The organism is Sulfuricurvum kujiense DSM 16994 (assembly GCF_000183725.1).
GTDB classification, from domain to species: Bacteria; Campylobacterota; Campylobacteria; order Campylobacterales; family Sulfurimonadaceae; genus Sulfuricurvum; species Sulfuricurvum kujiense.
The window spans coordinates 1-51014 of sequence record NC_014756.1; the positions used below are offsets into that span (position 1 = coordinate 1).

Annotated in this window: 58 protein-coding genes; 28 read left to right on the forward strand and 30 right to left on the reverse strand. The window is 38.2% G+C overall.

What is annotated here, in order from left to right; translation table 11 throughout:
* Positions 1–273: 273 nt before the first annotated feature.
* Both SULKU_RS13865 and SULKU_RS13870 read left to right on the forward strand, forming a co-directional pair.
* Positions 274–948, forward strand: coding sequence for a ParA family protein (locus SULKU_RS13865; RefSeq protein WP_172633628.1), 675 nt, complete (start codon positions 274–276; stop codon positions 946–948).
* Positions 935–1783 carry a ParB/RepB/Spo0J family partition protein gene (locus tag SULKU_RS13870; RefSeq protein WP_013450017.1) on the forward strand — a complete coding sequence of 283 codons (849 nt, stop codon included), beginning with the start codon at positions 935–937 and terminating at the stop codon, positions 1781–1783. The genes SULKU_RS13865 and SULKU_RS13870 overlap by 14 nt, the downstream gene beginning before the upstream one ends.
* Before the next feature lie 14 nt (positions 1784–1797).
* On the opposite strand, the gene SULKU_RS13875 is transcribed toward SULKU_RS13870, so the two are convergent.
* Positions 1798–3063, reverse strand: a complete 1266-nt coding sequence (locus tag SULKU_RS13875; protein WP_041667295.1) for a DNA polymerase Y family protein — start codon at positions 3061–3063, stop codon at positions 1798–1800.
* Between the two features lie 68 nt (positions 3064–3131).
* Here SULKU_RS13875 and SULKU_RS13880 point away from each other — a divergent pair, with 68 nt between their 5' ends.
* The 4 genes from SULKU_RS13880 (at position 3132) to SULKU_RS13895 (ending at position 4438) form a co-directional block, all read left to right on the forward strand.
* Positions 3132–3467 carry a hypothetical protein gene (locus SULKU_RS13880; protein ID WP_151174370.1) on the forward strand — a complete coding sequence of 112 codons (336 nt, stop codon included), beginning with the start codon at positions 3132–3134 and terminating at the stop codon, positions 3465–3467.
* A gap of 103 nt (positions 3468–3570) precedes the next feature.
* Positions 3571–3780 (forward strand): hypothetical protein, encoded by a 210-nt coding sequence (locus SULKU_RS13885; RefSeq protein ID WP_013450021.1) that lies wholly within the window; start codon positions 3571–3573, stop codon positions 3778–3780.
* A gap of 200 nt (positions 3781–3980) precedes the next feature.
* Positions 3981–4202: a hypothetical protein gene (locus SULKU_RS13890; protein WP_013450022.1), complete on the forward strand. Its 222-nt coding sequence runs from the start codon at positions 3981–3983 to the stop codon at positions 4200–4202.
* 14 nt (positions 4203–4216) lie between these two features.
* Entirely contained in the window at positions 4217–4438 is a 222-nt protein-coding gene (locus SULKU_RS13895) for a hypothetical protein (protein ID WP_013450023.1), read from the forward strand.
* A 17-nt stretch (positions 4439–4455) separates the two neighbouring features.
* On the opposite strand, the gene SULKU_RS13900 is transcribed toward SULKU_RS13895, so the two are convergent.
* The gene (locus SULKU_RS13900; RefSeq protein WP_013450024.1) at positions 4456–4863 is read right to left on the reverse strand and encodes a DUF3293 domain-containing protein; all 408 of its coding nucleotides are present in this window, start codon (positions 4861–4863) and stop codon (positions 4456–4458) included.
* 391 nt (positions 4864–5254) lie between these two features.
* Between SULKU_RS13900 and SULKU_RS13905 the strand changes: the two genes are divergently transcribed.
* Genes SULKU_RS13905 through SULKU_RS14675 form a run of 5 tightly spaced genes read left to right on the forward strand, consistent with a single transcriptional unit; the run spans position 5255 to position 11682 of the window.
* Complete coding sequence (locus SULKU_RS13905; protein WP_013450025.1) at positions 5255–5497, forward strand: hypothetical protein; 243 nt, start codon at positions 5255–5257, stop codon at positions 5495–5497.
* 8 nt (positions 5498–5505) lie between these two features.
* Entirely contained in the window at positions 5506–7299 is a 1794-nt protein-coding gene (locus tag SULKU_RS13910; protein WP_013450026.1) for an N-6 DNA methylase, read from the forward strand.
* Positions 7299–8888 carry a class I SAM-dependent DNA methyltransferase gene (locus SULKU_RS13915; RefSeq protein ID WP_013450027.1) on the forward strand — a complete coding sequence of 530 codons (1590 nt, stop codon included), beginning with the start codon at positions 7299–7301 and terminating at the stop codon, positions 8886–8888. Before SULKU_RS13910 ends, SULKU_RS13915 begins: the two co-directional genes overlap by 1 nt.
* Positions 8885–10138, forward strand: a complete 1254-nt coding sequence (locus SULKU_RS13920; protein WP_013450028.1) for a restriction endonuclease subunit S — start codon at positions 8885–8887, stop codon at positions 10136–10138. The genes SULKU_RS13915 and SULKU_RS13920 overlap by 4 nt, the downstream gene beginning before the upstream one ends.
* Positions 10135–11682, forward strand: coding sequence for a hypothetical protein (locus SULKU_RS14675; RefSeq protein ID WP_013450029.1), 1548 nt, complete (start codon positions 10135–10137; stop codon positions 11680–11682). Before SULKU_RS13920 ends, SULKU_RS14675 begins: the two co-directional genes overlap by 4 nt.
* Before the next feature lie 21 nt (positions 11683–11703).
* Here SULKU_RS14675 and SULKU_RS15375 read toward each other — a convergent pair whose 3' ends face one another.
* Together SULKU_RS15375 and SULKU_RS13930 are read right to left on the reverse strand one after the other, a co-directional pair.
* Entirely contained in the window at positions 11704–11835 is a 132-nt protein-coding gene (locus SULKU_RS15375; protein ID WP_013450030.1) for a hypothetical protein, read from the reverse strand.
* Between the two features lie 33 nt (positions 11836–11868).
* The gene (locus SULKU_RS13930; protein WP_013450031.1) at positions 11869–12183 is read right to left on the reverse strand and encodes a hypothetical protein; all 315 of its coding nucleotides are present in this window, start codon (positions 12181–12183) and stop codon (positions 11869–11871) included.
* A 143-nt stretch (positions 12184–12326) separates the two neighbouring features.
* Here SULKU_RS13930 and SULKU_RS13935 point away from each other — a divergent pair, with 143 nt between their 5' ends.
* The 6 genes from SULKU_RS13935 to SULKU_RS13960 all read left to right on the forward strand — a co-directional run bounded on the left by SULKU_RS13935 (position 12327) and on the right by SULKU_RS13960 (position 19803).
* Positions 12327–13391, forward strand: coding sequence for a helix-turn-helix domain-containing protein (locus SULKU_RS13935; RefSeq protein ID WP_013450032.1), 1065 nt, complete (start codon positions 12327–12329; stop codon positions 13389–13391).
* The gene (locus SULKU_RS13940) at positions 13372–13881 is read left to right on the forward strand and encodes a PIN domain-containing protein (RefSeq protein ID WP_013450033.1); all 510 of its coding nucleotides are present in this window, start codon (positions 13372–13374) and stop codon (positions 13879–13881) included. The genes SULKU_RS13935 and SULKU_RS13940 overlap by 20 nt, the downstream gene beginning before the upstream one ends.
* A complete protein-coding gene (locus SULKU_RS13945; protein ID WP_013450034.1) occupies positions 13878–17000 on the forward strand; it encodes a type I restriction endonuclease subunit R in 3123 nt (1040 codons plus the stop codon). The genes SULKU_RS13940 and SULKU_RS13945 overlap by 4 nt, the downstream gene beginning before the upstream one ends.
* An 83-nt stretch (positions 17001–17083) precedes the next feature.
* Positions 17084–17983 (forward strand): DUF4062 domain-containing protein, encoded by a 900-nt coding sequence (locus SULKU_RS13950; protein WP_013450035.1) that lies wholly within the window; start codon positions 17084–17086, stop codon positions 17981–17983.
* Between the two features lie 5 nt (positions 17984–17988).
* Positions 17989–18948: a lysozyme inhibitor LprI family protein gene (locus SULKU_RS13955; RefSeq protein ID WP_013450036.1), complete on the forward strand. Its 960-nt coding sequence runs from the start codon at positions 17989–17991 to the stop codon at positions 18946–18948.
* Positions 18949–18963: 15 nt separating this feature from the next.
* Entirely contained in the window at positions 18964–19803 is an 840-nt protein-coding gene (locus SULKU_RS13960; protein WP_013450037.1) for a restriction endonuclease, read from the forward strand.
* 10 nt (positions 19804–19813) lie between these two features.
* On the opposite strand, the gene SULKU_RS13965 is transcribed toward SULKU_RS13960, so the two are convergent.
* Complete coding sequence (locus SULKU_RS13965) at positions 19814–20392, reverse strand: recombinase family protein (protein ID WP_013450038.1); 579 nt, start codon at positions 20390–20392, stop codon at positions 19814–19816.
* Between the two features lie 273 nt (positions 20393–20665).
* Here SULKU_RS13965 and SULKU_RS14860 point away from each other — a divergent pair, with 273 nt between their 5' ends.
* Entirely contained in the window at positions 20666–21031 is a 366-nt protein-coding gene (locus SULKU_RS14860) for a transposase (RefSeq protein ID WP_245535193.1), read from the forward strand.
* A 141-nt stretch (positions 21032–21172) separates the two neighbouring features.
* The gene (locus tag SULKU_RS13970; RefSeq protein WP_013450039.1) at positions 21173–21460 is read left to right on the forward strand and encodes a hypothetical protein; all 288 of its coding nucleotides are present in this window, start codon (positions 21173–21175) and stop codon (positions 21458–21460) included.
* Between the two features lie 327 nt (positions 21461–21787).
* On the opposite strand, the gene SULKU_RS13975 is transcribed toward SULKU_RS13970, so the two are convergent.
* Genes SULKU_RS13975 through SULKU_RS13985 form a run of 3 tightly spaced genes read right to left on the reverse strand, consistent with a single transcriptional unit; the run spans position 21788 to position 23005 of the window.
* The gene (locus SULKU_RS13975; RefSeq protein WP_041667224.1) at positions 21788–22198 is read right to left on the reverse strand and encodes a hypothetical protein; all 411 of its coding nucleotides are present in this window, start codon (positions 22196–22198) and stop codon (positions 21788–21790) included.
* Positions 22199–22221: 23 nt separating this feature from the next.
* Complete coding sequence (locus SULKU_RS13980) at positions 22222–22443, reverse strand: helix-turn-helix domain-containing protein (RefSeq protein WP_013449903.1); 222 nt, start codon at positions 22441–22443, stop codon at positions 22222–22224.
* The gene (locus SULKU_RS13985; RefSeq protein ID WP_013449904.1) at positions 22436–23005 is read right to left on the reverse strand and encodes an ORF6N domain-containing protein; all 570 of its coding nucleotides are present in this window, start codon (positions 23003–23005) and stop codon (positions 22436–22438) included. Before SULKU_RS13985 ends, SULKU_RS13980 begins: the two co-directional genes overlap by 8 nt.
* Positions 23006–23094: 89 nt before the next feature.
* Here SULKU_RS13985 and SULKU_RS13990 point away from each other — a divergent pair, with 89 nt between their 5' ends.
* Positions 23095–26064 (forward strand): Tn3 family transposase, encoded by a 2970-nt coding sequence (locus SULKU_RS13990; RefSeq protein ID WP_013450040.1) that lies wholly within the window; start codon positions 23095–23097, stop codon positions 26062–26064.
* A gap of 4 nt (positions 26065–26068) precedes the next feature.
* Here SULKU_RS13990 and SULKU_RS13995 read toward each other — a convergent pair whose 3' ends face one another.
* The gene (locus SULKU_RS13995; protein ID WP_013450041.1) at positions 26069–26797 is read right to left on the reverse strand and encodes a cation:proton antiporter; all 729 of its coding nucleotides are present in this window, start codon (positions 26795–26797) and stop codon (positions 26069–26071) included.
* Positions 26798–26865: 68 nt separating this feature from the next.
* Between SULKU_RS13995 and SULKU_RS14000 the strand changes: the two genes are divergently transcribed.
* On the forward strand, positions 26866–27597 hold the full coding sequence (locus SULKU_RS14000; RefSeq protein ID WP_013450042.1) for a type 2 periplasmic-binding domain-containing protein: 732 nt from the start codon (positions 26866–26868) through the stop codon (positions 27595–27597).
* A 195-nt stretch (positions 27598–27792) separates the two neighbouring features.
* Here SULKU_RS14000 and SULKU_RS14005 read toward each other — a convergent pair whose 3' ends face one another.
* On the reverse strand, positions 27793–28677 hold the full coding sequence (locus SULKU_RS14005; protein ID WP_013450043.1) for a diguanylate cyclase: 885 nt from the start codon (positions 28675–28677) through the stop codon (positions 27793–27795).
* A gap of 77 nt (positions 28678–28754) precedes the next feature.
* Positions 28755–31673: a Tn3 family transposase gene (locus SULKU_RS14010; RefSeq protein WP_013450044.1), complete on the reverse strand. Its 2919-nt coding sequence runs from the start codon at positions 31671–31673 to the stop codon at positions 28755–28757.
* A 155-nt stretch (positions 31674–31828) separates the two neighbouring features.
* Between SULKU_RS14010 and SULKU_RS14015 the strand changes: the two genes are divergently transcribed.
* On the forward strand, positions 31829–32452 hold the full coding sequence (locus tag SULKU_RS14015) for a recombinase family protein (RefSeq protein ID WP_013450045.1): 624 nt from the start codon (positions 31829–31831) through the stop codon (positions 32450–32452).
* Here the strand turns inward: SULKU_RS14015 and SULKU_RS14020 are convergent, their stop codons facing one another.
* From SULKU_RS14020 to SULKU_RS14050, 7 genes are all read right to left on the reverse strand, one after another.
* Positions 32453–32746, reverse strand: coding sequence for an addiction module antidote protein (locus tag SULKU_RS14020; RefSeq protein ID WP_013450046.1), 294 nt, complete (start codon positions 32744–32746; stop codon positions 32453–32455).
* A 2-nt stretch (positions 32747–32748) separates the two neighbouring features.
* Positions 32749–33039 carry a type II toxin-antitoxin system RelE/ParE family toxin gene (locus SULKU_RS14025; RefSeq protein WP_013450047.1) on the reverse strand — a complete coding sequence of 97 codons (291 nt, stop codon included), beginning with the start codon at positions 33037–33039 and terminating at the stop codon, positions 32749–32751.
* Positions 33040–33373: 334 nt separating this feature from the next.
* Positions 33374–33748, reverse strand: coding sequence for a S24 family peptidase (locus SULKU_RS14030; protein ID WP_013450048.1), 375 nt, complete (start codon positions 33746–33748; stop codon positions 33374–33376).
* Between the two features lie 177 nt (positions 33749–33925).
* Complete coding sequence (locus SULKU_RS14035) at positions 33926–35062, reverse strand: tyrosine-type recombinase/integrase (RefSeq protein WP_013450049.1); 1137 nt, start codon at positions 35060–35062, stop codon at positions 33926–33928.
* Positions 35063–35302 (reverse strand): hypothetical protein, encoded by a 240-nt coding sequence (locus SULKU_RS14040; RefSeq protein WP_013450050.1) that lies wholly within the window; start codon positions 35300–35302, stop codon positions 35063–35065.
* Positions 35302–35700, reverse strand: coding sequence for a type II toxin-antitoxin system VapC family toxin (locus SULKU_RS14045; RefSeq protein WP_013450051.1), 399 nt, complete (start codon positions 35698–35700; stop codon positions 35302–35304). The genes SULKU_RS14040 and SULKU_RS14045 overlap by 1 nt, the downstream gene beginning before the upstream one ends.
* Complete coding sequence (locus SULKU_RS14050) at positions 35697–35942, reverse strand: type II toxin-antitoxin system Phd/YefM family antitoxin (protein ID WP_013450052.1); 246 nt, start codon at positions 35940–35942, stop codon at positions 35697–35699. Before SULKU_RS14050 ends, SULKU_RS14045 begins: the two co-directional genes overlap by 4 nt.
* 550 nt (positions 35943–36492) lie before the next feature.
* On the opposite strand from SULKU_RS14050, the gene SULKU_RS14055 reads away from it, so the two are divergent.
* On the forward strand, positions 36493–36813 hold the full coding sequence (locus SULKU_RS14055; RefSeq protein ID WP_013450053.1) for a hypothetical protein: 321 nt from the start codon (positions 36493–36495) through the stop codon (positions 36811–36813).
* Between the two features lie 3 nt (positions 36814–36816).
* Here the strand turns inward: SULKU_RS14055 and SULKU_RS14060 are convergent, their stop codons facing one another.
* A complete protein-coding gene (locus tag SULKU_RS14060; protein ID WP_013450054.1) occupies positions 36817–37578 on the reverse strand; it encodes a hypothetical protein in 762 nt (253 codons plus the stop codon).
* Between the two features lie 325 nt (positions 37579–37903).
* On the opposite strand from SULKU_RS14060, the gene SULKU_RS14065 reads away from it, so the two are divergent.
* The 3 genes from SULKU_RS14065 to SULKU_RS14075 are packed head-to-tail and all read left to right on the forward strand — an operon-like array spanning position 37904 to position 43611.
* Positions 37904–38926, forward strand: a complete 1023-nt coding sequence (locus tag SULKU_RS14065) for a hypothetical protein (RefSeq protein WP_013450055.1) — start codon at positions 37904–37906, stop codon at positions 38924–38926.
* The gene (locus tag SULKU_RS14070) at positions 38916–41516 is read left to right on the forward strand and encodes a hypothetical protein (protein ID WP_013450056.1); all 2601 of its coding nucleotides are present in this window, start codon (positions 38916–38918) and stop codon (positions 41514–41516) included. The genes SULKU_RS14065 and SULKU_RS14070 overlap by 11 nt, the downstream gene beginning before the upstream one ends.
* The gene (locus tag SULKU_RS14075; RefSeq protein ID WP_013450057.1) at positions 41509–43611 is read left to right on the forward strand and encodes a tyrosine-type recombinase/integrase; all 2103 of its coding nucleotides are present in this window, start codon (positions 41509–41511) and stop codon (positions 43609–43611) included. The genes SULKU_RS14070 and SULKU_RS14075 overlap by 8 nt, the downstream gene beginning before the upstream one ends.
* On the opposite strand, the gene SULKU_RS14080 is transcribed toward SULKU_RS14075, so the two are convergent.
* Genes SULKU_RS14080 through SULKU_RS14115 form a run of 9 tightly spaced genes read right to left on the reverse strand, consistent with a single transcriptional unit; the run spans position 43595 to position 47288 of the window.
* Positions 43595–43993 (reverse strand): hypothetical protein, encoded by a 399-nt coding sequence (locus tag SULKU_RS14080; protein ID WP_013450058.1) that lies wholly within the window; start codon positions 43991–43993, stop codon positions 43595–43597. The genes SULKU_RS14075 and SULKU_RS14080 overlap by 17 nt on opposite strands.
* Before the next feature lie 48 nt (positions 43994–44041).
* Positions 44042–44260 carry a hypothetical protein gene (locus tag SULKU_RS14945; RefSeq protein ID WP_172633627.1) on the reverse strand — a complete coding sequence of 73 codons (219 nt, stop codon included), beginning with the start codon at positions 44258–44260 and terminating at the stop codon, positions 44042–44044.
* Positions 44206–44475, reverse strand: coding sequence for a WGR domain-containing protein (locus SULKU_RS14865; protein WP_342613700.1), 270 nt, complete (start codon positions 44473–44475; stop codon positions 44206–44208). The genes SULKU_RS14945 and SULKU_RS14865 overlap by 55 nt, the downstream gene beginning before the upstream one ends.
* Positions 44423–44785, reverse strand: coding sequence for a hypothetical protein (locus tag SULKU_RS14090; RefSeq protein ID WP_013450061.1), 363 nt, complete (start codon positions 44783–44785; stop codon positions 44423–44425). The genes SULKU_RS14865 and SULKU_RS14090 overlap by 53 nt, the downstream gene beginning before the upstream one ends.
* The gene (locus SULKU_RS14095) at positions 44766–45389 is read right to left on the reverse strand and encodes a hypothetical protein (protein ID WP_013450062.1); all 624 of its coding nucleotides are present in this window, start codon (positions 45387–45389) and stop codon (positions 44766–44768) included. The genes SULKU_RS14090 and SULKU_RS14095 overlap by 20 nt, the downstream gene beginning before the upstream one ends.
* 9 nt (positions 45390–45398) lie before the next feature.
* Complete coding sequence (locus SULKU_RS14100) at positions 45399–46106, reverse strand: hypothetical protein (protein ID WP_013450063.1); 708 nt, start codon at positions 46104–46106, stop codon at positions 45399–45401.
* A complete protein-coding gene (locus tag SULKU_RS14105) occupies positions 46096–46425 on the reverse strand; it encodes a hypothetical protein (RefSeq protein WP_013450064.1) in 330 nt (109 codons plus the stop codon). Before SULKU_RS14105 ends, SULKU_RS14100 begins: the two co-directional genes overlap by 11 nt.
* The gene (locus SULKU_RS14110) at positions 46406–46882 is read right to left on the reverse strand and encodes a hypothetical protein (RefSeq protein ID WP_013450065.1); all 477 of its coding nucleotides are present in this window, start codon (positions 46880–46882) and stop codon (positions 46406–46408) included. Before SULKU_RS14110 ends, SULKU_RS14105 begins: the two co-directional genes overlap by 20 nt.
* A 1-nt stretch (position 46883) precedes the next feature.
* Positions 46884–47288 (reverse strand): hypothetical protein, encoded by a 405-nt coding sequence (locus SULKU_RS14115; protein ID WP_013450066.1) that lies wholly within the window; start codon positions 47286–47288, stop codon positions 46884–46886.
* 306 nt (positions 47289–47594) lie between these two features.
* Between SULKU_RS14115 and SULKU_RS14120 the strand changes: the two genes are divergently transcribed.
* Positions 47595–47834, forward strand: a complete 240-nt coding sequence (locus tag SULKU_RS14120) for a helix-turn-helix domain-containing protein (RefSeq protein ID WP_013450067.1) — start codon at positions 47595–47597, stop codon at positions 47832–47834.
* The gene (locus SULKU_RS14125; RefSeq protein ID WP_013450068.1) at positions 47831–48109 is read left to right on the forward strand and encodes a DUF4282 domain-containing protein; all 279 of its coding nucleotides are present in this window, start codon (positions 47831–47833) and stop codon (positions 48107–48109) included. Before SULKU_RS14120 ends, SULKU_RS14125 begins: the two co-directional genes overlap by 4 nt.
* A 768-nt stretch (positions 48110–48877) precedes the next feature.
* On the opposite strand, the gene SULKU_RS14130 is transcribed toward SULKU_RS14125, so the two are convergent.
* Positions 48878–49759: a hypothetical protein gene (locus SULKU_RS14130; RefSeq protein ID WP_013450069.1), complete on the reverse strand. Its 882-nt coding sequence runs from the start codon at positions 49757–49759 to the stop codon at positions 48878–48880.
* Complete coding sequence (locus SULKU_RS14135; RefSeq protein WP_013450070.1) at positions 49760–50983, reverse strand: DnaB-like helicase N-terminal domain-containing protein; 1224 nt, start codon at positions 50981–50983, stop codon at positions 49760–49762. It lies immediately after the preceding gene.
* Between the last annotated feature and the right edge of the window lie 31 nt (positions 50984–51014).

Consider the following 51014-nt stretch of genomic DNA (forward strand, 5'->3'; position numbering starts at 1 on the left):
TGTATTATATCTAAAATTGCTATATTGAAATATGTTCAGTGTTTCCCGGGGAAACAGTTGTATAGGGATAAATTGATTATATAATATTTGAAAATACAAATTAATAAGTAAAGAAAAATCATGTTAAAAATTTAGTGGTTACTGAAAATATTAAAAAATATTGCTATAATCATTTTGAGAAATCTAAATGTTGTATTTTTTAGAAAACTTTATGAGTTTCCCCGGGAAACACTTTAAAAAGGAAATAGATTTATGAGGTCAAACATAATTACATTGGCTCATCAAAAAGGTGGTACAGGAAAATCAACATTGGCATGGAATGTTGCTATAGAACTCGGCCTAAACTATAAAAAGTATGGATTTAAAGACTTTGTATTTGTAGATTTAGACAATCAAGAATCCGTAACCATGACAAATAGACTCAGAATGCAATATGGACAACAACCGCTTTATATAACACGTTTTACTGATCGAGAGGGTGAACAATTTCGTAATTTTATAAATGAAATAGACGATGAGACTTTAGTAGTCATAGATTCTGGTGGGTACGATGCAGACTTAAACCGTCTTGCTATCATTGCAAGTGATTATGTTATTACCCCAGTGTCATCCGATTATATGGAAATATTTGGACTTCAAAAATTTAAAAATATTTTAGCGGAACTCTCAGCATTAAAAGGGGAGGGCGAAACTGTAAAAGTGAATGTACTATTAAATAAAATTGATCCAAAAGCTAAATCATTTGACGACATAGAAGAATTTATTAGAGAGACAAAATATTTTAATTTGATGGAAACTGTAATAAGGTTTCGATCGGATTTCAAGCATTCAATTGGATATGGTTTTAGTGTTGCAGAATTGGATAAAAATAGTAAAGCCACCGCAGAGGTGAAAATGCTTATTAAAGAAATTGAAACGAAAGCAGGGCTAATAAATGGCAAAGCGTAATAGAATAACAGCAGAATTATCTCAAACCATAGCGGAATCTGCACCACTAGTGAAAATGGTGCCTAAGCAAATTACTATTGATGGATCAGAAACACACGCTGATATAGAAATTTCTAAATTGATTCATAACCCATTTCAACCTCGCATTGAAATGGATTCAAATGAACTCTCTGAATTGGTTCAGTCTATTGAAAAAAATGGACTTTTGCAACCAATTTTGGTTACATCCAATCATAATGGCAAATATACGATTTTGGCAGGACATAGACGCGCAGAAGCATTTAAAATATTGGGAAAAGAAAAAATACCTTGTATGCTAAAAAATGATGTTTCAAGACAAGATATGGCAGTTTTTGCAATAGCAGAAAATGCTGTTCGCGTAGATTTGAATCCTATTGAATTTGCAATTTCTATGCAACATCTACTTGATGAAGGTGTTGTGGAAAGTCAAAACAAGTTAGCAGAACATATAGGATTGTCAAAGGGGCATGTTTCAAAAATAATGGGCATTTTGAAATTACCATCAAATATTATAAAAATGGTCAAAGAAGATAATTACAATATCGTTTATATTCTGTCTATTTTAAATAAAGTGGCTCCAGATAAAATTAAATCAGCCTATGAAGAAATAAAGTCTTTAGGTAGAGATGATGCTGAAAGTGTTTTAAAAACAAAATATTTGAGTAAAGGTAAGGATACAGCTACTTTACCAATTTTTAAAGCTAAACAGACAAAAGATAAAATAAAAATTGATATTAATATCGCTGGTATGAATGAAGCCAAGCTAGTGAAGTTGAATGATGCTATTAAAAAAATGATTGCAGATTTTGAATAATAAAGAGGGGGGTTTTACAACTCCCCTCCACCTCTCACAATATCCATCCCATACTTATCTCGTATCTTTGTCAGTGCATCAGTAAGCTTTCTCATCTTAGTATCATCCTCATATTCGAGCATATCGAGTGTTTTGGGATCATGATGGATAAACTTACTGGCACTCATTCCAATATACTTAACCGCAATATGGGGATAGAGATCAAGTTCTTTAAACTTATCATAGGCAAACTCTTGAATAAACTTCTCGTTAAAGAGACGATAGATAGTGTATTGCTTCTTGGAGCTTCCCCAATTTTCATACCCGAGTGAGAAATGAAACGTCGTCGGATTGACTCCCAGTTTCATGATGGTATGACTCCAGTGTCTCACCATAATGTGTATCCGTCGGAAGAGTTCATTACGTTCTTTAATGGGATGATCCATACTTCTTGATATCCCAATTCCTTTACGGCTCCGTGATGCTTGTACACTCTCATGATCCTCACCTGTGAGTCTGGCATAGAGATCTCTTCCCTGTCGTCCCCATGAATCAAAGAGATGAGGAGAGCCCCATGCTTGTCCAATCGTTCTGATCCCATACTTCTGCATCTTTTTGGAAAACGCTCTTCCTACTCCGGGGAATTCATCGATGGCAATATCGTTCACGAATGCTTTAATATCCTCTTTGTGCACCACTTTGGTTCCATAAGGCTTTGCGGTACCGGTAGCAAGCTTGGCTATCCATTTGGCAGGACTCGCACCTATAGAGACGGGGAGTTTGAACTTCATGGTGATATCACTTTGGAGCTGTTTGATGAATGCATCCGTCTCATCATCTTCAATCCATCCTCGAAGATCTCCAAATATCTCATCAATGCTGTATTGCTCCATAACAGGCACAAGAGTATGCAGATATTCCATCAGCTCATGACTCATCGTGTGATAGAGCAGATGATTGGGAGGGAGGAGGGTGATATCGGGACACTTCTGTAATGCTTCATAAATAGTCATCCCTGTCTTCACCCCAAATTGGCGTGCCTCATAACTGGCAGTGGTAACGATCCCCCGTATCTTCTCCCCATCTTTGAAATACTTAGAGTGATCATGTTCGCTATGAAAGAGTGAGGGGACAAACGCACCGGAATTAAGAGCAACGAGCTTTTTGGCATGAGAGGGTTTACGATCAAAGATAAACGGATCACCCCGTCCTCCCACGGCAATTTTTTTACCGATCAAGGAGGGGTTCATCACCCTCTCGCATGAACAAAAGAAAGTATCGAGATCTAAATGGATTATCATAGTGCGAAGGATATTTCAATTTGCCACAATATGGACGATTTATTGCAAAACGTCATAGACTGGTACTTATGAAAAAATATCTTGAAACCAACGAATTGGCAGCACTCTTTTTTCTCCACTACTTCAAGTACACCCGCTATGCCTTTAAAAAGCAAAAGAGCGAAGAAGACATTGCCTCCATCCATGCCCACAGAGAACTGATGCGTCTCTTTGGCAGGTTGCATAACGCCAAGGCGAGGGTAGGGGGGCAAAGTGTGGTCGATATGATTGCAGAGCTGATCTCATCCTCCAACAACCCCTTTGTTCAAAGGGTATCGAGTGTGATGGAAGAGAGTATTGCCTTTATTTACGATCATGTACTCCTTGATGAGAGGGAACCCCCTTTGCTTGAGCGATATGCATGATAAAACGTCTATTTAAAAAACTGTTCGGTAGTCGCAGCAAACACTATAAAGAGTACCACATCACCAACCTCGCATTTGGATGCATAGAGTAGGGGAGGGGGCAATGGCTACAATTGATGAATTTCGAGAGGAAGTGATTGAAACACTGTGCGAACTGGCTGGATGCAGTGAAGACGATGCCCAAGCCATAGCAGAGGAAAAACTCTCCGATATCGAATACGGCCATAAATACCGTCTTAGCCCAGCCATTATCGCGGGGTCTATTTTGGGAATAAACGATTGCTGTGTCCCAAACCGACCCCAAAAGAACTGAGCTTTGCAAAATCGCTATAGTAGTGACCTATAGAGCACAAACAACCCTTGAAGCTTCCAATATATCCTCTCGTGAGCATTTTTTAGCCTCCTTAGAGCGATGAACGAATAATAAACAACTCTGTGTTGCAATAAAACGGTTCTGAGCCTTAGAGGTGTGTTATCATTGCGCTAATGAAACATCCATAAGAGAGGAAGACCATGCAGCAACCTTTTATGGCGTACGAAAACGATACGGACGGATTCACCACCGGCAATCTCCTTATTCAAAACGGTACCGACACCATCAGAGTTGAAGGTACCCTCGAAATTACCAAAGACCGCCAAGGGCTCGAAGCGGCACTCAAACTCAAACGGGCTGTCGATGCTGCCATCGATGCGCTCAAACGTGACCGCAATCTCCCAGATAGCATTCGAGACTAAGGTGAGAACAGCTTATGGAAGAGATAGAACTTCATCCCCGGATTAAAACCGAAGCGGCCAAAGGGCGTACCTATGGCGAATGTGTCATGGATGAGATGATGAGTATTCGTATGATTGACGGAGAGTTTAGCACTACCTTGCACATCAAGGAGAAGCCCAAACGGCTAGGTCGTGAAGATGCCTTGATCTATTACACTCAAAAACTGCGCGGCGTGTGGGAAAATATCCTGGAGTAGGGTAGGGTGTTAAAAGGCTATTTTTCCAATGCTCTTTCGGTAATTGCCACTCCTGTTTCACACTCATAATAACCGACATGGGTAGCAGAGCGATAGAAGATCGCGTATTGCTCTTCTGCTTTAGCTAATTCTATCGCCTCTTCAAACGTGATCTCATAAATACAATAACTCACTTCACTGTGATCGTCCAAATACCCAAGCGCTTCATCAAAGGGATGACCATACTCTAAAAGCTTCTCAAAGAGCTGTTTGTTACGAGCCGTATTTTCCTCAAGACTTAGTGGTTGATTGTTTGGATTCCATGCGGTGAGTATGGCAAAAGGCGCATTAAAAGGTTCATATGAGGGGAGGGTGTCAATAGTAAAATCGATCTCTTCAGTATTGTGAGAGATTTTAAAATGGGTGTTATCGTAAATTTCTTTCATGCAATCAGTATAGCATCAAGGCTTGAGCTTAGCTGAATGCTAAAATCAAGCCTTGATGTCGAGATTTTGACCCAGACCGGTCAGTTCGGCGGCTAGTGATACATTGGAATCTTTAGGAACAGCTACGCTATCAAGCAATTTCATAATCCCTTGATCTTGCGAATCGATCGCTTTTTCAAAGCGTACATCTGCGGTCCCATTCCACCTTGTGAATTGATTGGATCCATTGGTTAGCCTCCTTGTGGAGTTAGAACCTATATCGGCAGTTATTAGCAAAATTCCATTTTTACAGCAAATTATTATTTAGTTATGGCGTAACTATTGACAAGAATAGAAAGAAGTGCTACAATTTCCGCATAAATTAGTAAAGTCTTAACTAAAGAGGTGTAAGATGATAGCAACAAAACATATTGGCGAGAGAATGTCTCAACGTGGTATGACTAAGCGTATGATTGAACTTGTTATGGAGTTTGGTAAAGAGCAGGGAGACAAAGTTATTCTCAATCGCAAAGCCACGCAATCTATTCTTCATGAAATGGATCAGCTAAAAAAAGATCTTCTCAAAGTTATGGACAAAGGCGGCATAGTCGTTGTTATGGATAACGAAACATTGATCACCACATATAATGCATAGGGAATAATATGATAAACAAAATTTTAACTTTTATCGAATCGCACCCAAGCCAAATGAATTCAATGGATTCATTAACATTTCTCTATTTATTACATACTTGGAAAAAACTTTCTGATACGGCTGCAATACCAGAACATATTCGTATTGAAAAATATGCTGATGGAAAAGTAGAGTTTGGGCGAATGGGGATCTTATTTGTTGAATTGGCTAATCACAGTGAGGTGTTTCATACTCAGGTTGAAAAGCATTCGTGGCAATATCATTCAGATAGTAAAACGTTAAACGAATACATTCAATTTGTTCTTGATAATTTAGTATTTCCTAATGTGTCTGAGGCATTCAATGTTTTATCAGAGCGTCAGGGAAGTAAATTCGGTGAGTTTGCCCAACCGGAAGAACTTGTTGATTTACTGGTGAAAATAGCTGATCAGGATAATCCTGAAAGTGTCTATATACCATTCACATCAGGTACTTTACTTGCTGGAGTGCTTGGTAAAAAAGCAAATCAGAAGTTGTATATTGAAAATATTTATCTCAATACGGTTGTTCTGGAATTAAGTCGCTATCTTGATCATGTAAGTATGGACTATGCAATCAACAATCCAATATACGAGCCAACATTTGTTGATTTGGAAACGCGAACTTTGAACCAATTTGATGTTAGTGTAGCTATTCCTCCTTTTGGCGGCATTAAAGCAGAGAAAGAAATTGCCAATATTAGATGGGATCGTTATCGTGTTGCAGACACGTTGAATGGATCAAGCAGAAATGGTGAAATTGCTCTTATTGAGCACACATTATCACAAACAACTGGGCGAGCAATTTTTGTAATATCGCATGGGTTACTCTTTCGAAGTGCTGCGGATTGGATGATTCGTGAACAGTTATTAGCAAATAAACAAATTGAAGCAGTAATTACACTGCCAGGAAACCTATTTATTCATAGTGTTATTCCAACGGCTATTTTAATACTGAATAATCAGTGTTCTTATCAAGATGTTTTATTTATCGATGCGAGTAAAATGGTGAAACGTGTCGGTAAAAAAAATGTTCTAACAGATCTTGAAACAATACTGCAATTGTTGGAAAAACGAGAAAGTGTTGAAGAAGTCTCAGCCCTAGTCAGCTACAAAGAACTAAACGCTAATCAAAATAGCCTGAATCCATCACGCTATATCGTCTCTGTCGATGATCAAAATATTCAGAATATATTGGAAGCCCACGATACAGAAAAACTTAGTAATTTGACTGTTTTACAACGCTCACAGCTTATCAAGGACGAAGAAGCGGACGATGGAACCGAATATCGCATGGTTATGACCGGCGATATCCCTGAATGTGGTTTTTTGACCACAACGGAACGAGTAATTCGTGTTAAAGAACAAAAAGCCAAGGCTGAAACATATCGACTTCATCCTTATGATATTTTACTTGGGGTAAAAGGGAGTATCGGAAAAGTAGCGATTATCGGAGATATAGGTGAAGGCTACTGGCTAGCAAATCAATCGTTTCAGGTAATTAGTATGTCGTCATTTAACGAAAAAGAAGATGCAATTTATCTGTATATGTATTTGAAATCAGCGGTTGGACAACAGTTACTTGCATCCATCACTGCCGGTGCGGCAGTGCCACAAATACCAACTAGTGCATTGAAAGATTTGGTTGTACCATTCAAAGAGCGAAAACTAAAAGAGCGTGCAATAAAACATTTTTATGAAGAGATAGAAATTTATAACGAGATTGAAGTCTTAAAAGATAAAATATCAAACATTAACAAACATTTTTTTGGTCAGGAATCATAATGAGTTTTAAAAACATCGAAGCACTTGAAAAACGGTTATGGTCAGCAGCCGATGAGCTGCGTGCCAACTCCAATCTAACTGCATCAGAATATTCTCGTCCGGTATTGGGACTGATCTTTTTACGGTATGCTGAATATCGTTATCTGATAGCCAAAGAGGCGATCGAATCTACACAAACTTCCCGTCGTCGCGGAACGGATATCAAAACTGCGATTCAAGCTGAGGGGGCAATGTATGTCCCCGATGTTGCATTGTTCGATAACCTCCTAAAACTTCCTGATGGAGCCGACATCGGACGTGCGATCAATGACGCGATGAAAGCACTCGAAGCCGAGAATGAAGCGATCCGTGATACCCTACCGAAAACTTATACTAAATTTGATAATGCTATCCTTATCACTCTCTTGAAAAACTTTGCGGGGATTCGTTTCGACATCGGTACGGATGTATTCGGGCGTATCTATGAGTATTTTCTCACGGAGTTTGCCAAGAGCGAAGGGCAAGGGGGCGGAGAGTTTTTTACCCCTGCGCATTTAGTACGTCTCATCACCGAGATCATCGAGCCCTATCACGGTAAAGTCTTCGACCCCGCGTGCGGAAGCGGCGGGATGTTCGTCTCAAGTGCGTCCTTTGTCGCCGAGCACAACCGGAACGCCAGCAGTGAGCTCTCGATCTTCGGTCAGGAAAAGACAGGAGATACCGTCCGTATCGCGAAACTCAATCTCGCAGTTCATGGGCTACAAGGGGATATTAAAGAGGGGAACTCCTACTACGAGGATATTCACCAATGCGCCGGACAGTTTGATTTTGTCATGGCAAATCCTCCTTTCAACGTCAACAACATCCAAAAAGAGCGAATAGCGGATGATAAAGCTCGTTTCCCATTTGGTATGCCCAACGTCGACAACGGCAACTATCTGTGGATACAGCTCTTTTACGCGAGTTTGAACGATACCGGTCGTGCCGGTTTCGTTATGGCAAACTCTGCGGCGGATGCCAGAGGAAGTGAGATGGAGATCCGCCGTCAGCTCACCCTTAGTGGCGGAGTGGATGTGATGGTTGCGATCAGTTCGAACTTCTTTTATACCGTGACGTTACCGTGTACGCTGTGGTTTTTGGACAAGGGCAAACCGCAATCTCGAAAAGATAAAGTTCTCTTTATCGATGCACGTCATATCTTTAAGCAGGTCACTCGATCGGTGCGTGATTACAGCTCTGAGCAGCTCAACTTTATCGCCGATATCGTTCGACTCTATCGGGGAGAAGCGACTGATGACACCTATAAAACCCACCATGAGGATGAGCGCAACGACGGTGAGTATACGGTAGAGAGATTTTTCGCTGATGGGACGTATCAAGACATCGCGGGACTCTGTAAAGTTGCCACTATTGACGAGATCGCCGTGCAGGGGTACAGCCTCAATCCGGGGCGCTACGTAGGTGTCGCTGCAGGAGTAGAAGACGACGAGGAAGAATTTGCTATCCGACTCGAAACACTCCAAGAAGAGCTGGAAGTGCTTAATGCTGAAGCGCATGAACTGGAACGGCGAATTGCTGAGAATGTTGCTGAGATTTTGGCTACACGATGAGTAAAACTATTCAACTCGGAGATTACATTTGCACTCTAAAGGGTTTTGCTTTTAAAAGCCAATGGTATGAAAAAGATGGGCATCCTATTGTAAAAGTATCAGATTTTACAGAAAATTCTATAGATACATCGAAGCTTGTAAAAATCCCTTTTGAAGTAGCAGAAAAATATAAAAAATATTCATTAAAAACAAATGATATTGTGATTCAAACGGTAGGATCTTGGCCAAGTAATCCAGCATCAGTTGTTGGAAAAACTATTAAAGTTCCTTGTCAAGCTCATGGGTCTTTGCTGAATCAAAATGCTGTAATCATTTATCCAGATAAAAATATTGATCAAAGCTATCTCTACTATGTGTTAAAAGATCAAAATTTTAAAGATTATATTGTTGGTACGGCACAAGGAGCTGCAAGTCAAGCAAGTATTACATTGGACGCTATAAAAGGCTTTGAATTAGAATTACCTGATCAAGAAGTTCAACAAAAAATTGCTTCTATCCTTTCTACTTACGATGTCCTGATCGAAAACAATAACCGCCGTATCACGATCCTCGAAGAGATGGCACGTAGCCTCTATCGAGAATGGTTCGTCAAATTCCGATTTCCTGGTCATGAAGCGGTTGAAATGGTCGATTCGGAGTTGGGACAGATACCGAAGGGATGGGAAGTTTCTCCTCTTGAAAATTTATGTAGTCGTATTACTGATGGATCGCATAAAAGTCCAAAATCAGTATTAGAAGGGTTTCCAATGGCTTCAGTAAAGGATATGCATGATTTCGGATTAAATGTTAATTCTTGCCGTAAGATTTCTAAGGAAGATTTTGATGACCTTGTCAGAAATGACTGCAAAGTGACAGCTAATGATATTTTGATTGCAAAGGACGGAAGTTATCTCAAACACACATTTGTAGTAGAAAAAGATCTCGATATCGCTTTGTTGTCTTCAATAGCAATGTTACGTCCTAATAATAAAATTAAATCACATTTTTTATCGTATTGTTTGAAAAGTCCAGAAGTTAAAGAAAGAATGAAACAGTGTGTCTCTGGTGTTGCGATACCCCGTATCATTTTACAGGACTTCAGAAACTTTAAAATTATAGTTCCAACAATAGACATACAAAAACAATGGAATAATTTGATTGAAGACAATATCCAGATGTGTTGGAATTTGATTAAGCAAAATAATTTATTGAAAACTCAGCGAGACATGCTCTTACCGAAGCTGATTTCGGGGAAACTTCAAATCACATGAAACGACGTGATAATTTTACACAGAAGACTATTGAAATTCTTAAAACAAGAGTCGCGCATAGATGTTCAAATCCAAATTGCAGAATTGTAACTGCAGGTCCAACAACAGATATTGGCAAAGTAAATATTATAGGAGAAGCAGCTCATTTATATGCAGCAGCACCAGGTGGTCCAAGGTATGATTCAACAATGTCTCCTGATAAAAGAAAATCTATAGAAAATGCTATTTGGCTTTGTTCAAATTGTTCAGATTTGATTGATAAAGATCCTGATGCCTATCCTATTGAGTTGCTGAATGAGTGGAAACAAAGGGCTGAACAGTTGGCTTTAGAAGAATTAGGAAAAAAGTTGCCTGATAAATTTGACGCGATTAATACTTTGACAACTGCAATGACAGGAACATGTAATAAATCTATACCAGATATGCTAAGGAACGTGTCTGTTGCATCAGCAAATTATTTACATCAATTAGATCCTAGACTTCGTATCGATGTAGCTTATCAAAATAAGACTACTATTTATACTTTCTTCCAACATGGGGAAGAGCCAGTCGATCTCAATGTAAAATTTTCAATTGATGAAAAACATGAATCGCATAATAATTTTGAGGAAATGTTCAATTACGGCAAACCTATAGAATTAGCCGTTAAAAATTTTGAATTAAGCGGGTCGCCAATTTTCGATACGTTATTGTCAGATTTTAATGCTGGAACAATATCGGTAAGGCCTGAAAGTATTAATGCAAATATGAAGATATGGTTGTCAAAAGACCATAAGATGCCCTTCTTTATGGATGATGTCCGTGGAGAAATTTTTCGCGGCACGAAAGCGTTATATTTCACTGGAACTTCATGTAATGGACTGTTTCAGTTTGAAGTTCACGTCGGAAAAGAAGGAGGGATCTCCTCTTTTTCATTCGGAATAGATTTTTCACAATGGATAGGCTCAGATATTCTACGGCTACCCTATTTCACAAAAATCTATGACTTTATGGAATGTATAAATGATAGTTGGTCTATAAACGGTATTATGGAAATCAATGGAGAGAAGCTTTTCGAAGCTACGCAGGAAAGTACCGTCAGCAATATGGCATTACGAGAAATCTTTATTCCATTAAGATATATCGCAATGGTTAGAAAGTTTGCAGATTATTTGAAAATCAATTTAACATTTCAAGAAATACGTCTTTCGAAAGATCTTTATGATCTATTGGATCGGTTTGAGATGGCAGTCACACAGACAATAATGAAACCTCCTTTTCTATCTAATCCTAGTACGGTGATGCATATTGAATCTGAAGAAAATTTAGAAAATTTAAGAAAATCATTTTTAGATGAAGAACCTACTTCTGTTACAATAGAACAGCAGACTGAAGTTGTGGAATTATTCAATCAAAAAGTTCCAATGCCAGTGATGAGACATGTATTTACAAGCGTATTTCCAAAATTAGAACGAAAAATTGATGATTTAACTATTGGTGATCATGTGAAAGTAGAGTTTATACCCGCAGAAGAATGCGAATACTATATTGAATTGATTGAATAGGAGCGCCTGAGGCGCACCTTATTATTTCCCTTTCTTCGTTTGACTAAGGGCGCTAGCAGCGACTGATTTACAGGCTTTGCTTGCAGAAGGGCTTTTCAGCACTTTTGATGCTGTAGAAGCTACATTAGAGGATGTCTGCTTTTTATTTGCCATGGTGTCTCCTTTCATAAGATGTGTTTTACGTTATCAGCGTGAAAAATTTAGATCGATGAAACCGATTTGATCGAGAATGTAAACTACTGCTCCGGCTATTAGAAACGAAAGTATCCAGTAATACTCCATCAAGAACAGATACCCTACTAAAAACATCGCAGGGATAGCGATCCATTTGATCGCTTCGGCGGTATGACGCTTCCGCTGTCGATAAGTATCCGTCAGATCAAAACGGAGTATGTACCACACGATCCCTCCGACAATCATCAGTAAAAGTACCCACCAGTAGTTTTCAACCAGCGGCGCAACCATGGCTTTTAATATATCAGTTGTATTGATAGTAAGCATTTAAAAACTCCATTTGTGAAATAGGTTTACAAATATACAATAAAATTCTTAAAATGTAAACCTATTCAGCCGATATGAAGTTGTTTCGATTTACAATTTACAAGATAGTCATCATGGTTGTAAACCATGGGAGGAGTGATAGAATGTTTGGAGAGCGTATAGCGCGGGCGCGTAAAACCGCCGGCTTATCATTACGTGGATTGGCAGATCAAGTGGGTGTTTCTCAGACAGCCATAGCAAAATATGAAAAAAATCAGATTCACCCCGATTCGCAGATGCTTTTAAAACTATCTCAGGCTTTAGGGGTAAAGAGCGGGTATTTTTTCCGTCAACAAAGCGTAACCCTTTCAAAACCGGAGTATCGTAAAAAAAGCTCAATATCTCAAAAACAGCTGGATATCATCGAGGGGAAAATTTTGGATCAAATCGAACGCCGTTTAGAGCTCGAAGCGTTGTTTCCAAAATCCCCTGTACACCCTTTTGCTTTGGTTGAGGGATTGCCTTCTGTGATTGGGTCATATGAGGATATCGAAGCAATCGCTGAAGCGGTGCGTAATGAATGGAAACTTGGGATGAATCCTATCCCTGAACTGATCGACGTTTTGGAGAGTCATGGAATCCGTGTGTTTCAGGTTGAGGATGATGGTGATGGTAAATTTGATGGTCTAATGGCACATGTTGGGGAACATCCTGTAGTCGTGATATCCTCAAAATGGTCGGGAGATCGACAACGATTTACAATGGCGCATGAATTAGGACATTTGTTAATGCACGGACGACTCAATGAGGGATTAAACGAAGAAAAGGCGTGTCATCGATTTGCGGGGGCATTGTTAGTGCCTAAAGTAGCAGTTCAAGATGAGCTGGGGACGTTTCGAACCAAGTTGGAGTATCGGGAGCTGTTGTTGTTGAAACAGGAGTACGGTATTTCGATGTCTGCGGCATTACGTCGGGCATATGATTTAGGGATTATTAAAGAGAGTTATTACAAACATGTGGTGATCGATTTTTCTCAGCGCGGTTGGCGTAAAAATGAGCCTTATCCTACCAAGCAAGAAGAGTCCCACCACTTCACTCAGCTGATTTTTCATGCATTGGCGGAAGAGTATATCGGAGAGTCCAAAGCGGCCGATTTGATGAATATGAGCGTCATGGATTTTTACCATCTCCGAATGATAGAGAGCAACGGTGCGTCTGTTCATCAGTGATACGAATATCTTTATAGATTTAACCACTTGTGGATTAATCACTCAGATGTTTCAGCTTCCCTATGAATTTGCAGTGCCGGACATGCTTTATTTTGAAGAGCTTTCTGAAAATCATGGAGAGTTACCTGCGTATGGATTGCAGATCATGACGGTCAATGAAGAATATACGATGTATGCCGCTGGTTTGCAAAGTATTTATCCACAAACCGGACCAAATGATCTATTGGCTTTGTCGCTTGCAAAACAGGAGAATGCTCCTTTGATTAGCGGTGATGGTGCTTTGCGGATTGCAGCTAAAAAAGAGGGTGTCGATGTCAAAGGGACATTGTGGGTGATGGAAGAGTTCGTAAGGCATGGCATGATTACTATTCATGAGGCTGAAGAAGCATTTGAACGTATGAAGCGGTATCAGCGATTTTTACCATGGAATGAAATTAACGCATTATTGAGACGACTGCACGAAGAATTTAATCAAAGCGAGAAGCTATGAGCTACACCGAAGATTCGATCGTTGAGCAAAGCGCACTAAGTATCTTTCAAGAGATGCAATGGCAAAATCTAAATGTCTACAAAGAAGACTTCGGTGAAAACGGAACATTGGGACGTTTTAATCGTAGCGAAGTCGTTCTCCGTCCGCGACTCCTCCATGCTCTCGAAAAATTAAATCCCGCTATTTCTAAAACCTCCCTCTCTGAAGCTGCTGATATGATTATGCGGGATCGTTCCGCTATGAGCCCGATCGCAGCAAATCAAGAGGTCTATAAAATCATCAAAGACGGTTTGAAGCTGAGCGTCCATAATGACGAGGGGGAAAGCGAAGATGTGACCCTTCGTGTGATCGACTGGGAACAGCCGAAAGAGAATGATTTTCTGCTGTGTTCACAGTTTTGGATCATGGGGGAAACTCAGCCTAAACGGGCGGATTTGATCGGATTTGTGAACGGACTCCCACTCGTATTTATAGAACTCAAATCATCACATGCCAAACTCTCTAAAGCCTATAACGAAAATCTAAAAGATTATAAATCATCTATCCCTCAGCTTTTTTGGTATAACCAGCTCATTATCCTCTCGAACGGTATTGCTTCTAAGATAGGGACGGTTTCGAGCAGCTGGGAACATTTCAGCGAATGGAAAAAAATCGAGCGAGAGGATGAGCCGCGACGGGTTAGTTTGGAAGTGATATTACGTGGAACCTGCGAGAAAAACCGCTTGCTTGATTTGATCGAAAATTTCACACTCTATATCACGAAAAAAGAGACCGTCAAGATCGTTGCAAAATACCATCAGTTCCTCGGTGTCAATCAATCATTGAAAGGTATAAAGCATATCAAGGAGATCGAAGGAAAACTCGGGGTGTTCTGGCACACACAGGGGAGTGGAAAAAGCTTTTCTATGACATTTTTTGCTCAGAAAATCTTTCGTAAGATTCCGGGTAACTGGACGTTTGTTATCGTGACTGATCGCAGTGATTTAGATGATCAGATATACAAAGGGTTTCACAGTGCAGGTGTATTGGCAGAAGAGTGTCAAGCAGATTCAGGGGATGATTTGCGACGTCTACTCAGCGAAGATCACCGATTTGTCTTTACCCTCATTCAAAAATTCCGTGCACCTCTTGGTGAGACGTATCCACTGTTATCAGAGCGTGATGATGTTATTGTCATTACCGATGAAGCCCACCGCAGCCAGTACTCATCCATGGCGATGAATATGCGTTCTGCATTGCCAAAAGCATCTTTTATTGCATTTACAGGGACACCATTGCTATCAGGGGAAGAGAGAACCAAAGAGGTATTTGGTGATTATGTGAGCGTATACAATTTTTCCGATGCAGTTGAAGATGGCGCGACGTTACCGCTCTATTATGAAAACCGTGTTCCCGAAGTAGGATTGAAGCGCGATGATTTGGGCGATGCGATTCTCGAACTCCTAGATGAGGCTGATCTGAGTGATGAACAAGAGTCGAAGATGGAGAGAGAATTTGCCAGTGCCTATCATATCATCACTCGCAAAGAGCGGCTAGAGACGATTGCCCATGATATCGTAGAGCATTTCATGGGGCGAGAGTATATGGGTAAAGCGATGACAGTCTCTATTGATAAACCCACCGCGATCAAGATGTATGATTTGGTACAGATAGCGTGGAAAGCAAAAATAGAGCAGCTCGAAGCCGAATCAAAAACGGCAAGAGGCAGTGTATTATCTAAGCTGCAAAATGACATCGAGTATATGCGTCAAACGGATATGGCAGTTGTCGTGTCGGGTGGTGCAGGTGAAGAAGATCGACTGCGTTCACGTGGTGTAGAAATAGCACCGCACCGATACCGGATGGAGCATGAAAGGCTTGATGAGAAATTCAAAGATCCCGATGATCAGTTGCGTATCGTATTTGTATGCGCTATGTGGCTGACTGGATTTGATGCCCCTGCTGTTTCGACACTCTACCTCGATAAACCGCTTAAAAGTCATACCCTAATGCAGGCGATAGCACGAGCTAATCGACTTTTCCCCGGTAAGCCTAATGGTCAGGTTGTCGATTACATCAGTATATTTGGAGCACTGAGAGAAGCTCTGGGGCTGTATGGTGCAACATTGGACGGATCAAAGATTGATCTTCCGGCTATTGATAAAGAACGTTTGTATGAAGCGCTAATGGTTGCGATGTCCGAAGCTAAAAACTTTTTAGACGATCAAGGTGTTTCGTTGCAGGCTATTATTAATGCGACGCAACTTGAAAAGCTTCGATTGCTCGATGCTGCCAGTGAAATGATGCAAGAGCCATCAAATAAAGAAACATTTACATCCTATCTGCGTCAAATCAATCGTATCTTCAAAGGAATCTTACCGGATGTACGCGCGGAAGCGTTTATAGCAGAGCGTGTAGCGATCAATGTCATCTATCAACAAATGCGGTTGAAGGCGGGTGAAGACATTGATGATGAAGAGGTAATGCAGGTTCTACGTGATAGAGTTAACTTGTTATTAGACGATGCCATTGAAACCGTAGAGATCAAATCGTATCTTCCGTCTCCGGTCAATATTTCTCAGATCGATTTTGAAGCACTAATGAAGATGTTAGAACAGATGGCTTCACCGACACGATCCGAAGCGGAACGACTTAAGAATATTATTGAGCGAAAATTGAACGTTATGATCGAGCAAAACAGTTCACGTTTGGATCTCAAAGAAAAGTTCCAAGAGTTGGTAGAGCGGTATAACCTCGGAGCGGCTAATGCCGAAGTCTTTTTCGAAGAGTTGAAACGCTTTATCAAAGAAGAACTTAATCCTGAAGAGAGACGTGCCGCGCGAGAAGAATTAAGTGAAGAAGAGTTGGCGATTTTTGATTTGATTGCATCGGGTGTTGAACTTACCGAAAAAGAGCGTAAAGAAGTTAAAAAAGTAGCTCACGATTTGTTAGAGACACTGAAACTCCTTTTGGTCATCGACTGGCGGAAGAAGCAACAAACTAAAGCGAAAGTACGATTGACGATCGAAGAGGTTCTGGATCGCTTGCCACAAAAGTATGATGAAGAGTTATGGCCACGATCGGTTGAGATGGTGTATCAGCATGTATTTGATAGTTTTGGCGGATTGAGGGCGTCGTAATTATGGTCAATATAAGCTTTATGTATATAGCCTAGAATTTAGGACTGTGTGCACGGAATGATTTTTTTAAAAAGGTAAAATGTATGAAGCCATTAAAAATTTGTATTTCATCAACTTTCTTAGATCTGAAAGAATATCGTGAAAATGCAATCAAAGCGTGTGAAATCTTTAAAGCTCATTCTATTGTGATGGAAATGCTTTATAGTTCTTATCAATCACCTATAGAAGCTTCGTTAGGCTTAGTTCGAGAAGCGGATATTTATGTTTGTATTCTTGGACAACGTTATGGAAGTGTTAAAGAAGGTTTCGAAAAATCCATTACTCACTTGGAATACGAAGAAGCTCAAAAACTAGGCAAACCATCTTATTTTTTCCTTGCTACAGAATACTTGGAACGTGAAACGCAATTACAGAATTTGATCGATGAAATAAGTCAAAAATATGTATATCTTGAAGTATTATCACCACATGAACTATTAATAGGTTTGATGAATACATTGCGAAATGATTTTTATCAAGAGCTCAAATTGGATAGTAAATATCTTGAAGAACTAGAAAAAAAATATTTACATGACTCTTGGCATGAAATGTCAATGGAGTTTATCTCTCATTTGAAAACTTCTGAAATTTTGAAAAAATATGAAGAAGATTTTCTTGGTTTGAGTCAGATGCTTGATTACATTCATGAATCTTACGATAGGTTGGAATCAGATTTATATGATTTACTAGATAAGGTAAATTTGGACAAATCAAAATTAGATCAAATACCTTACTATGAAAATCCACTTATTAATAGGGATTGGGCGTATGTAAATATTGGATTTCATAATTGGAAGGCTGCCCTACAAAGAGATTTTTATAACATAAAAGTCAGACTGCTAGAATATGAATGTCAACGTAATAATGACCCAGATTTGATTGCTGAGCTTGAAAAAGCTCGACATGATTTGAAGGAAAACATAGCTCTTTGTTATGTGGATTAAATGACATGAATAAAAATGTAATTGAGTATATTCAAGAAATTAAATCTCGACAACGATTTAAATATATCTATGGTGAATTTCATGGTCGAATCAGTGATATGCGATCAGCTTTTAATGTATTACCACATAAAGAATTTTTGCGTTATTTTCCCTTGTCACTTGTTGCTCTTCTTGAAACATCTTGCAGAATGCTTATTGCCGAACTTATAGACTCTGGAGAACCATATATTTCTAGATCTAAAGAGCTTATGGATAAGCAAAAGATAGATTTTGAAGTAATGAAACATCTCTATGGTAAAAAAATAACAATGGGAGAATTTATCGCACATAGTGTTGCTATCAATAAATTAGAATCGATTGACAGAATATTTACTACTTTATTAGATAAAAAACTTTTACAAGTATTACCAAGTCATATCAATAGATGGAGTGTTGAAGTAGAAAAAAAAGATCCACAACCTATGATACAAAATTCTGTTGAAATGTATACATGTATCAAAGAAATATTTGAAATACGTCATATCTTAGCCCATGAATCTGCAATGAATATAGAGCTTGAAAATGTGAAAATCGAACAAGCGATTGTATTGTTTGGAGAGTTTTTAGAAGTATTAAATGATTATATCCGTGATGTTATGTATCCAGATCAACCTTTAACACAAATGGATATGAATATGAGTGCCTGTGATGATTTAACAAAAACTTTAGATTCAATTGAAGCTATTGATAGTGAAATCGTTAGGCAAATTTCTGACAAGTGGATTGAGAGATTAGAATACTACAAAAGAGCACATGAATCATGGAAAAAGTATATGGAAGATAATTCTGAGTTTGAGGCAAGCAGTTTTATAGGTGGAAGTATGTGGACATTGATAAAAGCTTCTTCGGCCAATCGGATAGCTTTGGAACGTGAAAAAGATTTAAAATTGCTTTTGAACCAATTAGAAGAAAATGATTTTTGCTAAAAAATAGGAGTATTAATGAACTGGAAAGATTATGAACGTGAAATTTTTGAGCAATTTCAAATCCGTTATCCCTATGCTTCAATTAAACACAATCAAAAAGTTTTAGGTCGAATCTCAAATATAAAGCGGCAAATTGATGTATTGATTGAGGATCAGTCTTTGGATGCTTCAATCAGAACAATTGTTGATGCGAAAAGACGCACCTCACCTATAGATATTAATGATATAGAAACATTTATTTCAATGATGGTTGATGTTGGAGCACATCGAGGAATTCTTGTTTCACCAGTTGGGTATACAAAGGGAGCAATTACAAGAGCACATAATGAAGTGAACCAAGATATTGACCTTGACGTATATTCGCTTGAAGAATTACAACTTTTTCAAGGTCAACAAGCTATTCCATATAGCAGGGATTACGGTGTGCTACTATCTGCACCATTTGGATGGGTTGTTGATGCAACAAAAAGAGAAGGATGTTTGGCTTGTCTGTATCAACGTGGATACGATCTTAATGCTGCTGGTAACGCCAAAGAGTGGATGTATATAAACTTTTGGATAAAAGAAACTCCAGAGCAGTGTTTAGAAGATTTACTAAAAATTCAATCAGATGGATGGAAGAACGCAAAATTGAGTTATTTGCAAGGTGTAAATAGAACAGATGCTAAAACATTTATTCGACTGGCGGAGGTTCCTGATTATCCAACTCCAGAATATACAGGATTTGTAGAGTTTGAAGAATTTATTTTTTTTGCGGTTCTTTTTACGCCAATTGAAAACTCAAAACGTAATTTAAGAAAATTACGAGAAGTTATGAGAACTGTTTTACCGTTCAATGTCGGAACAAACATATAGATATCCAAAATTAATTGTAGGTGCAAAGTTGGATATGATTAAGAGTATCAATAAGCGTTGACCTTTTCACCTCAAATGTCCGACACACCGCCGCTTTAGACATCCCGTTATTTAACGCCTCCAAAATAGCATCCATTTTTTCTTGAGGAATTGCTTTTGGTCGTCCGCCAATACGTCCTCTTTTTCGTGCCGCTGCTAATCCGGCATTAACACGTTCCTGTATAAGCGAGCGCTCGAACTGTGCCAATGCTCCGAACACATGAAATAATAGTTCGCCTGATGGGCTGGAAGTATCCATGCCTTCAGTCAGAGATTTGAATCCGATACCTTTGGCTTTGAGTTGTGAAACGATTTCGATCAAGTGGGGTAGGGAGCGTCCTAATCGATCCAATTTCCAAACGACCAATACATCTCCCTCTTTGACATACTCCAAAGCTTGAGCTAAACCGATACGATCATCTTTGGATCCGGAAGCCTTGTCTTCGAAAATATGACGCTCATCAACTCCGGCACTCATCAATGCATCACGTTGAAGATCGGTACTTTGTCGATCACCGTCAGTTGAAACTCGAATATACCCTATTAACATGTCGGAAAACCTCAAAATTTAGTATCCGACTATTATATCATTCCGACACTGTTTTTCGCATAGATTATTGCAGTTTTTTTGGCTTTGAAAGCAGGGTATGGAAGCGTGTACGGAAAACACTAGAATAACAAACATATTTAAATCATTCAGTATTAATAATGCGGATATCCTTATTCATTTTGAAAATCGATCAAAAAATAATGGGTAATTCCGTACGAAGGTACGAAAACTCCCATGCTGCTTAAACAAATCTAAAATACTCATTTTCTGCAAATTCCATCTACAGCTTTATATCTATCTCACAAAGTAGAAAATTCGAATAAATTCTCTAAAGCAGTTTTTTTCGGGAACAATTCGGAGTTTACGGTTGCAACAATTGAAGAGCAGAACATCGCCAATAATTGCAAGCGCCTTATTCAGAATTCTGTCATTTTATGGAACTATCTTTATATGTCTCAAAAATTAAAAGAATCTTCTATGACAGAGGAAAAAGAGGAGATAATCAAAGCGATACGGCAAGGTTCGATCATCCATTGGCAGCACATAAATTTTTATGGGGAGTATGATTTTACAAAGCTCAATCGTAAAAATAGCGCATATTTGAAAGATATGGACTTTTCTTCTTCGGGCATAGTTTAGTGTGGAAATATTTTTTTAAGCATATGTAGACGATTTATAGAGGTTATTTTTCTTAAAAGATGCAAAATCAGCTAACTTTAAGCCGTATGGGAGTTTTCGTACCTTCGTACGGAATTACCCAAATACGTATCAGACATAAATATGCTCATAAATGAAGTTTTCAATGAAGCGCTAAAAAAGTTAACAGATATACAAGAGATATTAAGCCAGTATGAAAAATCACATCCCGACGAGTATGTCAGTGTTATCTCAAGTTTGGGCGATATATGGAAAGTATTATATCCTGAGTATTTGATAGAGAATCAGGAAAGTTTGACGTTAGATCAAATACAAACGTGGGGCATGCCCCTCCAGAATAGTATAGGTGTAACATTGTCTGAGGTTATACCTGTGACAATGAATTTATTGATGAAAAAAAATGAAGATTAAATACCTAACATATCTGTATTGCTTTAAATGGAAGATTTCCCCTTTGATACACTACCAAGGTTAAGGGATAGGAAAATTCCTATTAGGATAACTTACTAAGACTAATTTGTAAGTAAAATCTGAAACTTTTAAAAATCATTTGCATTTATGGTTTGTAACTCGTTTTTATTTAACCCAAAATAGGTTATCCTGGGGTCGTTTCAGGAAACGGAATATATAGCACGTTAAGAGAATTTTACCACTCATAAATCATTTTCTACAGAATTCGGAAAAAATAGCACGCTAAGAAGATTTACAATAACTCTATCGAAGCATTTTGCAATAACTCTATCGAAGCATTTTGCAATAATATTGCTGCTTAGGATCCTCTCTGTTGCCAATCCAGAACTCCATCCCTTTTAGGTAAAGCACTATATTGTTAAAGGCTATCATCCCATCTATTTCAGCTACCATTTTATTTTTCAAATCTACAATGGTTCCGCTTGGGAGATCTATTTTAAACACGGTTTGTTTGAATATCAGCGAATCATCCTGTTCTTTTGTGATGTGTAGACATTCAATAAAACTTTCATTCCCTTGATTTTCCTTCATCCAATTCAAATAACGATCAAATAGTACGGCATTCATATGCAAAAGTACTTGTTCGTCAATATCCCATACTTTTACGATGCTGATTTTGATATTGATTAGATCATCACCGTACTCGTATATATTGATATCTGCACATGAATCGTTCATATGTGTATTATCTGTCATAATAATTATTCAATTGTTATTTTTAATTGTCTGCCAAGAGCAGATACAGCTTTCTCAAGCGTTATCAAGGTCACAGATGTGTTATCTAAATCCAGTAGCCGATTGATTACCATACGACTAGTTCCCATCCGTTTGGCCAACTCGGTTCTGGTCATGTTTTGTTCTTTAATTGCCATCTCTAGTTGTTCGGCAATGACCTGCTTGCAAGGGCTAGAAGAATCATGCATCTTTCTTGCCTCGTAAAAATCCGATTGATTCGACTTCTTTGGCAGTTCCGATATCAGATACCACTTCTTGTAGTTCATCGAATGACTCTTCAATCATAATGATCGCATCCGCAACGGCTGAGAGGCGTTCTTTGCTCCATTGTTTATGATCTTGTAAATCTTGTCTAAGTGCATGAATTTCTTTGGCTAAATCAGCATGCTCAAGAGCATAACGACGTATACGTGCAAAGGTACGCATGATCGAGATGGTCACTTCCGCTGCACGTTGGCTTTTGAGAACAGTCGCGAGCATATAGACACCTTGCTCACTGAAGGCTTTAGGGGCTTGTCGTCGCCCTCCCCAACTTGAGGTCACATTTTGTGATCTCAAGATTGCAAATTCTTCTTCACTTAATTGGAAGAAAAAATCATCTGGAAATCGATCACTGTTTCTTGAGACAGCCTGATTAATCTGACGGGTTTCAACCCCATAGAGTTCAGCTAGATCTGAATCGAGCATTACTTCGCTATTGCGGATGGCGTGTATTTTATCTTTGATGGGTGCAGAGGGTAAAACTTCCAAAAAATCTCCAAATAGTATAATAATACTATTGTATCTTTTTAGATACGATATGTAAATCTATTTTTTACATTTTTATAGAAGGAATTGATATGCCGCGTCGATCGATCTTATCCGCTTCCGAAAAAGAGAGCCTAATCGCCATTCTTGCATCTGAAGAAGAATTGATCCGGCATTACACCCTGAGCGAAACTGATCTATCCATTATTCGTCAGCATAGAGGTGCGGCCAATCGGCTTGGCTTCGCTGTACAGCTTTGTTATCTTCGCTATCCCGGAATTCTATTAGGCCCTAAGGAGGCTCCAAACAATGCGGTTGTAGAGATCGTGTCCCAACAGCTGAAAGTATCTGCTGGTCTATGGGATCAATTTGGAATAAGGGAGCAGACAAGGCGTGAATACCTGCTGGAGCTGCAAAATATTTTTGGATATGAGCTCTTCACAATGAGCCATTATCAATCGGAAGTTCAAGCACTAGGCACTATTGCGCTTCAAACTGACAAAGGGATTGTGCTAGCAACAGAGTTAGTAGAACATTTACGCCGTAAGTTAATAATCCTACCCTCAATCAACGTGATCGAAAGAATGTGTGCGGAAGCACTTACTGTTGCAACCAGACACATTTATTCCACACTCTGCGATCCGTTGAGTAAACAGCAGTATCAACAATTAGACGCATTACTTTTACGAAAGCCCGAAGGAAAAATGACATGGCTTGGCTGGCTACGTCTTTCCCCTGCAAAACAAAACTCCAAATATATGCTTGAACATATTGAACGTCTAAAAATGCTTCAAGAGATCAAATTAGTTGCAGGGATAGAGCGAACCCTTCATCAAAACCGTTTATTGAAAATGGCACGAGAAGGTTCTCAGATGACTCCGGCAGACCTTTCGCGGCTTGAAACAAGCCGAAAATACGCTACTTTAGTGACTATTGTCATCGAGTTAACAGCAACTATAACCGATGAAATCATCGATCTTCATGACAAAATAATCGGTATTCTCTTTAACAATGCCAAAAATAAACATCAAAATCAGTTTCAATCTTCCAGTAAAGCAATAAACGATAAAGTTCGTCTCTACACAAAAATCGGGCAGGCACTCCTTGATGCGAAGCAAAGCGGGAAGGACCCTTATGCAGCAATTGAAAAAATAATCTCGTGGGATGAGTTTGCAAGTAGCATCGATGAAGCCAACAAACTGGCGATGAATGAAGATTTTGATTTTTTGCCTCGTATCGGTGAAAATTATCCGACTCTGCGACGCTATGTTCCCCAATTTTTAAATATTCTTCAACTGCGTGCTGCACCCGCTGCCGTTGATCTTCTTAGTGGCATTGATATCATTCGAAAACTCTATGCCGACAATAGCCGCAAACTCCCTGCCGAAGTCCCCACTACATTTATCAAGCGTCGATGGGGGAAGCTCGTTTTTACAAAAGAAGGTGTTCATCGTATTTACTATGAAATATGTGTTCTGTCTGAACTTAAAAATGCTTTACGTTCAGGAGACATTTGGGTACAGGGATCTCGGCAATATAAAGATTTCGATGAGTATTTGATCCCCTCTGAAACGTTTGAACGTTCCATGAAGGAAGGGACTCTTGCTTTAAAATACGATACCAACTGTGAAATCTATCTTGAAGATCGACTCTCAACGCTTAATGCACGATTTTTAACTGTGAATGAGATGGCAAAAAACAACACACTGCCTGATGCAATCATCGGTCAATCGGGGTTGAAAATAACACCACTGGAAACTATTGTACCTGAGAATGCACAGACATTGATTAATCGTACATCGGCGATGCTGCCGCATATCAAAATAACCGAACTACTGCTGGAGGTAGAAGAGTGGACAGGATTCTCAAACCATTTTACCCATCTCAAAACTGCCGAAAAGGTCAAAGACAAGCTGATGCTATTGAGTGCCATCTTAGCAGATGCCATAAACCTTGGTTTGGTAAAAATGGCTGAATCATCACAGGGAAATACCTACGCAAAACTCTCATGGCTGCAAGCTTGGCATATTCGTGATGAAACCTATTCCAGAGCTTTGGCGGAACTGGTTAACTCACAGTTGAAACAGCCTTTTGCTGCTCATTGGGGCGATGGAACAACCTCTTCATCAGACGGACAACGATTTCGCGCCGGAAGCAAAGCACAAAGCACTGGACATATCAACCCAAAATATGGGAGCGAACCGGGGCGTCTTTTCTATACCCACATATCCGATCAATATTCACCTTTCAGTTCTAAACTCGTAAATGTCGGCATACGAGATTCAACCTACGTGCTTGACGGACTGTTATATCACGAATCTGATCTTCAAATCGAAGAACACTACACCGATACTGCGGGATTTACCGACCATGTATTTGCCATGATGCATCTACTTGGATTTCGATTTGCACCAAGAATCAGAGATTTGGCGGATACTAAAATTTATATCCCGTATGCTTCCATTGACTATGATTCTCTTAAGCTACTGATTGGCGGAACCATCGGAATTAAAAATATTCAAACACATTGGAATGAAATTCTCCGATTAAGTGCATCCATCAAACAAGGAACGGTTACAGCTTCACTGATGCTTCGCAAGCTTGCGAGCTATCCTAGACAAAACGGGTTAGCACTCGCCTTAAGAGAATTAGGACGAATCGAGCGATCTCTCTTTATTCTCGATTGGCTCCAAAGTGTTGAACTGCGCCGCCGAGTAAATGCCGGATTAAATAAGGGTGAAGCCCGAAATGCATTGGCTCGTGCCGTCTTTTTTAATCGTTTAGGTGAAATCCGTGATCGAAATTATGAGCAGCAACGGTTTCGTGCCAGCGGTTTGACATTAGTGACTGCCGCGATTGTTCTATGGAATACGGTTTATTTGGAAAGGGCAATTGCTTCTATGCGTACAAGAGATGACATCGTCGTAGATGATGAATTGTTAAAATATTTGTCGCCACTAGGCTGGGAACATATCAATTTAACAGGCGATTACGTCTGGAAAAAGAGTTCGAAGATCAAAGATGGCAAATTTAGGCCTTTAAGGGCGGTAAAATTCTCTTAACGTGCTATATATTCCGTTTCCTGAAGCGACCCCAATAATGGGCGATGTACGAAGCACCTATAGCTAAAAACAGTATGCTTCCGACAAACAGCTCATCCGAGTTGGTTTTTATAATCTGGGTTAAAAACGGCTCCAGTAGGTATTTGCCGAATATCCATAAAATAGAGAGCAAAATGACTGCACTAAATGCCATCTCTATCAATACAGTCGAAATATTTTCTGTTTTACTGCTCATAAATCCAATAATGAGGAGAATGGGGATGACAGCGATGTCTTGCATAATCAAAATTCCGAGAGAGCGCTGACCGTGACGACGATTAATTTCACCGCTTTCATTAAGGATTTTAAGGACTATCGCAGTCGATGAGAGGGAGAGTACCAGTGCAATAATAAAAGAGGAATTTGGATCAAGTTCCAAAAGATAATAAGCGATTAGATAGACAATAGAGGATGTAATAATGATTTGTAACGTTCCGGCTACAAAAACCTCATTACGCATCCGTTTGAGATGAGCAATAGAAAACTCTAATCCGATCGTAAACATCAAAAAGACAACACCGAATTCGGCAATCTCTTTTAGATCATGGTTGCTTACCGCATTATGAAGATTAAAGCCATACGCGATAGCCGTACCGGTTAAAATATAGCCGATAATAGTTGGGAGATGGATTTTTTTAACAAAGATATTAATAATGAGTGATAAAAGGAGTGTAGTAACAATAATAGTTTGCACATTCTCTCCTTTTTTTGTTTTTTGTAACATTACCAAAGTAACGATAAACTTTTGCTATTATCTGTACAATGAAACTTGTACATATCTTCATAATATCAGCGCTTTTGTTAATGCTTCAAGGGTGTACAAAGAGCACTAATAAACAAAAATTACATATTGCTATTACACGAACAATTGCTACCCATCCGATGTATTTAGCCCAGTCATTTGGATATTTTCCCTCTAAGGATATCGCTTTTTTTGAAACAAAAACACTCGAAGAATCATCTATGGCATTTAATAAAGGAAATGTGGATGCAGCTGTAATTACGTTGAAGCAAGCTGTAGATATTTATACAAAAAAAAATGATTTTGTAATTGTGTTGGTACTCAACCGCTATCATACAACTAAAAAGAATGCTCAAAACGACACTTATAATGTTCTTATCGTTCGCCGTTCTTATCTCTTACATCATTCACAACAAATCAAAGATGTAATTGGAGGATGGTATTCTGCACTAGGATACATGAATATCAATATGAACACAATCGTTCGAGGATATAGCAAATACATTGGAGTGAGTGAAATTGAGTTAAGAAATACACTTGCAACTTTTAATTTCGGAGGATCGGAAGAAAATGCACTTTATCTATTTTCAGAAAAGCCATCTTTACCAATCTATGCTAAGCAGTTAGAAAATCATAAAGAATCGAATATCACACAGCATTCTTTACTTAAGGCTTTTTTGCCAAAAAATACGATTAAAGAACTTCATCGCTATAAAAAATGGAAATATAAAATAGGGCAAACTCACATTTGATCATTTTTGAGTAACTTAAGTTTTTTAAACTTATCACAAACTCTGTATGTTGCATTCACTTATACAATGAAAATACATCTATTTAACACGCATCCTCAGATATACATATTTGTACATAAGGAATCAAAGAAAAATTAAAGAGTGTTCTAGATATATCCATAAAAACTTGAGAGAAAGATAAATAGTATTATAGTCTTATATACTTTTTATATCATACATTACGATTCTATTTTTCCCTTGTTCTTTTGCTTCATACATCGCTTTATCAGCTTCACCGATAATGTATTCGGGATTGATTTTTGGATCACAAAAAAGTGATATCCCGATGCTCACATGACAGCTGTGTTCTGTCTGTTCTAAATGATTGTTTTTTTGCACGTCAAATTTATAGACTTCATTGATTTTAAGACGAATTTTTTCAGCTACTTGGAGAACGTAGGTTCTGGCTTCATCATGTGAATTGCTCAGGTTGGTTAACAAAATTACAAATTCATCTCCTCCAAAACGTGAAACTACATCACTATCTCGGAGTCCTTCTTGGAGACGCGTAGCGGTCTCTTGGAGGATTAAGTCTCCGATAGCATGACCATACAAATCATTAAGCGGTTTAAAATTATCCAAATCCATAAACAACACAGCAGCACAAGATCTTGAGCGTGTCATTATTGTTAAGGTATATTCCAATCGATCAATAAAGAGTCTACGGTTAGGCAATTGGGTTAAAAAGTCATGAAAAGCGAGATGTTCTATTTCCATTTGAGATTTTTTTTGTTCAGTGATATCATGAACAAAGACGACAACCGATTCAACATTTTCCTCTTTAAATATGGGATAATAATCGATTAAAAAAAAGTATCCATCACGAGCATCTTCGATTTTGGCGGCTTTTCCTGTAAAAAAAACTTTTTCAATTATTACTTTTTGTCGTGCAACATAACACTCTTCCAATTGATCACTTAGCTGAGCTCCTAACAGCTGTTCTACTGTTGAGCCTAATCTTTTGGCTGCCGAATCGTTGAGCATTAAAATGTTTCCTTGAATATCAAGCTGTAAGATGCTGTCAGTAGTAGCATTGATCATCAAGGGGTCACGTGCCGAAACGGATAGAATCGTACGCTAAGAGCTAAAAACTGTAAATTTTATCATTTTTTCGTACGCTAAGGCTCCATACGCCAGACATAATCGCCTGTCAGATTAATATGCTCCCATCCTAGAGGTGAAAAATACTTCAAAAACTCATCCGGAATTTCAATTTCTTTTTTAGCCTGTTCAATCGCTTTCTCCAAATAGACAGTATTCCAAAGAATAATCGCAGCCACGATCAGGTTCAGACCAGATGCACGGTATAGTTGATTTTCGAAAGTTCTATCACGAACTTCCCCTAATCGATTAAAAAATACGGTACGCGCCAAGGAATTTCTCGCTTCACCTTTGTTGAGACCAATTTGGACTCTACTCCGGAGTGATGGGTTCTTGAGCCATTCAAGTATAAAAAGTGTTCGTTCAATCCGACCAACATCGCGAATAGCAAGTGCAAGACGATTTTGCCTTGGATAAGACGCAAGCTTGCGGATCAACAGTGACGCTGAAGCTGTACCTATTTTGATAGAAGCGGCTAATCTAAGGACATCATCCCAGTTTTGCTGCATATCTTTTATTTTGAGGGAACCGGTGATGATATTGTTAAATTTCTCTGGAACTTCAACTCCTTCTAATGCAAAGAGCTTCGTATCGGCTATATCTCGAATTCTGGGAGCAAATTTAAATCCAAGCAGATGACACAACGCAAACACATGATCAGTGAAACCAGCTGTATCGGTATAATGTTCTTCAATCTTTAAATCTGATTCGTGATAAAGCAGTCCGTCAAGAACATATGTAGCATCTCTGGCATTTGCGTGGATAATCTGGGTATGAAATGGAGAATACTGATCACTGATATGAGTGTAAAATACCACTCCGGGCTGAGTGCCGTACTTTGCGTTGTACCCACCTAACGCGTCCCCTGTCCCTCCGGTGGGAAATCGCTGACCATCTGATGAAGAGGTTGTACCGTCTCCCCAATTCTTGACCAGCGAAGTTTGGTGATGATGGTTGGTTATTTGCGCCAATGCACTTGAATAATTTTCATCCCGAATATACCAATCAGATGCACTTCTAAGTCTTCCGACGGATATATCGGCGCAAGCATCCGCCATCTTTTGATGCCCTAGATTGATACCATCAGATAGTATCGCCGCAAATAGTGCTTTTTTATCTGTAGATGTCATTCCAGAGCGCAGATGGGTAAACTGATCGGAGAATTTTGTCCAAGTATCTACCTCGATGAGCAAGTCGGTTATTTTAATTCGTGGGAGTAAATTGGCTACATAGCGTATGATATTAGTCGCTTCTTTTGGAGCGCCGTCTGTGCGATAAGGTTTAATCGAATAACCATTTTGTGTAAACTCAACATCGGCAATTGTACCGTCTTTAATCATATCTGAAAGCTCATCGATACTCTCACCCAGTTGCTTTTGGCGATTTATCAAATACCTTGAAAAGTCGATTTCCACGGCGATAGGTAGATTGTTTTGAGATTTCATCTCGCTGTAGCTATGACGTGTCATCAAATAGCTGTCGAAATCAAGATATTGTTTACTCCCCTCAATCCAAATGTCTCCTGAACGGAGTCTATTTTTTAGCTCGCTGAGTGCACACAGTTCATAATATCGCCGATCCATCCCTTCCTCAGTATAGATAAAAGGTTTCCATCGAGAGGGGATAAAAGTAACCGGCGCATCCTCGGGGAGTTTTCGTTTATTTTTTGAATTGAGTTCTTGAAGCAATCTGATCGCATCCATGACATCCCCTCCGCCCGCGGAGGCTTTAAAATCAAACTCTTCTAAAAAACGGGATGTATATTTGCGCATCTGTACGTAGTGGGTTTCTATGAAAGCCAAATGGTCTTGTTTGATAGGTTCTGAGAGGCTAGTAGCCTCTTGTACAGACTGCAAAAACGAATCCCATCCGATGTGCAAATCGATAGATTCCCATGGATTTGCTCCGTTGTTTCTAGATTCAATCAAAAGTTGTGAGGTGCGGGAGAAAAACCGTATAAGCTCTTTTGCCTTTTTGTCCCCATCTTGGATTGTTTGATGAAATCGGTTCTGACTTCGCCGCATCAGTGAACCAATAATACGATCATGCATAGTGATCGCATCATCAATAAGAGCTTTTTGAATTTCAAGAAGAGTAATGGCTATGAGGGTATAACGGCGCTTTGGTTCATACTGACGAAGATGGCTAATGGAGATTCGGTACCCTTCACGACTGTATTGCTGCATTCGGATTTGCGATACTCTACTAGAAATAGTTTCGGAAATTTCAAGCCTCTTGATTGTTTGCAGCCGTTCCATAATAACGAGCATATTAGCGGATGTTGGACGTGACTCACTTTGCCTAAGCCATGAAAAAATACTTTGGCCGACAGACACGTCAAACGCAAGCAAGTCATCGAGTAATTGCATGTTCTTCTTATTTAAAAATGATGTCACGGTTTGTTGAATAATTTTTTCAGCACGACTCAGAGACAGTGATACCATTGATTCTATTTGCAGCAACGAAGGCAAAAGAATTTTTCGATACCGCATTTCATGCATCAAAGTCTGTAATAAAAAAATGCCTTTGTGGTTTTCAATTGCGATTGGGGTTAACCAGCGAACCATCTCTTTCAAATATCGATCGTTGAAATTTTTGTATCCATACTTTTGCATCAACAAGTATTGGTGCTCACGTCTGGTCTCTGCACGCAATGCGTATCCCAAAAAATCTTCATAGTTCAATCCAAGTTGTTCCGCAATAAATTCAACCAAAGCTTTGGGTGGAATTTCATCGATTTTCAGCGTGCGCCCCGGATAGCGCATCATGCACAAAGAAAGTGCAAACCCTAATTTATTAGAAGAGCGTCGTCGCTGAGATATAAATTCAAGATCATCTGAAGTTAGGAGGTAGTGTTTTGCTAATTCCTCAAATTGCTCTGGCAACTTTTCTAGCATTTCGCGCTGTAATGATGAAAGAATTTTTTTACGTGGCATATAGGTTCCTTCACAGTGTTTAGTAATATAATATTATGTTGTTTATAATACTATGAATAATATACTGTTTATGAAGCAATTATTCTTATCTGTTCAGAAAGAAATTCATATGTATCACAAACCTTCGTTTATGATACGGCACTAAAAGGACAAAAATGCTGATTGGTTATGCACGTGTCTCCAAGGCGGATGGAAATCAGGTATTGGATTTGCAGATCGATGCACTTCAAGGTATTGGAATCACGTACGGACAAATATATGTCGATAAAGCTTCCGGAGCCAAAGACGATCGTCCCGGTTTGGATAACTGCCTTAAAGCGTTGCGCGAAGGGGATACGTTGGTCGTTTGGAAACTGGATCGGTTGGGACGAAATCTCAAACATTTGGTCTCAACTGTCGATGATCTGTCCAGGCGTAATATTGGATTCAAAGTTCTCAGTGGTCAAGGTGCCGATATCGATACGACAACACCTGCGGGAAAAATGGTATTTGGAATATTTGCTGCATTGGCTGAGTTTGAACGTGAGCTTATTCGTGAACGCACTATTGCTGGACTTAATGCTGCTCGCGCACGTGGACGAAAAGGGGGAAGAAAATTTCAGCTCACCAAAGCGCAAATCCGTTTAGCACAAGCAGCAATGTCTAATCGCGATACGTCGGTATCTGAGTTGTGTAAAGAGATCGGTGTTACACGTGCGACACTCTATCGTTATGTCGGACCAACTGGAGAGTTACGAGAATTTGGAAAGAAAGTATTGGGAATTGAAGAGACTCCCTGATTACGATGCCCGCACCGGTGTAATCTGAAAATGCAATCCAAGTGAATGCACTACTTTTGCAATGGTATCGAAACGAGGTTTTGAGCCGGGTGCAAATGTTTTATAGAGGCTTTCACGACCAAGACCACTCTCTTGTGCGATTTGACTCATCCCACGGGCTTTTGCGATATGCCCGATAGCACGGATCAGCTCATCGGTATCACCTTCTTCGAGGACTTGGGTTAGATATTCGGCAATCGCCTCTTCGCTATCCAAATACTGTGTCATATCAAATGGGGTTAATGTCAGTTCCATCGTTATATCTCCTTTGCCATCTCTATGGCTTTTTCAATATCGCGTTGTTGAGTCGACTTATCGCCACCAACAAGCAAGACAATTATTTCGTCTCCACGCATCGTATAATAGAGCCGATAACCCGGACCCATATCGATACGCATCTCGTAAACACTTTCACCAACACTTTTAGCATCCCCAAGATTACCACATTGAGCACGTTCAATACGACGTGCGATTGCGATACGGGCTCGCATATCTTTTAGCTTTATCAGCCATTGTGAAAACTTTTGGGTTTGTTGAATGTTATACATACACAAATTGTATCCAGTTAGATACATGGTGTCAAGAAAGAAGGGTATATTTTAGAAAATGATCGGGAAAATCTATTGTAATATTTGCTTAGCGTACGATTCTATCCGTTTCGGCACGTGACCCCTATATTGTCTAATGTCTATACTCTATACGAAAAACAGTAGTTTTCCGTCATCCATATCAAAACTGAACCTTGACTATTCTTTTTCATTAGGTATTGTTCAATAATCTGTGCAGGAGCGAGTGATTTCTTAGATTATTTTATAACTTGAGAGACAGGTGTGATAGACTTTAAATATGTTACACTTAATTAAGTCAAAAAAGTACTTAATCTTAAAATGTATTAAAAGATAAAACAGCCTTAGCTACAACACGAACTTCTGCTTCTTGATAAACTAAATGCGAGTATGCTTGATTTATAGATACTAGTGTCATTCCAGTAAGTATTTCTTTAGCCTGTTTTATCCACATTTTATTATCGTAATAGACTAAATAAATTCCTCCATCTTCAAGCTTTTTTTGAGATAAGTCAGCCACAACTAATGCACGGTCCTTTATAACAGGTTGCATGGATTTACCATCCACTTTTATGACGAAAAGTGAACTCTTATTGACTGGTTCTTTTAGTAAACTTGTAGAAAATTTCAAAACTTTTTTTTCATTATCTGCATCTAGAATATCTACATATTCAAGGGTAATTAGTGGCAAACTTTTCCTTATTTTGGAATGACCCCGATTTATTGATAGAAACTTATTCGGTTAATACCTAATTTTTTGAAGCCTAAAATTATATCTTTTTTTCATACTCATCAGGCAACATATATCCAAGACAACTATGTCTTCAAATATTTTATTAAATAGAATATATCTTAGGTTAACCAGCTTTTATTTCAACTTCTGTCGCATCATCAACTCCGGATTATTCTTCACATAGGCGCTAAAAGTCGTATTGGTCGATGTATGCCCCAGCTCCATCGCTACAATCGCTAAATCTTTACCATCACCCAGCTCTTTGGTCGCATAGCCGCGGCGGATGATATGACGTCCGCTTTTGTTCACTCCAATCGCCTTGAGCGCATACGTGGTGAATTTCCACATATCCACATCTGGCATTTTTTTATTCGTGTAGTTTCCGTTGGTATAGGTACTGGATATGACATAAGATGAGTCCGGCAGAACAGTTCTCATGTAATTAACGAACACTTCAATCTCTTCACGCCTCACCACCACTTCACGGTATTTATCCCCTTTAGTCGTATGATAAGCGATCGTATAAAACAGATGTGTAGTGCCATTATCGTCTTTGTATTCAGACTCTTTGATATGCTCCATCTTGAGGCTCATCACTTCATCAGCCCGTGCACCACTTAGACAATAAAGCAAAACAATTAAGGCATTGCGATAAGCATAACGCTGCGAACTCTTTGGAAAATGCTCTTTAAAAACTTCCGGCCAATGTTTCATAAAATCGATAAGCTCTTCGAGTTCATTTTCGGTGACGAAGTCAGTGCTCCGTTTTTGGACCTTGATCTTGGTGAAGTATTTAAAGAGGGGAGTGAAGTCTTTGTTTTCTTTATTGTTTTCACTAATGAACAGCAACAGCTGTTTAAGTACCGTCAAACGGTGGGAAATGCTTTTCTCATAGCGATAGACGATAGAGAGTTTTGCGTCGTTTTTCCCTCGGTTTGCTTTACGATTGGAGAGGACTTGATGATACTCTTCGTTCGAGATCTTTTTAGCTTCGAGATCTTTAGAGGCAAGATGTTCTTGATACCACATAAGATAGTTATTGATGAACTTTGCGGACAGCCCTTCCAAATCCATGATTGAATCGTACTGATGTGCAAACTCGATAAGAGGGGTCAATGCTTCGCCATAGGACTTGCGTGTTTTATCACTTACCCCTTGAGCCACTTTTTCGGTAATGTAGCGATCGCGCCAGGCATCTAGATCACTGACTAACCCTTTACCGGTACAAAGATCCCATTCGGCGAGGTCGTCTTGGAAGTGGGCGGGGGACATTTAATCCAATCCATCCATTAAAGTATTATCAAATTCTTCGATCAATTCTTTATCTGCATTTTTGAGTTTTTCAAGTGCATTATGGAACTGTTCACTTGTAACATGATTAATGGCGTTTTTGCCAGTTGCTTTTTCTTTTTTTAATTCTTGACAAGTTTTATTACCTGTTTGACCATTTAACATTCCGCAAAATTGCATCATATTCTTTACAGTATCGCTATTCTTGTCTAACTTATTCATCAGAGTATTTTCAAACCAAGAGATTCATAGTGCTTGAATTTAGAATCATCAGAGACCAAAGTGTACCCATGATGAATACAGTCATTAATAATCAAACGATCAAATGGATCTTTATGATTTGTTATTTGCGGAAGCTTATAGACACCGGACATACTTTTGGTATCAATAGTATGGGTTTCGATTCCCATCTTTTTTGCAACATCAGGCAGTTCATCGGGATTCAACCCTTCCAGTTCTAATTTGCCAAGACTAAATTTAAGTGCGATTTCCCAAAAACTGATATTGCTCACATAAACCGAGTTTTTAGGGTCTTTGAGTAAATCTAACTTCTTTGCATCAATCTTATCGGGATCGAATATAAGCCATAAAAGAATATGGGTATCAATGATGTATTTCATAAGCCTAACAACTCTTCAGTACTCATTTCAAAGTCATCATTAAATTTTACATGCCCTCGATTTTTATACAACCCAAAGACTCTCTCTTGACTTTGATCCAATGCAGCATCATAGGGGATAATCATTGCCACTTTTTTATGATTTTTTCCATATTCAACGATAAACGTTTCCCCTTCTTGTTGAACCAACTGTAAAATGTTAGAAAAATCGCTTTTTAATTGTCCAACTTGAATCGATTGCATTGTATTCTCCTTGCTTTATATTAGAATCATAATATCATTTAGTTGTCAACTTGTCAAGAAAAACTCTGTACAGAAAACGGAAAATATAGCACGTTAATAAAATCAATCATTCTTCATAGACAAGTCTAACAATATAGACTTATACCAATATATAGTCTAATAATAAAACTATAATACAGATTAATAGACTATAAATACCAATAATAACACCATTACCATCTAAAATAAGAGATTATCTCCATTAAATGACCTCTATGTTTTGAATAAAACAATTCTTTTTACTCTTTGTTGCTATTAATCCTTGAAGAATTATAGCAAAAAAGCACTATACATACAAGATAATATTGTATTATCTTAGTATTAATAACAAAACGAAGCCATATTGTGCATCAACATTCCAACTGATTGCTCCATATAGCTAAAGCGTATTATCTATGTTATATAAATATTTATAGTTTCAATAATGTCATTATTATTGACTATATACGCATTTATAGCTATTATACTTCTATTATATAGCCATAAAGCATTACTAAAAGGAAATAATCTCATGAATAATGCAAAAATAGACCGTAGAGTCGTTTTAGATAGCAATAGTCTCGAAGAACTTTCTAAAATCGCCAATTCACTTGATTTAGACAAAGGGGTTAATGAGCGAGAACGTTTAGGAGCGGCAATTGTGAGTTTGCTCGAAATCAAACGACAATTTGATAAAGAGTTCATTGAATTGGATCAAACAAGTAAAGAACGGATCCATACGATGATCGGGTTTGGGGAATATGCTTCCAAAGAGGCAGTGGTTACCTCATCGATCGAAAAGTTATTCGCCGAGCATCGAGAGAAAATAATCAAGAAGATTGAGGCACTATAATTATTACACGCACTTGAGTTTGATGATTCTATGTTGCGAATCGATGTTATTAATAGCATCTTCAAGATTGAATCCCAGATGAGCCAAAATCAATTCCATATCATCGACGATTTCATGCCGTCTTTTTCGGCTACTGTGAAATGGTTTATGATGGGCATTGTCATTACGAGACTTTCGTATCGACTCAAGCATGGTCGTCATCGATTTTTTACCAATTTTCTTGAGCTTATACCCTTTAAACTCTTTTTCTTCAAATAGGTCTGCTAAATCCGCCCAAAAAGAAATATAGAGTGTCTTCAATCCGCCAAGCAATATATAATCGAAAACCTGAAATGTATCCAAATTCCGTATGTCTTCACCATCTAGTTTGATTATTTCGGTTGATTTATCTAAGGTGTGCTGAATTTTTGGAGGAACTAAAGAGGGGGTATGGAACCAATCATCTTGATCTGGAGAACTGTATTTTTGAGATAAAACAACTGCAGCTTTTGAACGGATCGCGGTCTCAAAAATATTGAACAGTAAAAACATCACTTGATGCTCTTTGATATGCTTATTGTACAGTCCCATCAAAAAATCAAAATCTGATACTATAGACTTTTCAGGATTGGTCGTTTTGATATGGGCAAATTCTTTAATAGCAATTTTGAAATAAGCTTGATTGACAAGATCACCGGCTTTTCCAAATTTGAAATATTCGGTGTGTGTATTATCGATATTTAACGCCGTACATAACTCAGCCAATACTTTATCGTGCAGCGTCAATTTTTTCCCTTTATTGCTATTTAACTTTTTTTATTCTATCATTCCAATACTTAGGCTTTCTAACGGACGCACATTGTCTGGTACTGCTTGCAGCTGAAAGCCAAGTCTTTCGTGTCATTTTTTTACTCACGCCTCTTTTTAACCCATCCAGTTTAACAGTCAAAATGCGCCTTTAAAATCAAAGCAAAATTGTATTAAGTTTTAATTTATAACTAATATTATTTTAGTTATTTACTATATTTATTTTAGGTGATTGATAATACTTATTTTATTAAAATCTATAAAATGTGCTATAATTAATAATTACAACAAAATAAGAGTGTTTATGGTTACAGGAAAAACATCTATTAAAAGCATTTTAGACCTGATTTCAAGAAAAAAAGAGTTGAATATTTATGTAAATCGTGAAAAAAATAATGAAGCTCTTATGGAAAAAGTCGGCGATGAATTCATAAAAATCTTAGCAGTTGAGCCTTTAATATTCTTTCATAATAACCAAAATTTAACTGACCAAATAGACTTTGACTTGTCTGATCTATCTGATCATATTTCCCATATGAATGACTCATGGAAAATTAATTTTTTTCGACTCCTAAATGACAAACAAGTTGAACAAATTGAAATAAATTGGATAGGAGTTTATTCTCATGAATCTAACGGGCCAGATTATGAAAGTGTAAAAATAATCGGTTTGCTCAATACTCTCAACGTTCCTGGAAAAAACACATGGAAACCTGATTTTGAATGGGTAGAAGATCATCTGATAAACCTAAGATCATCCACAATATTAAAATTTTTGGATCATATTCCCACAAAATCTTTTTTTGGTTACTTGTTTAGTAATCATGCAAAACGGAATATTCGTTCCTATAAAAATACCCTCAATTTTTTCGAATTACCTTCTCAGATCGACCTTTCTGATAAACGTTTTCACAGAGTGCTTGACTACACCATCCGATGTTCTCTATGCAATGCTATTCATCATGTCTATTTATCCCACCACAAAACTCACAAAAAATTTATTGAGAACAAAGCGCTTTTTTCAAACTGTAAAAGTACTAGAGAAATTCTAACAATTGATGGTGATCGTATCTATTTACGATGCGGGCATTTTGGGCATGAGTACTCAAATCCAAAAAGACCTGATTTTTCAATCAGTGCAAAAAAATACAAAATCAACACAAAACAATTGACAGATGAAGATTATGACAGAATTTACCTCTTCATCCGTTCTATGAATACGTATGATACGAACTATGCTTATAACCGTTTAGAGAATGAAAACGAAATCAAGACGATCAAACATTCAGAATATTTTAACTACATAGAAAATCTCAATGAACGATGATCTATCAATTTGTAGTCAGATTTTACTACCATTTTTAGCGGACGATGAAGTCCTGAATGAATGTAATTCAAAGCACACTGCGACTGCGTTAGTGCAATTTTTACAAATGGTATCTTCAATGGAAGATGATGCGAATGTTTTTCAATCAATATTGGAATCTGCTAAGGTTACGGATACGATGAACCTTGCTCAATACCGTAATAGTGTTATGAATCTTGTGGTTGATAAACAATTAACATCATTAAAACAATACAAAAAACAGTTCAATAGCGAACAGCTGATTTATGTTTATTACGCTTTGTCAAAACAAATATTGGCACGAACATTAGATCCTGAAAATTCCAAAGAAGTCAAATTCATCTATCAGATGACTTTGACTTTGCACCGCTACATACTCTTATACGTCACAAAAAAATCTACCCCTATTCAAACATCTATCAAAGATACAACTAAAAATTTAATACGCATCAATGACATCTTATTAAATGTGCTTGGAAACAAGCATCTTGTTCCCCATTTGTATGATTGGTTATTTAGCGGACACGAAACACTCAATTCCATTGATTTCTATTTACACATTGTCAGAATGATAGTTAATCATCCAAATACTTTTGTCTTATATGGAGGGGGTAAAAATTCTGATCATAAATATCTGAAAATTGAACGTGGAAGTGAAAGTTTTCAAATCGATTTTAGTGGAAGGGTTAGTAATGCAGGGGCTAAAAAAAAGAAAAGCGATCATACACAAAACAAAGATATTTCTGGCATAGAATCTGCAGCTAATCCATCTGACCAAGCATATAATATCAACTATAGCGGTTTTTTTAAAGATGCCAAAAAACATATAGAAACTATCATAGAAGCTAAGCCTGGAAAATCCGAGAATAGCAAATCAGGAAATGGGGGAAATTCTTACGAAAGACACCCTACTCCTCCTGAACCGTTTGAGGTTTTCAATGAATCCATAATTCCCGCTCTTTTTAATGACATTGATTATGCCGATCAGGCTTTTTACCCAAAAGAATCAAGCCGATTTCCCCATACAATCAAATTCCTCGAAGACGTTGAAAGCCTATCTGAAGAAAAAAAGAAACCGCCTACACTTCGGCAGCAGATGAAGCACTGCAAGGCATTTTCAGCAGCGGTGACCAAATACAGACTCCTTTTAACTACAGACTACGACACGCCGACACTTTCACAGCTATCGTTTTTCTTACAAACGTTATTAGAAAAGCCATTCACAAAAAACAAAGTTGATTCGACCTTATACAGTGAACAAGATATTCAGAGAATTATGTTGGTGGCATGCATAGTGACCGGGATAGAATACGACCGATTGATTCAGATATTGGAACGTTCAAGCAACAGTAGAAACAGAGTTGAAATTATAAAAGAGAAATATCTTCATCTACAACTTGATGAATCTTTGCAGGTTCAAGATGACTTGAATGAAAATTTATTTCACAAGACGGAACGAAATATTACCTATAAGCTTCCGTATATCCTTGATTTGCTACTAGATGATGTCATCAAACATTTTAACCAATATCATTTTTTGAAAAATGCAAATCAAAAAGAATTTATTGAATCATACATTCAAGATATGGCTGTGAAAATACATTTCAAACCTAAAGATCTCTGGAGACTCTCTCTTACTTACCGGAGAGAAGAGCTGACCAGTGATGTCAATGCCATGTACGCCATGGGTAAGTTTCAGCAAAATGACAAACCTCGGATGCATTATCATACAACACCGAAACGATCAGTCATACATAGCAAATGGCTTGAGAAATATTCCGAAATACTTGGTACGGAATCTCTGCTGGCAACTGCGATGGGGCTCAACCCTTATCAGCCAAAACCGGTGAGCAAAGAAACGGGCACCGAATTAACTGGAAGCAAAAAATATATCAAAGACGAAAGCCTTACATTGTTTTTCAAAGAGATCTCTTCGCTCTATTTCAAAACTAACGACCCTTACATTAAACATAATCTGCTCTCTATCCATTTGCGATACGCCATGAGCGTTTTGTTAGGTACCAGAGAATACAACGGATCGGATCATTTTTCCAAGATCAGTTATTCCATAGGCGTGATGATAACTTCAGAAAAGGCACAAACAGAACTCTCCGGCACACGGATTATTCCAATGTGCAAGACAATCGTTGATATGATCCGAAACTACATACACTATTGCCAGCTACACTTTAAAATAACACCGCTGCAACCATTTTTATTTAGATCTATTTCTAAGACAAAAGATTGGAAACCTTACCCTTCAGAAATTACATTTAAAGCATCCATGAAAGAATTTACCAGTGATATGTTGATAGCTTCTATGTATGACAACATTTCCACATTTATCAGAGATGTTCCTTTGAATATCGGACGCTATATCGCTTCGAACCATTTTGAGAAAATGGGGTTAAACTACCATTATCTCGAAGCGTACTTGGGGCACTATTTTGCTGGAGCCGAACAGCACGGCAAATTTTCCAGCATGGACACTCAAGAGTACATACGGTCCATCGCAAACATGACTGAATCATTTGCACACAGATATGGCATCAGGAAGCTGATCAATGTTTGAATCCTCTCTGATGCTGTTTATAGAAAAAGCAAAAAAACATCCATCAATTCCTAAAAACTTTATTGATTCGGTAGTATTGGTTTTAAACCGAATTCATAATAACACAAATGCCAAAGAAGTTGAAATCATCAATCAAAAATTTGTGTTTAACACATCATTCATCGAGTATTTTGCCAATATCATTGATCTACCAAAGAGCTCAGACAACACCATATATTACAAAAATTTTCTACGATTAAAAAAATTCAAAATCATCCACCAAAAGTCATCTGATTTTTATCCAAACAGACTGCGGCTGCTTTCCATCAATCCTAATCCGATATCATTGCTACATGAAGAGTTCAGTCAAATCGATCAGTACCTTGAAGCAAAAAAAGCGTTTTTGCATGATCTTGATTCCATTCAAGACAAATATACACTTATTGGCGCTTTATCCATTTACTTGCATTATTACCATTTTCCCAATTTCACCAAAAAAGAGCTCTATTCCCTTTCAAGATGCCATTACTCAGTTATAGATTCAAATCGTGTCTGCCTGTTTTATCCTAAACGTTCCCCTCTTGCGTTAAATGACAGTGGAAATACCTTCTATCAATCCGTTCTGCTCGATGAAATTGCATCAAAACTATTTCTTTACGACAAAAATCTCTTTACAAATCTCGACACTGCTTATATTTATAAACAATTATCTTCCTACCAAAAAATGGTATTTTCTTATATGAGCTCTGATGCTATATCCATCGCCCGTAAAAATCATTTTTTGTTTTCCCATACCCCTGTAGAGTATTCCATCAAAAATAAATCACTTCGCCCTCCTATGCTCTGTTTTAATGAAATCAAAGCTATATTTCCCCAATGTTCTGAAAGTGGAATCGGTCAAATTGAATCAAAACTAATTAATAAAGCCAGCCTCAAAGCCTCCTCAATCAGCCTCAATGAAGAAAATGACGACGACGATTTCATGGAAGACAATTCAGAAATTTGGTGGTCATATTCGGATATGTTCGCATTTAAAGAACTACTCAAGACTCAAAAATCGATACATAAATCGATTTTAGAAAATGCGTTAAAAGAATTGGATTCCCATAAGGAACAAGCTGATACTAGAGGTGATATTCACTCCAAGATGATATTTGAATTTCTTTACCATTTGGTCATTCGGCTTGATGGCAAACACAAGATCAGGCAAAAAACATTCAAAAATTATTTCTCAACACTAAGAGTCCATTTATTCAATAAAGTCAAAAATCTCGCAAATCCGCAAAATTATGAGATTCGGAAAATCATTCAATATCTTGAAAATAATGGGTATAAAAAGAAAACTGTTTTTAAGATCAAGTACCTAATTCGGCGTTTTTATCGCTTCCATTCTCATAATGGGATCAACATCGATATCGCGTTGAACAGCTATTCGAAGTCACTTGTTTTTGATTTTGAGATTGATTCCATTTTAGAAGAGCTTGAAATTGATTTCCGGCTTCAGCATAATTTTAAAAGAGAAGGGAAGTGGGTCAGATTACAACTACTCCAACAAAAAGTGCTTGTATTATTGACTTTCTATACTGGAATGAGAAAAAAGGAGATCCTTTCGCGTTTATGGAAAGATTTCATGCTTTTTGGCAACGAAATCATAGTGGATGTCAATAATGAAGGAATGAAGCCTCTTGGATGGAATTTGAAAACAAGAAATGCAAAACGCAAAATATCTGTAAAGATTCCTATTCCTCACCACCTTGAATTGATCAAAGAGTGGTATGATCTTCGCTCCTCCACCTCCAAAAGCGGGTATTTATTTGTAACACAAAAAAGCAACGGATCCCCTAAGGTCAAAGAACCTCTACCAGAATCTATTATTGAAATTTTTAACACAATTATTGCAGAGAAAACAGGTCGATATTGTACTTTTCATTCATTAAGACATTCATTTGCGACTTATGCTTTTTTAGAAATCTTACGCTTAAAACAAAACTTTCCGTATGCAATCATCGAATTAGCTGTCAAACTTGGTCATGAAACACCTGAAACAACTATCAATACCTATGTTCATTACGATGTTGCGCAGCTTCTCCAAACGGATGTTAGCGTTCCTCAATGATTTTTAAACACTCCGCATCATCCGCCATCTCAATCGTATAATGCTCGATTGAGAGTTCAATGGCACGTTTAACCTGATACGCTTTTTTCTCATCTAGCGAAAAACACTCTATTAACAGATCAACCGCTGCATGTGGCATCGTAAAACGCCATTGATGCTCGTCGTAAGATTCACCACAGCGGTCAGTATCATTTGGATGGGAGGTAATGAAGTTGCCTCGCCTATAGTAACGTATCTGAGGATCATCTTCACCCTCGTAGATGCGAAATAGCTCCTCTTTTTTTTGATTGTGTTGTTTTTTTGGAGAGCGTTTATAGCGGATAACATAAATTATCAAGCCCAATAGTACAATGATATTTAGAACCATCCAAGTATTACTCATTTTAGTTTTTCCTTAATCGTTTTGAAATGATTGGTTATTGAGAGCGGTTTAAAAAAGATTCAATACCCTTCTGGAAAACGCACTCTGTGGATAAAAGATAATGGTGGCGGCCGTAAATGCAAACACAAATAAAAAAAATGCCACCCCAAATTCTTGAATACTGTGCACTCCTACCCCTGCAAAAAGTGCAGGGATAAAAAAGATCAAAGCACTCATCCATTGTTTAATGCGCATCGGTTTGTATATCCCTTTTTTAGTTTGGCACATATCAATGATTGCATCGACTCAGCGGCAGTTTCTGCACTGTCATAAATCTCACTAATCACTCCGGTGGGCTTGAGTTTCTTGATCGAACCATAGGTACGGACTACCATCCACTCAGAAAAGAGGTTTGGAATTAGCTCAATCGTGTAATACCGTATCCTACCCTTAACGCTTCGTGTCATCGTCATTTTCATAATCGTGTTTCCCGAATTTTGCATCTTTAATAGCACTCACTTTGGATCCATCTTCCATTAAATGACCTACGTTTTTGGATTTTTGGTACGCATCGATCTGCTCTTGGGTGATACCGCTTTCACAGTACCCCCGTTTCATATCCTTGTTGTTCAGATATCGCCCGACCAAACCCAGCAAACCAATAATGGCTAATGTAGCGGCGATGATAGTTGTGGGATTGATCTGATCATCGAATCCGTAGGTTTGTCCGTATTGGTAGATAGCCAGCCCATAGATTTGCACAAGTACCAGCAGTGTCCAGTAGGTTAGAAATTTAGACATTCTTTTGCTCATGGTGTACCTCCTTCATGTATTCATCACTCGATTCATAATAATCTCCTACAAACTCATTCCACTCTTTGAGCTCCGGATCGTTTTTATAGAGTTCCGCCATCGCAGCAGCTCCTTTTTCGATTGTGGCTTTACGTTCCTCACGGGCCTTGGTTTTTTTGTGTCTCTCGCCCAGCTGTCGAAACATCCAAGCCATCCATCCAAAAATACCGATCAATATACTCGTTCCGATAATGATCTGCGTTGTTATACTGATACAGTGCGGTTCGCTGCTGTTGAGTATTTCACACTGATCTTCAAGAATCTCTACTCCTCGATTCCCCTTAAATAGGTATTGCCCTTTGTGCTCCCATCCACTGCTCTTAGAGATGAGAAGCGGATGGGCATTATCATCTTTACAGATAACCTCCCCTCCCCTATCAAAATGATTCCCATAATAACCCTGCCTATCGTTTCGGCTGCAGATATCGTCTCCCCAGACCATAACTAAAAGTAAAAACAACCCAACTATCGGGACGATCATCTCTTTGAGAAACGTTACGCTCACTGCACCCACCAAGAGTATCAGCCCCATCAATGCCATCATATCCATATCAAAGTGACTCATTTTTCCCCCTTATGCCGCAATCGGCCCTTTTAATGTATTTCGTGCTGCTTCCTCAAACCAGCTCATATCAAATTCTGCAGCTTTAAGCAGTTCGTCGTAGAGTTTTTGCTTGTAGCATTGGATATGTTTGAATCGCTCAGAGAGGAGACGATGGAGATTTTGGCTCCCGGCAAAGAGTAATAAAGCAATGATCTTCTCATTCACCTCTTTGATGTTGTTGGGATAAGGTTTCATCATCGGTGCAGTACCGCTGATGGCACATAGGTATCCATAAGTCTCTCCGCGTGTGAGAGGCATCAATGCGCTCACCAGCTCCTCATCGCTGATTTGGGAGGCATGGGCAAGAATCTGTTTGGTCCAGTTTGCATTTTTAGCGTGTTTGAGTCTGACGTTAAATGCAAGAGCGTCTACTTGAGATAGGTAAGCACGCTTCATCCACAAAAACTGAATCCGATCGAACATCTTAGAAAAAAAAGCTCCAATGCTTTTGGTGTCGATCCCCATGTTGTCATAGACAAAGACGCAGTTACGGTGTTGATGCTCGATCGCATGGGTAATCGCTTCAATGAGGGCGAACTCTTCGGCTTCGTGTACATTCATGGCGTGGACAAATACAGAATGGCTTTGGTTCGTATAGAGGTTTTTTACCCCTATTCCCGCCTCTTTGGTGAGGTGGTCATACGACGCATCACTGAGATATATGACATTATTTTCCATGGGGTGTCTCCTCCTTTTGGGAGTGTTCTGCATGCTTTTCCTCTTCATGCATCGTTTTAAGATCCCGTATACACTGACGGCTTTGCTTTAAAAGGATCCACAGTGTGACCAACATCGAGAGAACCATAAAGAGCAAGCTTGCTGCCAATAGCCATTTCATCGCTACACCTAGCCCAACTCCCACACTTAAAACTAAATACCCGACACTGATTAGATAAAGTCGTTGACGCCGTTCATGTATGATAATCCGTAGCATCAAAACACTAAGTCCCCAGTAAAAAAGACTTAGAAAAACGATATCACTCAGCTCTTGTGTCATCTTTTTCCTCCTCAACACCTAGCGTCACCGCCCGCAGTGTCATCAACACACCTATGAGTGTGACTAAGACCATCCAATACGGAACACTTGAGGGTTCTGGAAAAGCTTTTTCAATCACCCTACACACTCCAGGATCATTAATGATTACATCCCCTTTCACAAATCCGGTCCCCTCCTCATATCTCCACCCACTTAAGCGATCAACCCTAGCACTCTCCCCTCTCCATAAACCGCAGGACAATGCCTGCCCCTTATGAAACTGCTCCATCAAAAAACGCTCACCTAGGTAGTGTGTGTGGTTAGTGTAGGCAATGGTAAATACTCCCACAATCACCACTATCCCGACAAAAACAAACTCAGCCCCTCTTCCATAGAGGATAAATCCAGCTCCTATGAGCAGCAATACACTCAACAGCCACACTTCACCGGTACTGGTAACCAACATCTCAGGATGCATCTCATCTCTCCTCGTAAGAGTATGAGAGCACAGCAGAGCGTTCATGGATACGATAATCTTTATACTGACACAGATACACACTTCGAATTTCGCGTTTCAATACACCGCACACGTTGTACCAGGTGAATCCGAAAAAACTTTTTTTATGAATTAGCTCTTGGGGATGGAGGCAAAGAATCTTTTCATAATCCAATCCCATCCCTTTATGTTCGGTATAGAGAGTTTGTTCCCCTTCAATTTCATATCTCTCCTCAACAGAGTCATACCGCATTATCGCGTCACGGAAAATTTTATGCTGCTCGTCACACTCCACAAAATAAAAACGCTCCCCCTTAGGGTTGATCAGGATCTCTTTTTTCCCTTCATCAATGAGTAAATCGATATCGCTAAAACACACATGGCTCATGAAATCTCCTTTTAGTATGAGTAAAAATAAACATACGTTTATAATTTAAGTAATTATATACTCATATATAAACAATGTCAACACCTGATATACTTATATGATTATATTTAATCACAATTTATTACCTATATGTAAATTTATGACATTTTGCTAAGCGGGTAGTTGTTAGAGACAGTATTCTTACAAAGTAAACATTTGATTATTTAATGCATTATTTAATACACAAATAGTGTATTTTTAGTCATTTAGTAAACATTTGATGTGATTTAGATAGAATTTTATAAACGAATAAGTATTTGGGAACCAATGGACAAACACGCTTTTAACGACTTACTTAAAATTGCAGGGCTTTCTAAAAAGGAATTTGCCGAGATTTTAGGGACGACCGGCGGTACGATCAGTAACTGGGGGAATGAAGATCGCGAGATCCCTTATTGGGTAGAGTCGTGGTTGAGTCTCTATATTGAGAATCAGCACTGCAAGAAGATCAAAGAAGCGATTAGTAAAAGCGGTGTATGCAATTTAATGGATAAAAAACCCAAGTGAACTTTCTAACCTTTGACTCTTTTATCTCAATTCCGATACTGATTGCTCTGTATTACCTGGGAGCATTGATGATCCCTGCCCTGCTTTGGTACAAGCGTATATGGGTTATTAAAATAGCCGATGCATTGATGCAAACATTCCCCATTTCCACCTCACGGCTTGTTCTGGGGTTCATGGTTTTATTTATCGGATTTGAGATACTGTGGCGAATGATGTTTGAGATGTTTATCGGGTATTTCAAGATGATTGAGTATTTACGCCATTTGGCTTATTGAAATTTTAAAATTACGTTTACTAAAACCCTCTCATCCATCTAGGTACCATAGCGCCTTCCCCCTGTTCCCAATGCATTATCGATTTGAGTGATCAATTTTTCAGACTTTTTAGGAATCGTTCAGAGATATAAACACCATATTTGATAATAATGTAGGTCACTTAATGGAATGTGTAGGTCATTTAATGGAGCGAACTTATTGGTTCATACTACGTGAATTATCGGTATTTACGTCATTTCACGCTTTTTTTAAAGCTATTTACATAAAAAATGCAAACCCATAAGTTACCTATTTCCCTTTGATAGGGTATTTTGCGTAGGTCAAATAATGTACTCACTTTTTTTATGTAGGTCAAATAATGCCAGCAATTCAAAAATGTAGGTCATTTAATGGAATACAAGCCTTCGATGGTTATTTCATAACTATTATTAACCGATTGCTTATCTGTAAAAGAAATATTTGCCATTTAATGATTCAAAATTACTTTTTTCACTTCATATCTAGTTTTTTAACGTGCACAAATTCATTATATTCTCATAAATACCTGTATTTTAATAAGTATTTATTATTGGTATGTCGGTCATTTAATGGGAAGTGTAGGTCATTTAATGGGATTTAGCGATATGTGTAGGTCATTTAATGGGAAGTGTAGGTCATTTAATGCACAGATATCCCTATTTTAGGGACTTTGCGTTTTTACTCTATAGAGTATTATAGATTATATAGAAATCTATAGTAAGGGGGCGAGGCTTTTGTGCCTCCCCTCCCCTATTTTGAGAGCAAAGACTGAAGAGGAGCAGAAAAAGTGATTTTTGCATCTTCTTGTTTGCGATATAAAATCTTTTTGATCTTTTTTCGTCCAGATTCAGTTACTTCTTCTTCAAGTGTAGAAATACCAAATTTTTCCAGGGTGTCTATATTTGATTCAATTTCACGACGAGCAGTTCTTATGGCATTTTCACTGTCTTGAGGGTAACCTACTGTTGTTAATAGAGCTTTTATTTCCATCTTTGAAGCATCCTTGTGTGTCCAAAAGAAACGGACAATCGCTCTGAGTAATGCGCTTTGAATAGTTAACAACTTATCTAACTCATCAATATAACCGATAGTTAATTGACCTTCAATGTAGTTTCTATATTTTGAAGAGAATACAATTTTAAATTCACCTGTCTCTGGGATTGCACCATCATCTTCGAGAATTTGAAATGCGTAATATTTTTTACTATGGTCTTCCATTTCTATGGACGTATTACGAATTTCCCGAATCTTTGTCCGTAGCCATGTATGATTTGAACCGGCTGTATTTCCGTATCGTTTTAAAACATCCGTTTCATTAAAAAATACAGCAACACTACCGCCTTCCAATTCTTCGATATTATTAGCAGATGCAAAAATACAGTCTAATAAATCTCTGTGGACTTGAGTTAAAATATTACCAGTAACAAGAACTTTTCCCCATGATGTACTAATCGCACGAGAGCGTTTGTTTTTAATGAAATTTTTGTAAATAAGACTTGTTGAAGAAACTTTTTCAATAGGTGCCCATAGGCCAGTTCTGAGTTCTGAAACAGAAACGTTAGATCGTTCCATTTTTGAAATAATGTCAATCTCAAATTTACTTTGATTCGGGGAATCTTTTCTTTTTGCCATCTAATCTCCAATAAATACTGAATTGAATCGTTCAGAACGACCAGAAGTAGTTGAATTATCTTTGCTAGGGAAAATTTGTCGTTCAACTTCGTTTGATTTTAAAATTGCGCCTGCATTATAATTATCTTTCGCGAGACGAACAAGTCGCATATGTAATTTTGATTCATCAATCTCTTTGTCTTTGTTTCGTATGCGATCAACTTCATAATGAAGGCGTGCCGCATCAACTATAGCCCCTGCTCCACGAGAGCCAGCAGTTCCTTTAGTTGAATGATGAATAAAAACAATAGTTTTTTCGTTTTTTCCTGCATATTCAGTAAATAGTTGCATGAAAAATCGAGCATGTCCATTATTGTTTTCATCGCCTCCAAAAAAAGCAATAAGCGGATCAAGGATTATCAAATCATAAGGATCAAAAACTTTTTTCATATCATGCCAAATAGGATCTGTTGTTACTTTATTTCCAATAATATTTAGTAAATGTGGAGTTGCGTCATCTGCAATATCTATTTTAAGATTTGGTATAGAGTTTTCAAGTACACCTGAAAGAATTTTATTTAAACGTGATTTAGAAAGAGTTTTTGGATCTTCTGAAAGCCATAAAAATGCTCTGGATGTTTTGTTTTGAATACAAAAACGAGCGGCAATTTGTAAAACGGTCCAAGTTTTTCCAGAACCTCCAGGTGCTGTAACTAATGAGACAGTGTTACGAGGAATAGGAAGCCAATCTTTTAGAATGAATTCAACTTCTTTTTCTTCAATTTCCTCATGATTCGTAGGATGTGGCAATCGTCGATCTATACTCATCCCCTCTTCAAGTGCTACAATTAATTCTTTGGCCGCATTTATTGGATCTTCTGCTTGGGCAGCTTTTTTAAATTGTGTTGATAGTCCTAAAAGAGTTCTTCTATCTTTATATTTTGCAAGTTCTTGAATATAAGGTGTAATACTAGCTATTGGGTTTGCAGTTAGAACTTCAATCATTACTCTTTCATCAAATTGTCCGATTCGATTTAATTCAGATCTCAAAAATTCTTCATCAATGGGTTTATCCATCGCAGTTAAATTGATCATAGCAGTATAAATATTTTGATGGGCAACAAGATAAAAATACTCACGTGAAAGTTGATTCGATATATATGTAAAATCGCTAGGATTAAAAATAATAGAAGACAATATAGATCTTTCAAATGGTATATTATAGATCTCTAACTCGTCATTCATAACTTCCCCTACTTACCTATATTCACTTAAT

Bases quoted from the DNA above. Each gene is read 5' to 3' on its own strand.
- SULKU_RS13875 (WP_041667295.1), bottom strand. From the start codon at position 3,063: ATGATAATCCATTTAGATCTCGATACTTTCTTTTGTTCATGCGAGAGG.
- SULKU_RS13880 (WP_151174370.1), top strand. From the start codon at position 3,132: ATGAAAAAATATCTTGAAACCAACGAATTGGCAGCACTCTTTTTTCTC.
- SULKU_RS14110 (WP_013450065.1), bottom strand. From the start codon at position 46,882: ATGCATCCTGAGATGTTGGTTACCAGTACCGGTGAAGTGTGGCTGTTG.
- SULKU_RS14105 (WP_013450064.1), bottom strand. From the start codon at position 46,425: ATGACACAAGAGCTGAGTGATATCGTTTTTCTAAGTCTTTTTTACTGG.
- SULKU_RS13885 (WP_013450021.1), top strand. From the start codon at position 3,571: ATGGCTACAATTGATGAATTTCGAGAGGAAGTGATTGAAACACTGTGC.
- SULKU_RS14115 (WP_013450066.1), bottom strand. From the start codon at position 47,288: ATGAGCCATGTGTGTTTTAGCGATATCGATTTACTCATTGATGAAGGG.
- SULKU_RS14045 (WP_013450051.1), bottom strand. From the start codon at position 35,700: ATGAAATACATCATTGATACCCATATTCTTTTATGGCTTATATTCGAT.
- SULKU_RS14050 (WP_013450052.1), bottom strand. From the start codon at position 35,942: ATGCAATCGATTCAAGTTGGACAATTAAAAAGCGATTTTTCTAACATT.
- SULKU_RS13980 (WP_013449903.1), bottom strand. From the start codon at position 22,443: ATGCATGATTCTTCTAGCCCTTGCAAGCAGGTCATTGCCGAACAACTA.
- SULKU_RS14055 (WP_013450053.1), top strand. From the start codon at position 36,493: ATGAATAATGCAAAAATAGACCGTAGAGTCGTTTTAGATAGCAATAGT.
- SULKU_RS14945 (WP_172633627.1), bottom strand. From the start codon at position 44,260: ATGTGCCAAACTAAAAAAGGGATATACAAACCGATGCGCATTAAACAA.
- SULKU_RS14080 (WP_013450058.1), bottom strand. From the start codon at position 43,993: ATGAGTAATACTTGGATGGTTCTAAATATCATTGTACTATTGGGCTTG.
- SULKU_RS13950 (WP_013450035.1), top strand. From the start codon at position 17,084: ATGAAGCCATTAAAAATTTGTATTTCATCAACTTTCTTAGATCTGAAA.
- SULKU_RS13895 (WP_013450023.1), top strand. From the start codon at position 4,217: ATGGAAGAGATAGAACTTCATCCCCGGATTAAAACCGAAGCGGCCAAA.
- SULKU_RS14095 (WP_013450062.1), bottom strand. From the start codon at position 45,389: ATGAGTCACTTTGATATGGATATGATGGCATTGATGGGGCTGATACTC.
- SULKU_RS13960 (WP_013450037.1), top strand. From the start codon at position 18,964: ATGAACTGGAAAGATTATGAACGTGAAATTTTTGAGCAATTTCAAATC.
- SULKU_RS14025 (WP_013450047.1), bottom strand. From the start codon at position 33,039: ATGTATAACATTCAACAAACCCAAAAGTTTTCACAATGGCTGATAAAG.
- SULKU_RS13990 (WP_013450040.1), top strand. From the start codon at position 23,095: ATGCCGCGTCGATCGATCTTATCCGCTTCCGAAAAAGAGAGCCTAATC.
- SULKU_RS14075 (WP_013450057.1), top strand. From the start codon at position 41,509: ATGTTTGAATCCTCTCTGATGCTGTTTATAGAAAAAGCAAAAAAACAT.
- SULKU_RS15375 (WP_013450030.1), bottom strand. From the start codon at position 11,835: ATGGCAAATAAAAAGCAGACATCCTCTAATGTAGCTTCTACAGCATCA.
- SULKU_RS13900 (WP_013450024.1), bottom strand. From the start codon at position 4,863: ATGAAAGAAATTTACGATAACACCCATTTTAAAATCTCTCACAATACT.
- SULKU_RS13945 (WP_013450034.1), top strand. From the start codon at position 13,878: ATGAGCTACACCGAAGATTCGATCGTTGAGCAAAGCGCACTAAGTATC.
- SULKU_RS14130 (WP_013450069.1), bottom strand. From the start codon at position 49,759: ATGGCAAAAAGAAAAGATTCCCCGAATCAAAGTAAATTTGAGATTGAC.
- SULKU_RS14100 (WP_013450063.1), bottom strand. From the start codon at position 46,106: ATGGAAAATAATGTCATATATCTCAGTGATGCGTCGTATGACCACCTC.
- SULKU_RS14005 (WP_013450043.1), bottom strand. From the start codon at position 28,677: ATGATCAATGCTACTACTGACAGCATCTTACAGCTTGATATTCAAGGA.
- SULKU_RS14090 (WP_013450061.1), bottom strand. From the start codon at position 44,785: ATGAGCAAAAGAATGTCTAAATTTCTAACCTACTGGACACTGCTGGTA.
- SULKU_RS14675 (WP_013450029.1), top strand. From the start codon at position 10,135: ATGAAACGACGTGATAATTTTACACAGAAGACTATTGAAATTCTTAAA.
- SULKU_RS13955 (WP_013450036.1), top strand. From the start codon at position 17,989: ATGAATAAAAATGTAATTGAGTATATTCAAGAAATTAAATCTCGACAA.
- SULKU_RS13935 (WP_013450032.1), top strand. From the start codon at position 12,327: ATGTTTGGAGAGCGTATAGCGCGGGCGCGTAAAACCGCCGGCTTATCA.
- SULKU_RS13890 (WP_013450022.1), top strand. From the start codon at position 3,981: ATGCAGCAACCTTTTATGGCGTACGAAAACGATACGGACGGATTCACC.
- SULKU_RS14135 (WP_013450070.1), bottom strand. From the start codon at position 50,983: ATGAATGACGAGTTAGAGATCTATAATATACCATTTGAAAGATCTATA.
- SULKU_RS13965 (WP_013450038.1), bottom strand. From the start codon at position 20,392: ATGTTAATAGGGTATATTCGAGTTTCAACTGACGGTGATCGACAAAGT.
- SULKU_RS14070 (WP_013450056.1), top strand. From the start codon at position 38,916: ATGAACGATGATCTATCAATTTGTAGTCAGATTTTACTACCATTTTTA.
- SULKU_RS13970 (WP_013450039.1), top strand. From the start codon at position 21,173: ATGCTCATAAATGAAGTTTTCAATGAAGCGCTAAAAAAGTTAACAGAT.
- SULKU_RS14865 (WP_342613700.1), bottom strand. From the start codon at position 44,475: ATGCAAAATTCGGGAAACACGATTATGAAAATGACGATGACACGAAGC.
- SULKU_RS13920 (WP_013450028.1), top strand. From the start codon at position 8,885: ATGAGTAAAACTATTCAACTCGGAGATTACATTTGCACTCTAAAGGGT.
- SULKU_RS14040 (WP_013450050.1), bottom strand. From the start codon at position 35,302: ATGAATAAGTTAGACAAGAATAGCGATACTGTAAAGAATATGATGCAA.
- SULKU_RS13905 (WP_013450025.1), top strand. From the start codon at position 5,255: ATGATAGCAACAAAACATATTGGCGAGAGAATGTCTCAACGTGGTATG.
- SULKU_RS14000 (WP_013450042.1), top strand. From the start codon at position 26,866: ATGAAACTTGTACATATCTTCATAATATCAGCGCTTTTGTTAATGCTT.
- SULKU_RS13930 (WP_013450031.1), bottom strand. From the start codon at position 12,183: ATGCTTACTATCAATACAACTGATATATTAAAAGCCATGGTTGCGCCG.
- SULKU_RS14020 (WP_013450046.1), bottom strand. From the start codon at position 32,746: ATGGAACTGACATTAACCCCATTTGATATGACACAGTATTTGGATAGC.
- SULKU_RS13975 (WP_041667224.1), bottom strand. From the start codon at position 22,198: ATGAACGATTCATGTGCAGATATCAATATATACGAGTACGGTGATGAT.
- SULKU_RS14010 (WP_013450044.1), bottom strand. From the start codon at position 31,673: ATGCCACGTAAAAAAATTCTTTCATCATTACAGCGCGAAATGCTAGAA.
- SULKU_RS14015 (WP_013450045.1), top strand. From the start codon at position 31,829: ATGCTGATTGGTTATGCACGTGTCTCCAAGGCGGATGGAAATCAGGTA.
- SULKU_RS14065 (WP_013450055.1), top strand. From the start codon at position 37,904: ATGGTTACAGGAAAAACATCTATTAAAAGCATTTTAGACCTGATTTCA.
- SULKU_RS14120 (WP_013450067.1), top strand. From the start codon at position 47,595: ATGGACAAACACGCTTTTAACGACTTACTTAAAATTGCAGGGCTTTCT.
- SULKU_RS13870 (WP_013450017.1), top strand. From the start codon at position 935: ATGGCAAAGCGTAATAGAATAACAGCAGAATTATCTCAAACCATAGCG.
- SULKU_RS13915 (WP_013450027.1), top strand. From the start codon at position 7,299: ATGAGTTTTAAAAACATCGAAGCACTTGAAAAACGGTTATGGTCAGCA.
- SULKU_RS14035 (WP_013450049.1), bottom strand. From the start codon at position 35,062: ATGTCCCCCGCCCACTTCCAAGACGACCTCGCCGAATGGGATCTTTGT.
- SULKU_RS13910 (WP_013450026.1), top strand. From the start codon at position 5,506: ATGATAAACAAAATTTTAACTTTTATCGAATCGCACCCAAGCCAAATG.